We start from the raw sequence: 53745 nt of genomic DNA, 5'->3' as shown, positions 1-53745 counted from the left end.
TGTTTGTGCCGAGTTTGGAGAAAGGCATTGCGGCAGGCCATCGGCGCAAAAATTTGGAGTTTATAAGTCAGCACAAAAAAGCGGGCGCAAAAAAACCGCCCTGCGGCGGTTTTTTTGAAATCTTTTGGCGGAGTGGACGGGGCTCGAACCCGCGACCCCCGGCGTGACAGGCCGGTATTCTAACCAACTGAACTACCACTCCGCACTTTTTCGTCGGCCTTGACCAACGAAGCTGCGCATTCTGCCACGGGTGTCTGCCGAACGCAATGGGACAAACTGGAAAAACCCTGTGCAGCGAGGGGTGTCGTTGCGCATGGGGGAGGCGCCGAGTACCATCGGACACTTGCTGGCGCGCGTGCGGGGGGAGGACTGCTTACGGTCGGGGAGGCCCATTGCGCATATCGCTGCAGGTAAATTCATAGGAATGAAGAAGATGTTCAAACGTTTCTTTTCTTTCGTTCAGGGAAGGCAGGAAGAGCAGGGGGCGGCAAGCCTTTCGGCGGATTCGTTGGCAGCGCAGTCGAGTGCGCAGTTGCGTGTATTTGAAGCCATGTTTATGCAGGCGCAGCCGGTGATGGTGACGGATGCGGGGGCGCACATTCAGCGGGTGAATCCGGCGTTATGCGCCTTGATGGGCTATGAGGCGCAGGAAATGCTCGGGCGCACGCCGAAGATGTTTCGCTCCAGCCACCACGATCAGGCATTTTATGACCACATGGTGCGCACGATTGGCGAAACGGGGTATTGGGAGGGGGAAATCTGGGATCGTCGCAAAAGTGGCGAGGTTTTCCCGAAGTGGATGAGTATTCGCGCAGTGAAGGATGCCGCCGGGCAGGTGCACAATATGGTGGCCTGCTACACCGACCTGAGTGGCCAGCAGCATGCCAAGGAAACCATTCATCAGCTGGCCTTCTATGACGTGCTGACGGGTTTGCCCAATCGTGCCTTGTTGCGTGATCGTTTGCGGCAGATTCAGCGCGATTGCGCGCAGCAGGCGACGCAAGCGGCGTTGTTTTTGCTGGATTGGGACGATTTCAAGGTCATCAATGACAGCCAGGGTTATCCGGCGGGGGATGCGTTTTTGCGCCTACTGGGCGAGCGCATTTGTGCCGCACTGCCTGTTGGTGCCGTGGTGGCCCGTTTGGGTGGCGATGAATTCGCCATGATTTTGCCGGCGCTGGGGGGCGATGCAGAGCAAATTGCGGCGCAAGTTGAAACCACTGCCGAGCGTTTGTTGCAGGCCTTGGCAGCGCCCGCGCCGGTGGGCGAGTTGAATTATCAGGGGAGCGCCAGCCTGGGTATCGTCCTGGTCACTGCGGACAGCCCCGACGCGGACAGCTTGCTCAAACAATCCGAAATGGCGATGTACCAGGCCAAGGGGGAGGGGCGCGGCGGTTTGCACTTCTTCGACCCCGAGCTGGAACGCAGGGTGAGCGAGCGTTTGCGGCTGGAGCAGGAGTTGCGCAGTGCGATTATGCAAGGGGAGCTGGTTTTGCATTATCAGCCGCAGGTACGGGTGGATGCGTTAGGGCATTTTGTGGTGACCGGGGCGGAAGCCCTGGTGCGCTGGCAGCATCCCGAGCGTGGTTTGCTCGGCCCGGGTTTGTTCATTCCGCTGGCGGAACAAAGCGGTCTGATCGTCGCTCTGGGGGATTGGGTGCTGCGTGCGGCCTGCCAGCAGCTGCGTGCGTGGCAAGCGCATCCTGAGCGCAAGCAGTGGGTTTTGGCGGTCAATGTGAGCGCCGCACAGTTCGTGCAGCCAGGTTTTGCCTCAGAGCTATGCGCGCTGTTGCACAGTAGCGAGGTGCCGCCGGAGCATCTCAAACTGGAGCTGACCGAAAGTTTGCTGGTCGACCAGCCGGAAGTCGTGATTGCCACCATGGAACATTTGCGTGCCAAGGGTGTGCGTTTTTCGCTGGATGATTTCGGTACGGGCTATTCTTCCTTGGCTTATCTGAAGCGTTTGCCCTTGAATCAGTTGAAGATCGATCAGAGTTTTGTGCGCGATCTGGAGCACGATGCCAATGATGCCGCCATTGCCCGCTCGGTCGCTGCCCTGGCGCAAGGTCTGGGCCTGGCGGTCATTGCCGAAGGGGTGGAAACCCAGGCGCAGCAGCGTATGTTGCACGCCATGGGTTGCCAGCATTATCAGGGTTACTGGTTTAGCAAGCCCTTGCCGCTGGCGGATTTTGAAATTTGGAGTGCAGGGAAGATCGGCTAAAAAAACCCGTGACGGAAAGCGCTGCTTTGCAGAATCAGGCAGCGTTTTCCACCGCTGCGCCGCGCTAAACGTGTTGTGGCCTGGGGTTTTGCGAATGGCAACCTGCGCTGAATCCTTGCTCTTGCAGGTGTTGTCCCATTTTCCGCCGCTGGCGGATGCTTGGTTTGACTCGGTGTTTGGCGTCCCCACGGGGATTCGAACCCCGGTTACCGCCGTGAAAGGGCGGTGTCCTAGGCCTCTAGACGATGGGGACCCGGACAAACCACATCAAGAATTTGCTGCGTGGTGGAGGTAAGCGGGATCGAACCGCTGACCTCTTGCATGCCATGCAAGCGCTCTCCCAGCTGAGCTATACCCCCAAACCCGGAGAAACAGCCAAATTCTTAAGGTAAAACTGGCGGAGTGGACGGGGCTCGAACCCGCGACCCCCGGCGTGACAGGCCGGTATTCTAACCAACTGAACTACCACTCCGCGCTTAAGACTGTGCAACTGCCCGTATGTGCAGCTGCCAATTCTTGGCGTCCCCACGGGGATTCGAACCCCGGTTACCGCCGTGAAAGGGCGGTGTCCTAGGCCTCTAGACGATGGGGACCCGGACTTTCTTTCGAACTTGATGGTGGAGGTAAGCGGGATCGAACCGCTGACCTCTTGCATGCCATGCAAGCGCTCTCCCAGCTGAGCTATACCCCCGCTCGAAAGAAGGCCGCATTGTAGAGAGCTCGTCGGCCCTTGTAAAGGGATTTTCAGGGTTTTTAGAGATATTTTTTCAAGGCGGCCAGGACCCGTTCGCGGCCCATCAATTCGATGACGGCATCGACCGACGGGGTTTGCGTCTGGCCAACCAGTATCGCGCGTAGCGGCATGGCAAGTTTGGGCATCTTGAGCTTGTGTTCGGCGAGCGTGTTTTTGATCAGGGCGGCGATGGCAGGAATTTCCCAGTCAATTTCTGCAATGCCGGCAGCAAAATCGCTCAGCGCCGGGCGGCTTTCATCGGTCAGGTGTTGCGTCAGCAATTCGGCGCTGGGCTCGACGTTTTGGTAGAAGATGCGTACGGCCTCGGCCAGGGCGCACAAGGTATTGCAGCGCTCGACGTAGAGTGCGACGGCCTTTTCCAGGCAGGGGCCGGAGTCGGTTGCGACATTCAGGCGCGCCAGATAGGGGCGGGTTTTGGCGGCCAGTTCGGAGAGCGGCAGCGCCTTCATGTAGTGCTGGTTCAGCCACAGCAGTTTTTCGGTGTTGAACTGCGCAGCCGAGGCGGTGATATGGTCGAGGTCGAACCAGGCGATAAACTGCTCGCGGTTGAAAATTTCGGCATCGCCGTGCGACCAGCCCAGGCGGGCGAGATAGTTGATGACGGCTGCCGGCAGAAAACCTTCTTCTTCGTACTGCATCACCGATACCGCGCCGTGACGCTTGGAAAGCTTGGTGCCATCGTCGCCCAGAATCATCGAAAGGTGGGCGTAGGTCGGAATTTCCGCCCCGAGCGCCTGCAAGATGTTGATCTGGCGCGGGGTGTTATTGACGTGGTCGTCGCCGCGGATGACGTGGGTGATGCCCATTTCCCAGTCATCGACGCAGACGCAGAAATTGTAGGTGGGTGTGCCGTCGGCGCGCGCGATGATGAGGTCGTCGAGTTCGGCGTTGGCGATGGCAATGCGCCCTTTGACGGCGTCTTCCCAGGCGACGACACCGTTTATCGGGTTCTTGAAACGCACTACGGGTTCGACCCCGGCCGGCGGTGGCGGCAAGGTTTTGCCCGGTTCTGGCCGCCAGCGGCCGTCGTAACGGGGTTTTTCCTTGCGCGCTTCCTGTTCGGCACGCAAACTGTCCAATTCCTCGCGGCTGGTGTAGCAGTAATAAGCGGTGCCGGCAGCGAGCATGTCCTGAATCACCGCCTTATAGCGATCCATGCGCTGCATTTGGTAGAACGGACCTTCGTCGTGCGTCAGTTCCAGCCAGGCCATGCCGTCGAGAATGGCCTGCACCGCTTCCGGTGTCGAGCGGGCAACATCGGTATCTTCGATGCGCAAAATGAATTGCCCGCCATGGCGTCGAGCATAAGCCCAGGAAAAAAGCGCCGTGCGAGCGCCGCCAATGTGTAGATAACCGGTGGGGCTGGGGGCAAAACGGGTGCGGACAGGTTTCATGGGGAAAGGCTTAGAAAAACAAAAGTCCGCCATTTTAGCGGACATTGCAAGAAGATTTGACCGCCTGGAAACGATGTGATCTAATGCGCGCCTTCTTCGACGGGCGGTTAGCTCAGCGGTAGAGCACTGCCTTCACACGGCAGGGCAAAGCCTGCATTCATGCGGGTTTCTGCAAGTCCGGTGTAAAAACCGGTGTAAGAATTGGCAATGCGCGATTAACTCAGCGGTAGAGTGCCACCTTCACACGGTGGAAGTCACTGGTTCGATCCCAGTATCGCGCACCATCACACCAGCGCCGACAACTTGCCCAGCGCCTCTTTCTGCCGATCAACATGCAGATGCGCGTACCGCTCTGTCGTGCGCACCGTCGTGTGTCCGAGAATGTCACGCACCACTTCCAGCGGGACGCCTAGATTTATCAGCATACTGGCGCAGCTGTGGCGAAGATCGTGGAAATTGACATCGATGCCTGCCTTCTTGCGCGCCCTGGCGAACCCTGTTTTCAGCCCCTCGAAATTTATCGCGAGCGGCACGTACTCAAGCCACGGCCGAAGCGCCGGGACGATGGGCACCGTCCGCTGGCGCAGGGTTTTGGTGTTGCCGGACTGGATGCGCAGCGTGTCTGACTGGATGTCATCGGCGGTCAGCTTGAGGATTTCCCCGCGCCGGCAGCCGGTGAGCAGCGCAATCCAGATTGCCGCCCGGACTTGCTCGCTGGCGCAGTCTGCCAGCAGCTTGACCTGCTCGATGTTCAGGTAATTGTGCCGGGCGTTGTTCTCCGGCAGCCGGTGTGTCCTGGCGCCGTAGTCCTCCGGGATCAGCCGCGCCTTGTACGCTATTTTCAGCGCCGCTTTGACGGCGCCAATGGTGCGATTGATTGTTGCCGGCTTGTAGTGATCGCGCATGTCGTCGATCATCTTCGTCAGCGCAAGATCGACATCGCTTGCCTTGACGCCCTCCAGCCATGGACCCGCGCGTAGTGCGTGCTGCTTCGCGGTGTCCGGGCTGCGCAGCGTTTCCGCGTGGGCAAAATACAGCCCCATGATTTCCACCATCTGCGGATCACCGGGGATACCTGGCCGGCGCTGCATTGCCGATTTCCGCAGATCGGCCTCGATCAGCTTGGCATCACTCTTAGTTGCACCTTCCGGCAGGCGTCGGTGAATTCTTTTGCCGCCGACCATGATACCGACGTGCAGCCGGCCTTCTTTATCTGCCCAGATTGACATGGCTGATTCTCACGTAACCACTTTTTGACTTCGGCCATGTCGTACCGCTTCGCACGCAGGCCAACCGGCGTGTAGGGTAATCCAAGATGCTCCAGCCGTCGAACCGTTGATTCAGAAATGCCAAGTTCAGCGCAGAGCTGCTGGCGGGTAAGGCTGGTTGTCATACTCCATCCCTCCTAATCAATTCCGACCTCGCCTCACCAAGACCGCGCTCTCGGCAGCCTTCGCATTTGGCATCGGCCAGGCTCATGTCGTAGCGGCATTCGGCGCTCATGGCGTGCGGTATCCAGGCCAACTTGATACGCGCATCAAGCCCGGTGTCTCGGTCGTCCATAAAGTCAGCCAGCCCGTCCGGCGCAAAGTAGCCAGCGGCAAACGGATGTCTGTTGTGGCAGGCATAGGCACGCCCGTTATCCACTGTGCGGGGGTGGATTTCGTGGTCAAGCACTGGCATTACGCAGCCTCCTGTTCATTCTGAAAGCATGGCGAATGCTGCATAAGCCACGCGTGGTTAAGGTTGGTATGCCCTGCATGAGTCGCACGTTTGATGAATTGGCAGTTCATACAAAGTATTTGATATTCCTCGGGACGAAATTCAGCTTTCGCTCTTCGATAAACTCCGCGCTCTCCAAGTGATCTCCTTTCTTCATTGCCATTGTTTTTCTTGTGGTCTAAAGAAAGGGCGCGCATGTCATCAAATCCGCACATTGCGCAAACTCGGCCATACATCTCAAACAGCTTCAGCTTTTCCCTTATTTTTGCCTGCCTTGACTGTTCGTTGTATTTCTCCGGGCTTTCGCTGCGCAATCGCCTCATTACTTCCCGCTTTTGCTCCCGCGCTTTCTCCTTGTTCTTCTCGTACCACTTTTTGTAAGGCGAGTTCATTGATTACCTCCTGCCAAGAGTCTAAACGCCATAGCCGCGCAAATCGGTACTTGTCCGTTGCCAATGGCTTTAAGTCGGTGTGACCGATTGGCCATCCCATTAACCACTCGACCCAATCCGGATTCAGGCGCATCGGCGGGGTCTGCTGGCCAGGCTGGAAATTCTCCCGTTCCACGGTGTAGTCCAGTCGGTCGTCCGAGTTGGCGCGGTTGTGGTTCTTCGACCATCCTTTGCTGGCCGAGGCCGTGGCCGTTGGCCATGTTCTCTGTGCCACCGCCCATCCCAGCTTGTTCGGCTTCTCCCGCCCGTCCCCGCTGCATCTGAGCGCCAAATCCTCTGATGCTTTGCAACTGTTCGGCGTTGGCCAGTATTTCGGATTCAGAACTTGCGCAGATAGCTTCGGCTCTCCACGGCTGTTCCACTTCCCGGCCTTCCGGTCTGCCGAATCGTCTGCCACGATGGTTTGCCACAATCCAGACGCGGTCCCGCTGATGGGGCGCTCCTGTGTCGGATGCCGATAGACATGCCCATTGCGCGTCATACCCCATTTCGGCAAGATCACCGAGGACCACGGCAAGTCCTCTTCCCACAAGCAATGGGCTGTTTTCCACGAAGACGAAGCGGGGTCGTACCTCACCGACGATGCGGGCCATTTCGCGCCAGAGTCCAGATCGTTCGCCGTCGATGCCTTTGCCGTTACCTGCTGCACTGATGTCCTGGCACGGGAAGCCTCCACAAACGACATCAACAATGCCGCGCCATGGCTCTCCTCGAAAGGTGCGCACGTCATCCCAAATCGGGAAAGGCGGGAAGGTTCCATCGTTTTGTCGTGCCACAAGCACGGCTTGGGCGTATGGTTCAAATTCGACTGCGCAGACGCAGCGGTGCCCAAGCAACTGGCCGGCGAGTATTCCGCCACCAGCGCCTGCGAAAAGATGTAGCTCATTCACGCTGCCTCCCTAATCATTCCAGCCTCTTCGGCACGCATGTCCCGCGCCCGAGACAGAGCCGCCTCCGCATCCACAAACAGCGCGCCGCTCTGGCGCTTCCAAAAATCCTCACTGGCATCAACCAGCAACTCCAGCGCCTGGATTTCGTCGCCAGTTGCGCCGATCCGGCCCTTTTCCTTGTGCCGGTCTTTCATGTTCATCAACGCGATGCCGGCCACCGTGCAGGCGGCAATGGCGCTCTTGTCGTCCCGCTCGTTTGCCGCCAGCATGAGCATGTCGCGGCAGTCAGCCAGGACGTTGAAATGATCCGTCGTCGCCCAGCCGCCACGCACCGCCAGCACGGCACCGCGCTCCTGCAGGCAGACTTCCGGGTTGAGATGCAGGGCAACAAGGGTAGGGGCCAGCGCCAGCCGAATCACGCGCTTGCAGCGTTTTCTGCTCACTGTTTTTATCCTCTGTAGGTGTGTTTGATGTGATAGGCACCGTTTTGGGTGTCTACTTAGCATTGGGCGGCAAGGCGGCACGGTCCAAGCGCTCAATCTCTGCCAGGATCAGAGCGCCAGCCTTAACCAAGTCACGGCGCGCATTGGTTGGCTTCCACCACTGCGGCGCCCACGGCCACCCATCAGGCACCGGACAGGTTTCGGTTTCGCCGTCCAGGTACTTCGTGGCAAACCCGGCGCTTATCGCGTAAAGACCTGCGGCGCGTGGCATTTCGCCATTGTTGTGCTGGTCGTCGTGTTCTGGCGTCCATCCTTCAACCTCTTGTTGCCGGCGGCGCTCGTCAAGCACGTCGCATTCCGCTTTCGTCAGTTCCATTTCAGTTCCTTTCCGGGCGTCTGCCGCCCAACATTTCAGTCAACGCGGACCTTCGCGGCTACGCCGCTCGGCCCGTTACTGCCAGCGTTGGGCGTCACTTCACGCCGAGCGCGTTGCGGATTTCCTCGCGCGCCCGATGCGCGCCCGCCTGGCGCCCCAGGGAGAAGGCGCGGCGCATCGCCTCACGCACCCATTCGTGCGGCTCAAACAGGGCAGCAAGCGCTGGGGTATTCGGCAGGTAGGCGTGGTCCGCGTGTGCGATCAGCGCCTCATCACGGGCAACGTTCAGCAACTTCGCTTCTTCATGTGGCAGCAGGTTCCATTCAGCCATCTCGTTCTCCTTCCGGGCGTCACGCCCAACTATTCAATCAACCAGACCGGCTAGACGCCGGCTGGTTATCTCCGGCGTTAGCGCCCATGTGCAGCGCCTTCGTCGTCAAATCCAGGACATGCCGAGCGTCAAGCGCCCCAGGCACTCCGGCCCATGTATGGATCACCCGCAGCGCGGAGCGCATTTCTTCGGCGTGCCGCAGCGCGTCGAAAATGTCGCTGTGCCCAAGCTCTGCGAGCATCCTTTGTGCTCGTGCCACTCGTATGGCTGGTTTGTTTGCGCTCATCTTGTCCTCTGTTCGCTAACCCTGCGCTCCAGCTCCCGCAACCGATCAAGCTCAGAATCAGCAGCAGTTGCAAGTTCCGCCGTGGCGTGGCGGGCTTGTTTGTGACCGTTCTTCCGCGCATCCGCACTGGCTTCGAGATGCGCTCTTGCCAGCCTGTGCCCCTCGTTGCATCCGGAAAAATAGGCGTCTGCCTGCGCCGTCCCTGCGCGGTAGGCGCAGCGCACACTCTGCGCTTCCCCGAGACGGAACCGCAGCACGTCCAGGACGCCTTGCTTGTACTCCGCACTTCGCGGATCGCGCGGCTTTGAAAATGCCGCTGAGTAGATGTCTTGTGCTTTGCTCATGTCATCATCCTTTCCGTGTCGCCGCTGCACAACTATTCAATCCACGCGACCGCTTCGCGGCGCGTGATCTCCGGCGTTAGCGGTCATTCGCCCGTCGCGTTCTCAAGTTTCTCAATCAGCGCGTCTAGCGACTCATCAGGGTCGTAGCGACCATCGCGCTCGTTGTATAGCCGCTCCAGCGCTTCCTGCATGGCTTCGTGGCTACGCTGCACGTATTGATATACGTGCGGCCAGTAGAGGTGAGCTAGGGCAAGGAATTCCATGTTCGCCTTTGCGTAGTCGTCCATGCCGCGTTCGCCGCCTTCCGGCGATCCGGTGGGGGCCGCATACCAACAAGGGGAGAGAATCAAGCCTTCGCCGTTTTCCCAATCCGGAATCTCAATGCGCGTGTTGTCCGTGCATTCATCTTCGTCAAGTTCGCAGGCTTCGCAGTTTTCCATGCCGCACCCACACTCTGCGTCGGTGCGATAGGCTTCCAACTCGACCGGGCTGGTTTTCTTCCAGGCTTCAGTTATTTCTTCCACCATCGCGTCGCCATACATCGGGGTCAAAAAACTCCGCGCCGAAAATAGGTGGTATTTGGTTTCGCCTTTCAGCGCCTTTTCAGGATTCCAGCGTCTTGCCAGTCTTTTCAGCATCATTTCGTTCTCCGTTTGTATTCAAAATCGCTAACCCGGCGCTCGTTCGTACTGCCCTGACGGCCCGCCGCACAGCTCTGCGTTAGGCGGCAACAGGTTGCGCCTCGCTCGTTGCAAACTTCACCACCAGCGGTTCCGGCACTTCGTAGCCCATCATCGACTCAAGCACATAGACCGGTCGCCCGTTTTTCTTTGCCAGTCGGTGCGCTTCGGCTACAGCTTCGGCCTCGATGAAGTGCTGCTTGTGCGGGGCCTGTCCGCCTTCTGCGAACACCATCCAAAATTTGTAGTGCGTCATCTTCTGTCCTTTCAAAGTTCCCGCCTAACCCGGCAGTCCAGCGGACGCCGTTCTGGCGCCGCTGACTTCTGCGTTAGGCTGCAGTGGAAGTTGCGCCGCTACCTGTTCGTTCTTTTTCTTGACGCTCTTCGGCTTCTTCAGCAAGTCAGCCCGCACAAGCGGCTGACCTTCTTCGTTGTACGCAATCACGTAATCCTCTCCATTGAACTTGCACCAGCCGTAGTGCCGGGCAATGGAAAGTTGGCTGTTCTGCCAGTGGTAGATTCGTTCCGGGTGCTTTTCCATTTGTTTCTCCTCGTCTTGCCACCTAACAATTCATTCAAGCCGCCCTGATCGCACGAATGATGTCAGCCGCAACAGGCGGGCATACGGCATTGCCGAGCAGGTGAACAGCATCGCGGTGCGTCTGCGGCAGGCAGTAGTCGTCCGGGAATCCCATGGCGCGGCGGCACTCGGTTGCGCTAATCATGCGCATTTCGTCCCCACGCACCACCGCCCAGCGGTCGCGGGTGGTGATTGTGCCGATGGGGCGGTGCAGGCTTCTCCCGCCGCGCTCGTTGCCGTAGTAGGCGGTCAGGAACGCATCGCCATGCGCCGCACGTCCGTTGGCAATGCGCGCCAGTGTGGCCGTACTGCGCCCGGGGCGGCTGATGCGGCTCCAGCGGCCGGCGTGCAGATCAATGATCTGTGCTGCCGGAACGTGTTCGCGCTTAGGTAGGCGAATGGTCAGCGGCACGTTCGACCGGCTGCCGACAATAAACATGCGCCGACGGTGCTGAGGTACGCCGTGGTCAGCCGAATCAACAATGTGCGGCGACAGGCTGTAGCCCAGCGCCTGCATGGCGGATGCCCATGCGGGATAGAGCGCCCATTGCAGAAATTCCGGTACGTTTTCCACCACCACAAACTGTGGCCGGTGGAATTCTGCCGCGCTGACCACTGCCCAGGCCGTGCTGCGGCTGGCGTCGTGCTGCGGGTTTCCGTGCCCCTTGCCGCGAGCGCGGCTATGGCCCTGGCAGCAGGGCGACGCCAGCAGCAGGTCGTGCGCTGGCACGCGGGTCCAGTCGGCCTGGTGCAGATCCTGACAGACGTGTGCCGCGCCAGGATGGTTTGCCGCGTGCCATTCCACAGCCAGAGGCCAATGGTTTGCAGCCCACACCACCTCGCACCCAGCCAGCCGTGCTCCGGTCGAAAACCCGCCCGCGCCTGCGAACAGATCAATGGCTTTCAACTGCGCTGCCCGAATCTGAAAAACCGGCCATCGGCACAAACCCGACATAGCTATCGGTCTGGCACTTGCGATACACCACCGGCTGCTCGCCGCCGCTGTCGTGTTTGATGGTTTCGTGTGCCGCGCACTCGCCACGGCGTTCGCACCAGTCATGCGGGGTGTCGCCGTGAGCAAGGCAACGGGTCATGCTGTCCGGCAAGGGCAGGGTGATTGGTGTGTTGGTGTATTCCATTTGTGTTTCCTTTCTGTTATGCGCCGGATTTTACCGGCGGTTCATGCCGCACTACCCCCAAGACTGCCGCACGGGAAAAACACAATCGCCGGGGCGGCGGTGTCCTCGACAATTTCGTTGGCTTCGCCGAAATGGTCGAGTTCACGGACCAGGGTTTCGATGCGTTTGGCCAGCGCGGCAACCCTCTTGCCCTTGTAGGCCGGGTCGGCGATGGCGTTTTCGACGTAGGGCAGCGCCTGGCAGAGCAGGTCACCGATGTCGTCAAATCGGTGGGCCATGGCAATGGCGGCATCGATGGCTTCGCCGACGATCTTTGGCGGCAGCATGTCTGGCCCGCCGCCGATCTCGCCGTCGTAGCGCCGCCACGTCTGGTGGCGCTCAAGCAAATTCGCGCACTGCGCGGGCGTCACGGCTTCGCCCTACGCACAAAAACATCAAAAAGAATGTCGATATCCGGCGCCTTGGTCGGCGTAAATAGCACGGACTGGCCATCTCCGCGCTCCCCGCGAATCAGCCCTTTATCCCGCAATTCGACGATGTAGCGGCCAATGTTGCTCTTCCAGATCCCGGCAGCCGCCGCCAGTTCTGTCCTGCTCTTCGGCTGTCCGCCAGCCAGCGCGTCAAGTACCCGCTGCGCTGGCTGACTCAATTCGCAACTCATAGCCGACCTCCATTTGCCTCAAACGCCGCAACTTCCTCCCGCGTCATACGAAACCCGGCTGCATGGCGATGTCCGCCACCGCCAAGCGCTGCCGCAATGGCGGACACATCCGCGCCGTCTGGCGCAGAGCGCAGGGACCACTTGCGCCCCTGCTCGTCGTCTTGATACACCGCCGCGAATGGGTTGCCCTGCGCCAGCCGCGCGCCGACTTCGCTGGCGTAAAACCAGGGCACATTAGCTGCGGGCACCGGCACGCCGCCGAAATGCACCCAGCGCGTCAGGTTTTCAACCAGCGCCGTAACGTGCTGCTCCTGCTGCCGGGCGATGGCACACCCCTCGCGTTCAAGCTCTCGCAGCGGCTTGCGCATCAACGCGTCCCATGCGTCAAACTCCATCGGGTAGCTGTAGAGCGCAGCGACAATCTCCCGTGTCATCGGCAGCTTCCACTGCCACAGGTCGCGGTCTTGGATGTGATAAAGCAGCGCCGGCGCGTGCGTTTGGCTGCCACAACAAATCCGCCAGGCGAGCAAGGCGCCGCAGCTTTCGTTGTCGAACACGACACTCACATTCTCCGGCAGATCCACAAGCTCGCTCTGCGCCGTGGCGTGATGGTCGAGAACGAGGATGTAGTGCGCCTGCGCCGCCATGCGCAGCAGGGTAGAGCGCTTGTAGCTGAAATCGACCAGGATCACATCGCGGCCAGTCACGTCCGGCGGATCTTCGCCGTATACGCCAGGATGAAAATCCACCGCTTTGCCTTCCTCGGTCAGCGCCTTGCGAACCACCCAGGCGCCCGCAAAGCCATCCGCGCAGCCATGGTGGTAAATGCACAAAATCTTTTCCATATCAACTCCCAGACCAATTGACGCCGGCCTCGATCACCCGCCGCGCCTTGCCTACCGGCACCAGCGCCAGCACATCGGCGCGCCCGTTGCGCTTGGCAGCCGCAAGCGCAGCCTTAACCGCGCTGTCGCGTTTTGCGAAGACCCGCGGTGCCCGCTTGTGTGCCCGCACCAGATAGCCGGTGGCTTTGCCGGCAACCTCACCCGCGCCGGCCGCATGCGTGGCCTGCGCAGCCTCAAGCTCCATTTTGTGAATGGTCTGCTGTGCCGCCTCAAGCTCGATCTGCAGACAAGCAATCTGCTCGCTCATGCCATCGACCTTGTTCTGCAGGTCGTCTGTCGCCGCTTCTTCCTCCGCTGGCCCACCGCCGACATCCGCAACGCCACGCTTAACGGCAGCAGAATCTGTGTCCCGCCGGTAAGCCTCCGCCCGCTTCGCCCGCACCTGCTCCGCCGCATGGATGCTGCGGTATTTGTCCCAGTCGCTGGCGACCACGCCGGCAGAGAGCCGGTATTCGTTCGTCGGCGCCAGGCCGGGACGATCCACCTTGCAGCTGACAATGAACCTGCTGTTGGTGGCCGCGAAAATAAGCGGCGCAACCTTTGCAGCAGGCACGCCAATCGCTCCCGCCAGCTCCGCCGTGCGGATTCCTGGCCTTTTCTCGATCACGTTGATCGCCTTCTGGATTTTTGTCACTTGCTCCACAGATAACCCCTCACGCCAGTGTGTAAATCTGCACATCGCCCGGCGCAGAAAAGCGGCGGCGGTACTCGCCGCGCAGGCGGCACAGCTGCATGGACAACTCGTCGCGCCGCGCCAGCAGCGCCATGCGCCCAATCGGGCCTTCTACAAGCGGCAGCGATTCGATGTTGTCGCTTAACTCGGTTTCGATCTGCCGGATCTGGAAAACAAGCAGGGCGCGTGCGGCAAGGTCAGAAACCCGCCGCGCAGATGATTTGATCAGTGAAAACATTGCGAACTCCTTACTTTGTAAGCCGACGCACAAGCGCCAGCAGGTCGGATGGGTTGGTGCGATAGCCGAGATGGATCACCCGGCCACCGACCCGTCGGCACACCTGGTAGCGCCCGCCGACAGGCATGACAAAACACGACGTGCCGCGCGTCAGTTGCCGCGCCTGGTCAAGCGTTTCGGATGGCGTCATCTCGTAACTCCATTTCTTGATCGGGTTTTGATTGCGCCACCCCATGGGCCGCCTGCGCAGGACCGCGAGAATCAATCCTGCGCAGGACTCCCGGCACCAGGCCGGCTGGGGTGGCTGTTGCTGATAAGGCGCTCTTTCCACACTCAGCTGCATGTAGGTAGTCACAGGCACTTGCCCCTGCCTGTACCGCTGCCTCTGCGGCGCATCGGGGTGTCGCAGCTACGGAATAAAAAGCGCCCGGACGAACCGGGCGAAAAGGCGGGGGACGCCTGTGGAGAAAACACGGGAGGCGGCTGCTGGCGTCGGCGTCAGTCGCCAGATGCTTTTAGGTAGTTCAACCGCCTCTCGTGTTCCACCTGCTTACAGCTCCCGGCAGGTGGGTCGGGTGTTGGCTCGCGGTTGCGATCCGCTGGATTTTTGCGGGGTGAGAGGTGGCGACACGCTCCAGTGCACTGGCTTCGCTACGCACCGACCTTTTGACCGCTACTTCTTCCTCCAACCAACACGGCTGAGGCCGGATTCCAACTGTTTCCCCAAGATTTCATGTCTTGGCAGTACCAGCCTCAGCCGTGTTGCCCTCGTCTTTCCGAGGCGTCAGGTTCAGCGTGTTGAGGCCGCTTTTTGCTCAACGTGTTGCGCCTTGATTACTAACCCACGCGCAGGCTTTCATCTTCCGGTTTGTTGATGCTGTACATCACCAACAGCGGAGCGTCCTCATGCGAGACAAGGCGCGGCGCAACTGCCTTGCGTACCGGATACCGCGCCACCGCTCCGCTGTTGGCCCTCCCGCTCTTACCCGGCGGGAGGTTTAGGCTGGCGCGTCGCTGAGATGCAGGCTCTCGGCGCCGTTACTTTCCTGCACTGCCTCTTGCCCGGTCTCTCCCGGTGTCGCGAATCTTTCGTCCATCGTTGCGGCCTGTGTCGGGTTCAGGCTCCGGCCAGATTCAGGAATCGGGCAACCCCAGGCAATCGCGTCAGCCTGGTGTGACGTTTCAATCTGCCCGCATTTATCAGCGCCAATGCAGGTAGGCGCCGCTTGCCGTGTCTGTCGCCTGGCGAACAGATCAGCTTGCGCTCGCTATTGCTGCCGTCACCGCCGAGGCTTCCCCGGCTCTTGCTGCAAGTTGCGTCTTGCCTCCTTTCTCACTCAGCCGGAGCGCGTGTGCGGGCTGGAAGCTATCGACCGTTGCGGCCTTCGCTACTATTTATCGCGCTGGTTGTACCGGTCCGCGCTGTTCCGCGGCTGGGTGGGCATTGGCCCTAAAGAGCTGGTGCTGCAGGTGCTGCTGTATTCCTTGCCCATCCAGCTGCGTCTTTCCGAGGATTCGCGCTGCACCATGCCAAATGGCCTGGCGGCTGATGGACCGTGTGGTATTGCTCTATCCCTTTACTCATGCACCTAAGCTGTCGGCCAGATTGCGCGCCACTGTCGCCGTGCGACGCATGGCAGCGCCCTGCTGCTTGGCGATCTGCGATTGCGGTTTGTATGACATGGCGCTGACTCACTCATAGTCGCGAACAGCGACAAAAGTCGGGAATCGCGGAACACCACCATCGGTTAGCCCGCAGAAACCGAACGTGACCATTGCCCCGACTGCTGGTGGAATCTCGCGAATCGCATCGCTCATGCCAGCGCCAACCCGAAAAACCTTGCCTTTCCACTGGCAGATCAGCGCCCCGACCAAGCCTTCAATCCGGCCGCCACCAGATTCGTGACCGATCACCTGCGCCTCGTCGGTCTCGAAAGGCTTGTATTTCAGCAAGTCGCTGGATCGCTTCTGCTGGTAGGCGCTACCGGGGCGGCGCAGCATGACGCCCTCGGCGCCTTGTTCGACCAGGGCAGCGAAAACAGCATCAAGATGCGCCTTTCCAGTGCAAACAACTTGCTCAATCACCTGGCTAAATTTGCACCCAGCAAGCGCATCGCGCGCAGCCTGCAAACGCGCTTCAAATCCGCCTGTGGTCAATGGTGCGTCGAAAACTATGTAGCGAATATCGACCCACTCTGCATCGACTGGCACCTTCTTGCGCACCGCACCTGCCGTGCGCTGGAACTCGCCACGACCGACGAACAACTCACCATCGAGCGCAATGTTGTTGGGCAGCGCGTCAATGAACCATTGCGGGGCGCTGATGGAGTTGCCGTTTCTGGTCAGCAACTGTCTGCCATTCCAATAGGCGCGAACGCCGTCCAGTTTTTCTGAAATCAGCCAGCCAGTGATTTGCTGGTTGGCGTAGGGCTTGGCGAGCATGACTTCCATGGTTCATCTCCTTTTCTGGCTTCCTTGACCTTCTGCACCTGGGCCGTCGGGTCATTGGTGTGTTTTGCTGCGATGGCTGAATATTAGTCCGGCTGTTCTAATAAAGCAATAGCCGGACTGATAATTTGCGCAAAATTCCTCCATGATTTTGTTTCCCGCAAGGCGCCAGCAATACACAATGACAGCATGAACAAAAGAAGCGCATCAATCCTTGCTGGAATTTTGGCGGCGTTTGCCTCGCCGCGACGCCGCTTTATTCCGCCAGCCACCCAGCTTTGCAGGGTCAGACATTGACCGCATGCGCCGATCTGCTTGCCGCAGTGGTGTTGATTTCAGAAAAGTGATTGAGCGCGAACATGGTTGGCGACGTTGAAATTCCTTGCGCCGTGCTTGAAGACGGTACGCGTGTTTTTTCTGAAAGCGGCGTTACCGATGCAATCCTTGGCGGCAGAAGCGGCGCGTCTAAAAAGCTCAAGAAGCAAGCTGAAGAAGCCGGGGCTCTTTTGCCGATATTTGTTGCCCCTGGGCAGCTAAAACCGTTCATTTCCAATGATTTAATGAATGGGCCCTTTAGGCCGATTTCCTACGCATCAAACGGAAAGGCGGCAATAGGGTTTGATGCTCAGGTACTCCCGTCGGCCTGTGAAGTCTGGCTAAATGCTCGGCAGGCTGGGGCCCTACAAAAACAACAGCTCGACAAGGCGCAGAAGGCAGAGGTCTTAATGCGCGGTCTCGCTAGGGTTGGCGTCATTGCACTTGTTGATGAGGCAACCGGGTATCAGCGCGACCGCACCAAAGACGCGCTGGCGCTAATCCTTGAAAAGTTCGTTGCCAAAGAACTTCAGCCGTGGATAAAGACGTTCCCGGCCGACTATTACGAGCAGCTTTTCCGCCTGTATGGCATTCCGTTTCCGCCCGCCGGCAAGCCGCAATGGCGGCCTTCGTTCAAAAAAAGCAGCAAGGCATACTAATCAATAGCAGATTGTTTCCGCCGATGCTTTTGGCCAGCTCCGGGCGATAAAAAACCGCATCAAGGGCGGCAGGGCAGTGCTACTGGTTTGACATTATGCCAATACTTATTTCATTGGCTATCGTCCAGCGAGCTGAGCGGTAAGGTAGTCCAGTGCTTCAGACTCTTCTGGCTTAACTGTTTTATCGCTGTCTACTATTTGGTTTGCCACGACAATGATACTCTCGCGCTCGCGGAGAGGAAGCTCAGCTAGTCGCTGGCAAATCATGTAAAAAGCAGTTTGCGACGGAAGGACGAGATGCTGACAAGCATTCTCAATATCTTCGATCTTGAGCAATCTATCTGGCACCATGCTTTGGCAATGCTTTAGGAATATTTCTTTTTCCTTTCGCGTGAAACGTCCATCAAGCTTGCATAAGTAAAAAATTGCGCGCAACGCGTCTGCTGACTCTCTCAAAGACGTTTCAACGGCGAAGTCATTGCTCGCCACGTGACGATTCCTTGCCCAGGCGTGGAGAGACTGTATGCGCTCGCCCGTCTCAACATCGATGGCGACAATCACTCGATCTAACCGAAAAGTTCTTGGTGCGCGTCTAAGCTGACAGAACCCTTTCAGATAGCCATTCGACTCACGTGTGTCACACTCGCTAACATGAACAGTTCGCCGTGTTTTTTTTCCGTTGACATCGACATACTGAATATTGAGCACGGCCCTAATCGGTTTCGGAGAGAACTTGCTAGGCGCATTATTAGGCACACCTGAAATGAACGAGTTCGACCAGTCGTCAATCCATCCGTCATTTTCTGCATCGTTTTCTTCGTAGTCGCCGGCATCAATGAGCGCGGAAATTTTAGCTCTATCTTCTTGCGATAACGGCAACGGCCGCTTTGTTGTTGGCGCTTGCAGAATCCTTTGGTTGGATTTCTTGGTATCTATCTGACGCTTTGCAAACAAAATAACAGCCAACACCGCAAAGACCATCGCTGCGGCAGTGATGCTTGTTCCTATAGGCCATCGATCAAATGACCTGGCAAAGATCGCAACAGCCATCACCATGGCGCCAGAGAGAAATATTAAGTAGGCCATGGTCTCTTCATGATATCTATCGTTCAGATTCCATCGACCACCATCCGACAACCCTGGCGCTTATCGTAAGCTGATCTTCTTCGTGAGGAAGGTAGGTTTCTGGACCGGGCCCAGTAGGGTTGTCCGACAACACCTCAATGCATGGCGGCTTAAGCCTCTGGCGCACGCGCTTCACCAGCAATCGCTCGGACGAGCCGTGGCCAATTGATAGGCAATAAATTCCGTCGCCAACAAATGAATTGACGCGCACATCGACGAATAGAAGGCTGCCGTCAGGTATCGTAGGGCTCATTGATGTTCCGGAGCAGATAACGATCTTTATCCTATCCGGGTCGCAGCTTCCAAGCCGCTCAATTGCCCATTTTCGCGCGATGTCGAGGTGTTCCACCGCTTCATTGTTGTTGCAGGCATCGACGCCATGCCCAGCAGAGTAGCGGACAGGATGAAGTTCGAAACGGACGAAATCATCAGGGACAGAGATGCTCCGGCGCTCATTCGATATCTGCGGGCTGAAATCATCAACCCTCACCTTGAGGTGGTGTGCGAACTTGATTGCTGCGTCGATATTCAGAGGAATTTTCCCGTTCAGATACTGGCTAACAGTACCTTGCGACTCCCACCCGCACGCCGCCGCAAGGGATTCTTGGGTTAATCCAAGATCTTTCCTTTTGCTGAAGTAGATCGCTTTTAAGCGAGCGGCATCTTCTTTTTGCTCGTCTGTTAATGGCTGTGCTGGCATGTGATCAATTTTTCAGGAATCTATCCAATTGACAAGCAGCCCGACTATTGCAATATAAAATCAGTCGAGCTAATATTTGGCAGATGAACGCAGCGCAATCAATTCGCCAACGCCTCGGGATGTCGCAAGCCGCATTTGCGCATGCGCTCGGCGTGTCACAGGGAAACATATGCCACATCGAGCAGCAGCGCCAGGAAGTCACACCTCGCATCGCCAGGCGGATCATCGCCCTGGCCGCTAAAAATGGGATAGCGATCACTTTTGACGATATCTATGCCGCCGCCCCGGAAGAGCGGCATGGCGCCAACCAACAAACACAGGGCCGCTTGAATGATTGATCGAATCGAATTTCCAAGCCGAGATGCCGCGCCGATGCCGCGCCGATGGTTGCCAGCTCGGCCCGCATGTGGCGCAACAAACATCGGCTGCGACGACCGGGCGATTCGATTCTCGCTCAAGAGCGATGATGGATTGAGGCACTTCTTTGTACTTACCCGCACCGATGCGCTGTGGCTTGCTCGAACCTTCATCTTCGCGCTCGCGCCGCGAATAGCTCGGGCTTTGTTCGCGACAGGCGATCTCTTGTGCTGCCGTCTGCGGGCTGGCATACGGTCCGTCGATACAGTCGTCGCCGAACCACACCATCCATCCGCGCTCGTCCGGGATCAGCATGAATGCACCGCGGCGCGTAATAAATCGGTAAACGATCATGGTCCGATCCTTTAGTAATAGGTTGATGCGAGTGGAATCCACAATCTATCACACTGGATCGGGCCACCAATCGAAATGATATGGCGATAAATGACATCACGATCCATCCACCGGAAACACTGCGTCAGCCCGCATGCGCACAAACCAGGACACCGCGTCAGCAGTGAATCCGGCATCGGCACCATCGGCGTCCAGTGCGCCCTTGAGCGCAGCTTCTGCCGCGTCGAGTACTGCAGCGGTTTGCCTGTCCTCAGCACAAACCGTCGGAAACAAGGCAAGCACAAGCGTTTCAAGCGCCAGACAGCGGGCCATCGTTCCTTGGTACGCGGCATCAAGATCAGCCAACCGCTGCTCAATTCCCTCAATTCTCGTTTCCATGGTGCGCCTCTCGTTGTTTGTTCGGTGAGGCCATTGTCGGCGCGCAATGCGCCACACCACCCTATAGCCAAAGAGGCGTCGCACATGTCATACAAACCGCCCGCATACGAGCATCTGAAAATCAAGTACAGGCACATTTTCAGAGCGTGCCAGGTCACGCTTAAAGAATGGCCGTCCGGCGGATCAGACGTGTTTCGCATGCTTGACCGCCAGCCCGAGAACGCCTGGACACAGTTCAACCCGGACGCGCTTGAAGCAGGCCCGTCTTTGCTGACGCTACTGGAAGTTCTCGAATACACAAAATCGCGCCGCATCGCGCACGCACTCGGAGAAGTGTCCGGGCATATCACCCTGCCGTCGCCAGATCACAGCACATATGCCGTCAGCTGCGCGCAGGCCGCAGACAACCTGGGCGCCGCAATGCGCCCGGTCATCTACAACCTTGACACCTTCGCATCCCGCCCATCCGCAGCAGATCGACAGAAGATGCAAGCCGACCTACTGCGCATCATCGACGCAGCTCACGTGATGCTGATGAGGCTGCAGGGATGACCAAACCCCGCACCCCACTGGTCGAGCAGCGGGCAGCTGCCATGCCTCTAAAACCACCATGCCGAGTACGGGTCCTTCCTCAAACCATGGCGCTAAGGGTATCAGGGAGCCCAATTGGTCTGGTGTCGGTGTTTCGTGAACATAGTGAACGGGTTTAGTTGATGGGATTCCTGAATTTCGACGACGCGCTGCATCAGATGCAGGAATTCGGCCTTGACGTTACAGCCGAAGACATCGTGATTGGCCAGCGCCGCCGCTGCCGGCACAAGGACGGCGGACGGGAGAAGCGCGGCTGGTTCCAGCTTTACGAGCTGACGAAACATGACAGCTCCGGCACGCTGATCGTTGGCAGCTTCGGCGCTTTTTTCGGCGCCGAAAATATAGTGCATAAAATCGAACTGCCGAAGAAAGACCGGCAGGAGATGACCGCCGACCAGATGGAGGCCCTGCGCGCTCGCATCCAGGCAGATAAAAAACGCGCCGAAGCCGAGGCCAAGCGCAAGGCAGAAGAATGCGCCCGCCGCGCTGACCACGCATGGCGCGCACACTGCAAAGAAGGCAGTCGCGACCAGTCTGAATACCTGAAACGCAAGCAGATCGAGCCGCACGGCGGCCGCTTCTTGCCCGGGGGCAAGTTTGCTATACCGCTCCAGGACGCTGAACGCCGGACCTACGGCCTGCAGATCATTTACGACCAGGCAAAACAAGGCCGCGACAAGTCATTCTGGCCCGCGGGTCTGGCGAAAAAGGGACATTTTTTCATGATCGGCGGCATCCCGGACCGCCTTTTACTGGTGGCAGAAGGATTTGCCACCGCCGCATCGATCCAGCAAGCCACCGGGCTGCCCGTTGCCGTTGCTTTTGATGCCGGAAACCTGCTGCCCGTCGTCAAGGCGCTGGCTTCAAAGTACAAGCGCGCAAAGATCCTCATCTGCGCCGACGACGACTACCGCACCGAAGGCAACCCAGGCGTAACGCACGCAAGAACAGCCGCCCTGGCCGTCGACGGCGGCGTCGTATTCCCTGTTTTCGCCGAAGAACGCCCTACGGACAAAAAAGGGCCGACCGATTTCAACGATTTACACCTGATCGAAGGGCAGCAAGCCGTTGCCCGGCAGATCGAAGCCGCACTCACGGCATTGCAATGGCGGCCGACGCCCGCCGCGCTCGCGGGGCACGCGCCAAAGGGGGGAGGGGAGAGCAATTGCGCCCAGTCCGTCATGCCCCTGGATGACCTCGTCGAGCGGTTTGTGTTCATCGACGACGGCACCGGCGACTACGTTTTTGACCACTGGACATACAAAATCGTCAAGCGCTCGCAAATGGTCGCCCTGCTCGAAGCGGGCGTGCGAAACGACGACATCAAGCGCCACCCTGCATGGATCTCGCGAGCGTACTACCTGGACCAAGTCGGTTTTGACCCAACCGGAAAAGACCCGCGCATCAAACTCAACACCTGGCGCGGCTTCGACATCCAGCCGAAAGAAGGCCGCTGCACAGCAATTAAAGACCTTGCCAGCTTCCTGTGCTGCGCCGAAAGCAACGCAGAAGAAGCAAAAAACTGCCTACTCGACTTTCTGGCCTATCAAGTGCAGCACCCAGGCGTCAAGCTCGGCATGGCAACAATCATGCAGGGGCCGCAAGGCACAGGGAAATCAACCCTGTTCAACATCATGATGCAGATCTTCGGTCAGTACGCAAAAGCGCTGAATCAGCGCGCTCTCGAAGACAAATTCAATAGCGACTGGGTGGAAAACACCCTCTTCGTCAAATGCGAAGAAATCGCCGCCAGCTCCCACGTGTGGGAAGTCAAAGGCGAAGTCAAAGACCTGATCACCGGCGAATACATCCGCGCAAACGAAAAGAACGCCGTCGCCCGCAACATCCGCAACCGCATGAACTTCGTCATTCTCTCAAACGAGACGATCCCCATGCCGCTCGAACGCGACGACCGCCGCTTCCTCGTCATCCGCACCCCGCCGCCGGCACTGCCGGAATTCTACCGAGAAGTGCACGAAGAAATTGAAAACGGTGGCGTAGAAGCATTTTTCTACTACCTGCTGCAGCGCGACCTGACGAACTTCCACCCGAAGTCACAGCCGCCCATGACAGACAGCAAGCGCCGGCTGATCACCGCCTCCGCACCATCCGAACAAGTCTTCATCGAAGAGTGGCTGGCCGGCCAGATCGACATCGGCAACAAGCGACTGCCAGTATGCCCATGCACAGGCAGCCAGCTCCACAACACCTATGCACGATGGGCGCGGCAAACACTCGTCAGCCGACCAAGGGACATGAATCAATTTATCAGCTTCATCCACGGCCTGCAGGGGTGGGAAGCCGGAAAAAGCTGCGCCACCTACGAAGACCTCAACTCGACCATAAAAAAGAACAGAAAAATGGTCATACCGTCTCAGGACGCACTCAACAAAGCCGCGCTCGCCGGCGCGGATGTCATAGAACAAAACGCAAACACCCGACAGCGCTGGCTCACAGAAGGCTTTTGCGCGTTTGAAACCGTCCTGGAACAACACTCATGACCATAAATTCCACGGCATTCCACGCCATTCCACGCCTAAACCACGCCGAAAACAGCCCGCAGGCCCTGTATTCCACTCATTCCACGCCTAAACGCGCCTGCGCGCACGTGAACGCAAACGCCCAAACGCACACCGCAACGCACGCTTCCCCACGCGCGTGTACAAATACACCGTGTACACCGTGGAATGAGTGGAATACAGGGGTTAGCAAGGCATTTTCCGAGATGGCTGGCGTGGAATGCCGTGGAAAACAGGAAACAAGCAAATGACCAAGCCACTACGCCAGGCCATGCCGGAAACCGCCGCCTTCATCGACGCCATGCGCGAAGCCTTCGGCCCGGAAAACATCAACCCGTCCATCAAAGCCGGCATCGACGGCCAGCCCACATTCTGGGCAAGCGAAAACGGCCAGGAAATCGGCACCCGCTTCACGCCAGCGCCCGAACGCACCATCACCATGGCCGATGTCCATATCGGCCCCTGGCGCGCACCCACAGCCCCGCAAAACGCATCTGGAAGGAAAAGATAAATGGACGACATAGACCGCGCGCAAGTGAGAGAAGAACTCGACCGCTCACTCGCCATCGCTGCCGCCCGCCGGCGGGAAGGACTGCACAAATGAACATCCAAAACCACCCCATCGACACCCTGATCCCCTACGCCCGCAACAGCCGCACGCACAGCGACGAACAAGTGGCGCAGATCATGGAATCCATCGAGCAATTCGGCTTCACCTACCCGGTGCTGGCCGATGCGCAAGGCATCGTTGCCGGACACGGCCGCGTCATGGCCGCCACGCGCCTGTATCAAGCCGGCAAAACCATCAAGCTACCCGGCGGCGAAGCGCTACCCGTCGGCACGCTGCCGGTCATCGACTGCACCGGCTGGACCGAAGCCCAGCGCCGCGCCTACATCATCGCCGACAACAAACTGGCCCTGAACGCCAGCTGGGACGAACACATGCTGGCGCTCGAATTCGCCGACCTGCGCGCCATGGAATTCGACACCACGCTCACCGGCTTCAGCCTGGACGACATCGACGAACTACTCGCCGAACTCGACGCCACGCCAGAAGGCGAAACCGACGCCGACGAAACCCCCGCCGTCCAGTCCGAAGTCAAAACCCAGCCCGGCGACGTGTGGCTGCTCGGTAAGCATCGGCTGATGTGTGGAGATAGCACCAACGCGGCTGCGGTCGGCGTGCTGATGGCAGGCAAAAAGCCAGACATGATTTTCACTGACCCACCCTATGGAATTGCGTATTCCAGCGCCAAATTTAACGGAAACCGCAGCGGCGTCACAAACAAGCGAAATAAGGCAGAGATGATTATCGGAGACGGCGACGACTTCGACCCGTCTTTTATGCTCAATATGTTTAGTGGAGTAAAAGAGATTTTTATCTGGGGTTATCAGTATTACCCGGAAAAACTTGGCCGAGGCGGAATTATTGTCTGGAACAAAAAACAAGAAAGCGAATCCGGGTGCCCGCATGGTGATTTTGAACTTTGCTGGTCAAAACGTGAGCGAAACAAAATGTGCTGGCTAAAGTGGGGAGGATTCAACAACAAAGAAAAAGGCGAGGATCGGCTGCATACAACACAAAAGCCTGTGGCCCTGGCGGAGTGGTTTTTTGAAAACTGGGGAAGCGGCGCAAATACCGTCCTCGACCTGTTCGGCTGCAGCGGCTCCACCCTCATCGCCTGCGAAAAAACCGGCCGCCGAAATTGCAGCATGGAACTCGACCCGAAGTATTGCGACGTAATCGTCCGACGCTGGCAGCAATACACCGGAAAATCTGCGGTCCACGCCGTCACAGGCCAGGAATTCGGCGAATGAGCCAAACCCGCCTGCAATCCGCCGTCGAATCGCTGGCCAACGTCGCCATCGGCTACGCCGTCGCCGTCGCCAGCCAGATGCTGATCTTCCCCCTGTTCGGCATCCACGTCACCCTGGCCGACAACCTGCTGATCGGCGGCTACTTCACCCTCATCAGCATCGCCCGCAGCTACGCCGTGCGCCGCTGGTTCAATCGGAGGCGCGAATGGCAACGCTAGTCACACAGGTCGAATTTGCAAAAATGGAAGGCCGGGGCAAGAGCTACATCACCAAGCTCAAACAAGCCGGCCGGCTGGTCATGGAAGGCGACAAAGTTAACGTCGAAGCCAGCCGCGCCCGCATCGCCGCCACCGCCGACCCCAACCGCGACGACGTAAAACAACGCTGGGAAGAACAGCGACGGGAAGAACAGTACTGGGAAGAACAGCGAAATCACCCGGAAACCGTCAAAATCGGCAACAGCTACCAGGCCGCCCGGGCGGTAAAAGAAAAATTCGCCGCCATGAGCGCCAAGCTCGATTACGAACGCGCCATCGGCAAGATGGTCGAGCGCACCGAAGTCGAAGCCGCCGTCGAAGACGTAACCAGCATCATCCGCCAGGCGCTTGAGCAAATGCCGCACCGCACCGCGCCCGAGCTGGTCGGGAAAACTCTGGACCAGATCCGCGCCACACTGAAACAAGACATCCATGCCGCGCTGTCCGAAATGGAGCGGGAGTTTTCCAAGCGGCTTGTGCAGATCGGCGAAAACGAATGACCACCGCCCACCGCCTCGCCTTCCGCGCTGCCCGTCGTGCCGTGCGCCCGAAAGACCATCTCACCGTCTCCGAATGGGCGGACGCTAACCGCGTGCTGTCCGGCGAAAGCAGCGCGGAAGCGGGGCAGTGGAAAACATCGCGTGCGCCGTACCAGCGCGAAATCATGGATTGCCTGTCAGAAGACTCGCCACACCGGAAAATCGTGTTCATGGCCTCCAGTCAGGTCGGCAAAACCGAAATCGGCAGCAACTGGCTGGGATACATCATCGGCCACGCCAAAGGCCCGGTCGGCATCGTCATGCCCACCGAGAAGTCGCTGAACGACTGGCAATCGCAAAAGTTCGACCCCATGGCCCGCGTCACACCTGCCGTAACCAGCGCCATGGCGACCCGTAGCAACCGTGCCGGCGACAACTCAGCGCAGCGCAAACGCTTTACCGGCGGCATCATGTATTTCAAAACCGCCGGCTCCACCAGCGAGCTGAAATCCACCTCCCTGCGCTACGCCATCGCCGATGAAATCGACGAGTACGACTGGAGCACGCTACAAGGCGACCCACTCGGCCTGCTCGAAATCCGCCTCACCACCTTCCACGACCGGAAAATTCTGGTGGTCTCAACGCCCACCATGAAAGACGCCAGCCGCATCGAGGAACAATTCGAACTAGGCGACCAGCGCCGCTACTACGTCCCGTGCCCGCACTGCGACGAACGGCAATACCTCAAATGGTCCAACGTGCGCTGGCAGAAAAACCCCATCGGCCGCGTCACCCGCGCCTGGTACGCCTGCGAACATTGCGGCAGCGAAATCGACGAACACCACAAACCCGCCATGCTCGCCGCCGGCCGCTGGATCGCCGAAAGCCCCAACGGCGCCTGGCGCAGCTACCATCTCAACGCCATCTATTCCCCCATCGGCCTTGGCCTCTCATGGTCGGAGCTGGCCGAAGAATGGATCGAGGCGCAGGATGACGTCGCCAAGCTCATGCGTTTCATGAACACCCGCCTGGGCGAAAGCTGGGCCGACCGCTCGCACGACCTCAAACCCAACGTGCTGATCGCCCGCGCAGAACCCTACGCCCTGCGCACTGTGCCGCACGGCGCCCTGGTGCTGACCGCAGGCGTCGATACGCAAGACGACCGCCTCGAAATCCGCATCATCGGCTGGGGCATGGACGGCCACGAATGGACCATCGATTATCACGTCATCCACGGCAAGCCGGCCGAAGACGCGATATGGGACGCGCTAGACGACTACCTGACCGCCGAATTCCAGACCGACCACGGCAAAACCCTACGCATCGAAGCCACCGCCATCGACACCGGCGGCCACCACACCCACGACGTCTATGCCTACGTCCGCCGCGCAAAAGCCCGCCGCGTCATCGCCATCAAGGGCGCCAGCACGCCCGGCCGCGTCATCCTCGGCAGACCATCGCACCAGGACGTCAACTTTCGCGGGAAAACCGTGCGCAAAGGCGTAGCGCTCTACACCGTCGGCAGCGACACAGCGAAACACTGGATCTACGCACGCCTGAACAACGACGCCGACAAAGACCCTGGCGACCGCAAAGTCCATTTCAGCACCGAACTCGACCCGGGCTTCTTCGACCAGCAAGTCGCCGAAACATTCAACCCGCGAAAAAACAAATGGGAGCTGAAGAAGGGCAAGCGCAACGAAGTTCTCGACACCCACGTCTATGCCATCGCCGCCAGCCACCACCCGGAACTGTACCTGCACAAATGGCGCGTCAGCGACTGGAAAAAAAGAGCAGCAATGCTTGAAAAGTATGAGGCCGCCGAACAATACAACGATCAAACCGCACCCGCGCCGTACAAGGGAGAAATTACTGCGCCACCAAGCCTCGAAAAACGCGCCTTATCACAGTGGGGCGCAAGCGATTATTCAGCAACGGAAAACAAAGCCGAAGACACCAACCTATTTTCACCCATCCCAATCTGAGACCGCCGCCATGGAAAACACAAAAGCAGACGACATCCCCTCCGTAGTGGAAGAAGAAATGCGCCTCGCCCGCGTTGCGAACATACCTATCGACGACCAACCGCGCTACGTCGCCGACAGAATACGCCTGCGCATCGGCGGCTGCTATGACTACGTGCGCAAACGCACGCTGTCACCAGACCAGCGGAAATCAGAAATCCGCCGCCGATTCACCGGCAACAACGTTGCGGAACTGGCGTCAGAATTCGACCTTACGCATCGCAGAGTCCGGCAAATAATTTCAGGAAAATGATAAAAAACGCTTGCGTATCAGGCATAAATGCCTGATAATACACCCATGGATTAAGCAATAGCGCTGATCCCCGACGCCTCCGGTAGCAGGCAGGAGAAAGAAAATGTTCTACGCAGGCCAACTCAAGAGCACCGACGAAGACATCATCATCGCCCGTTTCGGCGGAATGGATATGGATGCGTCGGATTGGCTACTGACCGGATCGATGGTCAGTTCGATTTATCAATATGCCGAACAAGGCGCTGTTCGGCGCGGTGGATTTATGCCGCGCGCAAACGGTTGCGACGGGTTCGAAAACTTGACCGCCGCCGACTTTGGTGACATTTTCGGCTAAGGAGACACGGGGATGGACAGAATCGATCTGAACGTCCCCTTCGCTGACAAAAATTCGGCGAAGGCGGCAGGTGCCAAATGGGATGCCCTGCATCGCACCTGGTATTACCCAGGCAGCAGCGTGCCGGAGGCGTTACTGCGCTGGCACATTCCCGGCAGTCGGCCGGACAGCGAAATCAAGCGGGACGTCGATCATCGCGTCGCCGATCTGGTTGCTGACCTGCCGGCAGCTTACGAGCGCAAGATAGCCATTGCCGAGTTGATGGCGCTGATTCGCGCCGAGAAAATCGCCAAGATAAAAAACGCGTCTCTGATCAAGCCGCCGCTTCGTTCGGCGGGGAAATCCGCATGCATCCAATCCGCCATTGCCTGGCTGACCGATGACATCTATGGCGAGCACAGCACATTGCCCGATAGCGGGATCGCCTCGCTGGACGATTTTTTGATGATGGCGTTGCCCAAGAGACGCCGCCCTATCGACGCACTCGACCGGGCCAACAAACTGGACTCTGGACGGGTCATGGTCAACGGCATGATTTCGCTGGTTTTATCAATCCACCCGGAAATTAAATGAGCAATTTTATAAATCACATCACCCTATCGACCGGCCACTGCCGTCGCTCCCCGCGCACAGAAGTCGACGACGCCACCCTGGCCCTGCTACACCCCTGGCTTGAGCGCACACGCACCAGCGGAAACATCGAGCCGCTCCCCGTTGCTCCGCTCTCTCACTTTGGTGCCCGCGTCATAAAGGAAATCGGCCTCGTCGTCACAATTTACGGACCACGCGGCCCGCACACGCCAGGCAAGCCGCACAGTGGCGAATGGCTGCCCCTCGTCACGCTCGGCATTGCACAGCGCTCCAGAGAGTCAGGGGATTTGTGGGCGCAACTGGTCGCCAATTTTGGCACCCGGCCAGGGGTGATTGCCCCCTCGACGCCATGGGTAGCAGTCGCGATCCACGACACGATTGGCGGTTATCTCGACGCCCTGCAATGGCTCGGCGACCTGGAGCGCTGTATCGCCTGGGCATGGATCACGCGCAACCCGGCCATCCGCGAGGCAGGAGATGACTGACATCATCAGCACCGCCATTGCTGTCGTGCGGCTTCCCGGAATAAACTCTAGGCAAGCAGCGTCGCTGCTGATCGAGTCGATCAATGCCGACCTCGGCACCCGCTACACGACAGACTATCTCAGCAAGTGGCGCCGTGCTGAACGCCCGATCCCGCAGCACGTACAGGACTGGATGCTGCGGACCAGCATTGGCCATGCGATCCACCAATGCGGCGGCATCGCGCCTACCGACGATGAGCAACTCGACAACCTGGCGGCAATGCTCTGCCCGCCGCAAAAAACATGAAATAATCCTTGCAACTTCCGAAAACGGAAGTATAATAAACACATGGAGGCAGCGATGAGCGCAGCCCCGACACTTAGGAGAGTGACCATGAAAACCAAGCTGATCCAGACCGAAAACAACCAGCACGTCGTTGCCATCGTCAATGGCGACGAGATGCGCGCCTATTTCGTCAATCACAGCATGCACACCGCGTCCGCGGTGTCCGAAACCCTGAACCGCGATGCCGCCCGTTTCGGCCAGGACGTTGGCGAGGCTGCCGGCGGTTTTGACCAGTTGCCCGCGATCAAGGTCCGCATCGCAAAGAGCGGCCGTCGCCTTTACTCGGTCGCCCAATGAACGCACAAACCCTCCAGGCGCTCCGGCGCCTGTTGTTCTTCTCCCGCCAGGAAGCCGCGCTTCTTGTCGCCGCGAGCGACACCCGCCCGCGCGGCGTTTCAGACCGCGCCTGGCGCCAATGGGAGGCCGGAGAATTCGCAGTGCCGCCCGACGTTTCTCAGCGCATCACCCGCTTGGCAGAATGGCGACAGTCCGCAATCGACGCCGCAGTCAAACAGATAGCATCCGCCCCGTACGGCAGTGATATCGCGCTGGTCTGGTATGACGCGCTCGATGACTGGGCCAGCCTGCCTGGCCGTGAGCCAGTGCTCTGGCGCCCACAGCAATCCGTCTGCGCCGCATTGCTCGCCGAATTTCCCGGCAGGCTCAGACTTGTAAAATTCGATGCCCCAGCTTATTCAGAATGGCTGACCGGCGGAGAGGACTCAGAAACGCTGCGTAGCCAGTGGGCCTCCGCAAACTAATCCACCCGGAAATTTTTAGTGAAATTTTCCCCTGAAAATTTCCACCCCATCCCGGCAATCTGCCGGGCATGGGAATCTACAGCCACCTAACAAACGCCGAACTGATCGCAGAGCGCGACAAGCTCTCTGCCGCGCTATCCGCCCGCCTGACCGGGCCAATCGGCACAGCATGGGCTGACAAGCGCACCCAATACAGCGACGGCGCAATCAAGGAACTGCGCGCCGCGCTCGCAGAAGTCAATGCAGAAATCGACCGCCGCAGCAGCGAAAGCACGCCGCGCGGCCCGATCTACCTGGTGTGACCATGGCGCGCACATCTCGCCACCGTCCCCAGCGTCACATCAAGGCACCGCCCGGCCCATCAGGAGCAGTCGCGTCGTCGCACCACGCAGCAAGCAGCAGCGACCTTGCCATGCACGGCTGGAACCCTATCGCCGCCAGCGCCGACGCCGACCTGCTGCCGGACCTCGATACACTCATGTCGCGCAGCCGGGATCTGGCCCGCAACAACGGCCTCGTCGCCGGCGGCTTCCAGACCTTACGCGACAACATCGTCGGCAGCGTCCTCAAGCTCTCCGCAACGCCAGACTATCGCCTGCTTGGCTGGACACGCGACCAGGCGCTCGCCTGGGAAAACATCGCTGAGGCAAAATTCCGCAGCTACGCCGAAATGCCCGGCGAAGTCGATGCCGGCCGCACGCTCGATCTACTCGGCCTTACCCTGCAGGCACTCACCGGCGCACTTACCAACGGCGACGCCATTGCCCTGCCGATCTGGAAGCCGCGTCCAGATGCCCGCTGGGCAACGCGCATCAAGCTGATCGAAGCCGACCGCCTCTGCACGCCCGCCCATCTTGAGCACCGAGACGACTGGCGCGGCGGCATCCAGTTTGACAATGACGGCGCGCCGATCAATTACGCCTTCCTCAAGCGCCACCCAGGCGACGCCTACGGGCTGTTCAGCGCAGGTGCCGGTGTCAAAGAATGGGAAATCGTCCCGGCATTCACCGCCTGGGGCCGCCGCCGCGTCATTCATCTGCACGACAAAGAGCGCACCGGGCAGAGTCGTGGCAAGCCGATCCTGACCGCCGTCATGAAAGAGTTTCACATGGCGGGCAAGTACAGCAGCAACGAGCTGCAGGCCAGTGTCGCATCATCGCTGGTCGCCGCATTTCTCGAATCGGACCTCGACCAGGAAAGCGCCGGCGCGCTATTCGGGAATGACCCGCGCGCAGAATGGAACAAGTCAGTCAAGCAGGCACAAGGACTGCGCAAACTCGAAGGCGCCGCAGTCATCCCGCTGCCTGTCGGCGCAAAGGTCAGCACATTCACACCTGGACGCCCGAATCAGGCTTTCGAGGCATTCATGCTCGCCGTACTGCGGCATATCGCAGCCGGCATGAACATGCCCTACGAATTGCTGCTTAAGGATTTCAGCAAGACCAATTACAGCAGCGCCCGCGCCGCCATGCTCGAAGCCTGGCGCTATTTCAACGGCCGCCGCCGCTGGCTGATGACTACCTGGCTCAAGCCGATCTACGAGCTGTGGCTTGAAGAGGCCATCAACGCCGGCGAAATCGAAGCGCCAAACTTCTACGCACAGCGCTACGCCTACACCCGCTGCCGCTTCATCTTCGGCGGCAAGGGCTGGGTCGATCCGGTCAAAGAAGCGCAAGCCGCCATTCTTCGCGTTGCCGGCGGCCTCTCGACCATGGAAAACGAGTGCGCCGAGCAGGGCCAAGACTACGAAGAAATCATGGACCAGCAGCAGGTCGAGCAAACGATGCGCGCCGAACGCGGCTTGCCGGCGCTTGGTGGCAACGCCAACAAGCCGACCGCCAAAACACTCACGCAAGACAACCCGGCCGATCCAGAAGACGAAACCGGCGAGCAGAGCGCCCAGGCATTCAATGACACCATGGCCATGCTGGGCCAGCCGCAGGAGTCCGCGCAATGAACTATCCCTCCATCCTCGCCCGCATCTTCAACACGCCCCTGTTGATTAACCCGCAGAAGCTTGACGCCATGATCGCCGGCATCGGACCGCGCCTATTCGGCAACGACCCGCAAGCCGGCGCCATCCTCGCCGCCATGGCTGCCGGTCGTAATCTTGCCGACGGGAAACAGAACCGGCCGGAAATGTTCAGCACCCGCCGGGGCGAGTACGCCGAACGCGGCTATCAGGTCATTGATGGCGTCGCCGTCCTCAATACCAGCGGCGCCCTGGTGCATCGTTCCAAGTTCGTGATGGCCGACTGCACCGTCATGCAGGGCTACAACGACCTGACTGCAGATGTCGAAGACGCCATGTCCAACCCGGACATTCACGCCATCTTGCGCGTCATGGATACGCCTGGCGGAGAAGTGCAGGGCGCCTTCGAACACCATGCCCGCCTGCTCGATCTCAAGGGCAAAAAGCCCATGGTCGCCATCGCCGACGGTGTTGCCGCCAGCGCCGGCTACCTCTCCGCCATCGCCGCCGACGAACTCGCCATCACCAGCACCGGCTATGCCGGCTCCATCGGCGTCGTCATGCGCCATATCGACCTATCTGCCGCACTCGCCAGCGAAGGCGTCAAAGTCACACACATCTTCGCCGGCGCACACAAAGTCGACGGCAATCAGTTCGAGCCGCTGCCGGACGCCGTGCGCGCCGACTGGCAAGCCGAAATCAACAGCCTCTACGAAATGTTCGTCACCGCCGCCGCCGCCGCACTCAGCGTCGATCCGGAATCCCTGCGCAAGACGCAGGCACAGACCTATCGCGGACAGGCCGCCGTTGATGCCGGGCTGGCGCATCGCGTCGCAACCACCGATCAACTCATTTCCGAATTGGCCGGGCAACGCGCCCGGACATATCCCGTCGGGCAGCCCGCCCGCACCTCCGCAACCGCCATTCAAAAGGAGACTTCTATGTCTGGCACCGAAACCCCGACGGGTCAAACAACCGCGCCCGTCATCAACCAGTCTGATCTGGACAAAGCACGCGCAGAAGGCCACGCCGCCGGCGTCGCTGCTGAATCCGCCCGCGTCAGCGGCATCCTCGCGCTACCGGCAGCAAAGGGCAACCCGGAACTGGCGCAAACCTGCATCAGCACCGGCCTGAGCCTGGAGCAATCCACCGCCATCCTCGGCGCCGCGCCGCAGCAAATCGCCGCCGCCGCGCCAGCCGCCGCCGCCAATCCGTTTGCCGCCGCCATGGCTGCCACGCCGAACCCGGACGTGTCGGGCATTGAAGGAAACGCAAACATCGACAAGGAAGCTGCCGCAGCTGCAAGCATCCTGTCCTTCCTGCGATAAGGAGACAGATCATGAATTACAAAGCAACCTTAAAGACCGAAGGCACCCTGTCGCACGACAAGCTGATTGCCGGCAACGCGCACCTGCTTGTATCGCGCAAAGTCACCATCAAGTCTGGCCAGAACGTCGTTCGCGGCGCTGTGTTGGGCAAGGATGGCGACGGCAAGTATCTGCTGTCCCTGTCCGCCTCCAACGATGGCAGCCAGACCCCTGACCTGATCCTGGCCGAAGACTGCGATGCCACCTCCGCCGACAAAACCGCGATTGCCTACGCACGCGGCGACTTCGCCATTCAGGCACTGACCATCGGCACCGGCCACACCGCAGCCAGCATCACCGAAGGGCTGCGTGCCAAGGGCATCACCATTATCAACATCGTCGCCTAAGGAGCTGACAAATGGATATTTTCTCGCTTGGCGTCCTGCGCCGTGTTGTTTCCGAACTGCCGCCGCCGCAGCCGTTCATTCTCAATTCGTTTTTCGGGCAAGAGCAGCGCGAAACGACCGAAGAAATCCACTTTGACGTGGATTCCGGCCGCCGCCGTCTGGCTCCGTTCGTCGCCCCGATTGTTGCCGGCCAGGTCGTAGCCCAAAACGGCTACACCACCAAGACCTTCAAGCCGGCCTACATCAAGGACAAGCGCGTTTTTGACGGCTCCCGCGCATTCAAGCGCGCCATCGGCGAGCGCATCGGCGGCGAATTGTCGCCTGAGCAACGCCTGCAGGCCGCGCTGGCGTTCGAGCTGAACGACCAGCTGGGCATGCTCACGCGCCGCATGGAAGTCATGGCCGTCGAGGCCATGCGCACCGGCAAGATCACCGTAGCCGGCGAAATGTACCCGACCGTCGAAGTCAATTTCGGTCGGGACGGTGCATTGACCAAGGCGCTCACGCTGGGCGCCCGCTGGGGTGAGTCCGGCGTCGAGCCGCTTGACGATGTGCAAGCCTGGTCGCTGCTGGTCACGGAGAAATCCGGCGCCGCCGCAAACACCATCGTCATGGATGTCAAGGCATGGCAGTTGTTCAGCGCGTCAGCCAAGGTTCAGAAGCTGCTCGACCGCTTCCGTGGTGCCGACAAGCTGAACGCCACCATTACCGGCGAAGGCGGTCGCTACATGGGCAACATCGGCGACTTCGACATCTGGGTCTATGCCGGATGGTACGAAAACCCGGCCAACGGCCAACTGACCCCGTATCTGCCGGATCACACGGTCATCATCACCGGCCCGGACCTCGAAGGCGTCCGCGCTTTCGGCGCCATCCGTGACGAAGAAGCCGGCTTCCAGGCTGTGCCGTATTTCAGCAAGTCCTGGGTCGAGCAAGATCCGGCCGTTCGCTACCTGATGATGCAATCGGCCCCGCTGCCGGTGCCGTACCGCGTCAACGCATCGCTCTGCGCGACCGTTCGCTAATCCGGGAGGGTGACTATGAAACTCATTGCACTGGTCACCATCGTCACCGCAGGCGGGGAAACCCCGCCCGGTGGCGAGCTGGAAATCAAGGACAAATCCGACGCAGAAAGTCTGATTGACCGTGGCTTTGCCCGCGCCGCTGAAACGAAAAGCAAGGCTCAATCCGCTCAAGTGAGCGAGCCGGCTGCTGCCAGCGAAAAAACAGACTGATATTCACCATGAAATCCATCCGCCGAGACATCCACCTTGAGCCAGGCAGTTACACCTGCATCCGCCTGCGCCTCAAGGCGGGCGGGCAACCGTTTGACCTCAGCGGATGGACCGCCCGCCTGCAGGCACGTGACTACACGCGCAACCTGCTCATCGATCTCACGCAGGACAACGCCGGCATCGAAATCGATCCGGCAGAAGGCGAAATACAGATCAACTTCTTCGTCAGCGCCACCGCCGGAATTCGCGAGAAAACCGCGTATTACGACCTCAAGCTGATCCCGTCAGATCCCGAGCGCGCCATTGAGATTTACAACGGGCAGATCACATTCGGCAGGGAGGATTGTCAATGACAACCTGCATCGAAGAAATCGAAATCGGCATGCCTGGCCCGCCGGGCAAGCCAGGACCACCCGGCCCGGCTGGCGGATCATCTGTCGAACGCACTGCCGCTGAACCGCTGTCAGCGCTCACCATCGTCTGGGAAGACGCCGACGGAAAAGTCAGCGCCCTGGACAACAAAGACGCAGCACATATCGACCTGCTCTGCGGCCTGACCATAACCGCCACACCTTCTGCCGGCGATGCTGTCCTGGTCCAGTTGTCCGGCGCAGTGGATATCAGCGGCCTGGGCCTGACACCTGGCCGCGTCTGGCTTGGACCAAACGGCACCCTGACACAAACACCGCCCGCAGAAGGCTTTGACCTGCTCATTGGCCGCGCTGTCGGCCAGCAGCTTTATCTCTCCATCACCGACCACATCAATCTGGAGCACTGAAATGGCACAAAAATTCCTCGTCCGTCAAGGCGGCAAAACCATCCAGGCCGAAGCTGCCGATGTCAGCGCTGGCGTAGCAGACGCTGGCCGCGTCCCCGCGCTGGGCAGCGACGGCCGCCTCAGCCCGACCATGATGCCGCCCGGCATCGGCGCCGAAACGCAGCTCATCACCGCCACCGAAAACTTGGCCGCTGGCAGCTTCGTCAATATCTACTCCGACACCGGCGACCTGGCCGTGCGCCTGGCCGATAACTCCAACGGCCGCGCTGCCGATGGCTACATCCAGACCGCCGTGCTCATGGCGCAAGATGCCCTTGTCTATCCGCTCGATGGCGTCAACGCCAACCTCAGCGGCCTGACCCCCGGCGCAGAATACTGGCTTGGCACCGCAGGAGCGGTCACCGACACCCCGCTGGATGAAAACGACGTGGCCAACGCCAACAAGATCAGCCAGTACCTCGGCAAAGCCAAGAGCGCCACCGAGCTGATTACGACCGACGACGGCTACGTGGTGCTGTAAAAATGGCAGAACGGAAGCCGCTTGTACGCGTCGGCGGGAAGAGCAAGCAGCTTCCTGCCGGAGACTCGCTATCGAAATCCGTCGTTGGCCTTGGCAACGTCACAAATGACGCCCAGGCAAAAGCGAGCATTTACCCCAACACCACGCCCGCAGCTGGAAGAATTCTAGTCGGTCAGACATCTGGGAAATATGAGTCACATGCAATGGCCGGCGATGCGACCATATCAGAGAGCGGGCTGGTTACCATCAGCAATGGCGCAGCCACGAACGCCAAACAAGGGGCTATGCCTGCTGGGACAGTAAAGGGAAATAAACACGCTGTCGCCGCCGCGCCGCAAGACCTTACTCCCGCAGAAGCTCGCACTGTCCTTGGTCTTGGCACCGCCGCTGTAGTAAATACCGGCACTGGCCCTAGTGACGCCATCCTTGGTAACGACACCCGCCTATCCGACTCCCGCGCCCCCACCGCCCACAGCCACGGCAACATTACCAATGTCGGGGCGATTGGAACCACCGCCAACCTGCCGGTTATCACTACCACCTCTGGCGTACTGACGACTGGCGCTTTCGGTACAGGTGCGACGAACTTTGCTGCTGGAAACCACAACCACAACACAGCTTACGCGCCGATTGACAAAGGTGTAACCAACGGCGACGCCCACGACCACAGCGGCGGCGACGGCGCACAGATTGCCTACTCGTCGCTCTCCGGCCTGCCAACCCTGGGCACTGCTGCGCCACTCAACGTCGCAGCATCAGGTAACGCGGCGGCGGGTGAAGTGGTCAAGGGCAACGACACCCGTCTCTCCGACGCCCGCGAATGGATAGCGCCTACGACAACCCAAGCGCAGGCTGAAGATGGTAATGGCACTACGCGTCTAGCTTGGACAGGACAGCGTGTCAGACAGGCTATTGCTGCGTGGTGGAATAGCATCACGAACATCGACGGCAAGAATATCGGCGCTACAACTCCGGGTACAGGGCGTTTCACTACTTTGGCAACGACAGGTAATACAGCCCTCGGTGATTCATCCACCAACACCGTGACGGTGAATGGGTATATGGGGGTGGGCGGTGCCGGGAATGCGTCTTACGCAGTGCATATTCAAAACGCCGCTCTGACAGGTGGAAGCCAGTACGGTGTAGTGTCCGCACCCACGTCATCAGTTGCAGCAACTAGCACAACGGCGGCATTTGGTGCGATTCCAGCAACGGCAGCTAACGCGTACACCGCAACGAACGTCGTTGGACTTTACGCTTTCAATGCCACTAAAGGCGCTGGCTCCACCATCGCCAACCAGCACGGCGTACTGATCGCCGACCAAACCCAAGGCATCAACAACTACGGCATCACCTCTCAAGTATCCGCAGGCACTAACAAGCGCAATTTGAATATCACAGGGACCGCTGATAACTACTTAGCTGGTAACGTCGGGATCGGGATAGCATCTCCCGGTACGAAATTACACGTTGGTTCCGCAGCTTCTATATACACGGGTGAGATTAACGCTGACAACAGTATTGCCGCATTTAAAAATTCAGGCAATCAGGCAACTATTCGCGTTATCGCTGCTAGCTATGGCAACGCATCCGAAGCAAATCTTGACTTAGCAAACTTCGCATCGAAGAACCTTAATTTTCGCTCAGGTTTCCGCTTGTCTGGCGGTGTAGGCGCTGGAGAAACAACAGCAAATGAGTATTTTGCTGTTTCCGCGATTGCGATATCGTCTAATGGGACAATTTCAAGTACAGAACGCCTCCGCATCAATTCTGCTGGACAACTCGGCATCGGACTCACACCAACCGCACGTAATAACACAATACTACAAATCGTAGATGGTATCGGCTTCCCCGCTACACAAGTCGCATCGTCTGATCCTAATACACTTGATGATTACGAGGAAGGGACTTTTACGCCTGTAGCAAGAGGCCAAGCCTCCGCAGGTGTTGGGACATATGGAGTCCAGCTTGGCAAATACACCAAAATCGGGAGGAATGTATTTTTCCAGATTCTTATCACTTGGACTGCACACACCGGGACGGGAAATCTGCAAATTACGGGGTTGCCTTTTATAACCTCATCTGACGCTAATTCACAGAGCTACTTTACCGTAGTACCTTCCGATCTTACCTACTCAGGGGATATTGCAGCTAACGTCCAGCCCGGATCAGATCTTGTGCAGATTTACTCATTTGCGTCAAATAGCCCGATTACGCAAGTTGGCATGTATTCATCGGCCGGCATTCGTATTGCAGGGTTTTACTCTGTGTAAAGGATAAATAAAATGTTAAAAGAGCAACGCATTCTAAAATCAGTTCAAATCCTGTCTCAGCAATCTGCTGTAAATGTCCAATGGACAAATCAGATTCTCCGAGGCGATGAAGTAATTTCTGAGCAATATGAGCGAAAAGCTTATACACAAGACCAGAAAGATGCTTTCCTCGCAGAAGTTGAAGGTGCTGAGGACTATATCAATATCCTTGGGTGGTAATTATGCTCATCACTCTGCTCATACTGTTCGCAGCCCTGCAAGTCAGCGATGCAGTACTCACCATGCTGATCCTGCGCGATGGTGGGCGCGAGCTAAACCCAATCATGCGCTGGTTGATGGACAAGAGCGGCATCGTTCTCGCGCTCGTGTGGGTAAAACTCGGCTTGATCGTTGCTGTTGCTGTCTGGGTGCAGTCTGTGTGGCTGCTGGCTGTGTTCATCGCAATTTATATCGCCGTCGTGGTCTTCAACGTGCGGAATTACGAAAGGATGTGGTCGGATGCTCGCTGACAAGCTCAATCCCTGGCGCATCGCCCGCACCGTCGATCTACTGTGGATGCCCGCTCGTATTGCGGCGGTGTCCGCTCAAATCTACTGGGCCACCTGGCATCAAGTGTTCCGCTACCCACCCCGCTGAAAAAGAAAGTGAACAACATGAGCGCCCGCGAAGCCGCCACCAATGCCGCTACCTACACCTCTGCCGGTGGCGCCATCCTGTTCGGGATGAGTGCCAACGAAATCGCCGCCGCGGTCGGTGCCGCTGTTGCGATCCTGACGTTTCTTACCAACCTTTGGTACAAGCACCAGCACCTGCGGCTGGCGAAGGCAAAAGCAGAGTGCGTCAAGCCCGGGTTCCCCTGCCCGGAGTCGCCAGCCGATGAATAGGCCCGCCCGCATTCTCGTTGCCAGCCTGGCCCTTTCCTCTGCTGGATTCGCTGCATGGGTGGCGAATGAGGGCAGTTCGCCGCCGGTGGTGGTGGCCGGGGAAGAGCGCCTGGCGCCGCACATTCCGACCCAGGGCGACGTGCCGACCATCGGCCACGGCGCCACCCGCTATGAGGACGGCACGCCGGTCAAGCTGACCGATCCGCCCATCACCCGCCAGCGCGCCGAATCGCTTGCGCGAAATCTGCTTTCGGCAGACGAGCGGCGCTTTCGTGCCTCGCTGCCCGGTGTGCTGCTGCACCAGGCGGAATATGACTTATATATCGATTTCGTCGGGCAGTACGGCATCGGCAACTGGCGCGGCTCAAGCATGCGCCGCCACCTGCTGGTTGGCGAATATACCGCCGCCTGCAACGCCCTGCTGCGCTACCGATACGCTGCCGGCTATGACTGCTCCATACCCGGCAACCGCCGCTGCCCCGGCGTCTGGACGCGACAGCTTGAGCGGCACAGAAAGTGCATGGCTGCGCAGTAGCGTCGGCGTCATTCGAACCTGACCACCCGGAAATTTTTAGTGAAATTTTCCCCTGAAAATTTCCCCCCTGCGCCGGCATTCTGGCGCAATGAATCCTTGGACCATTCTGCTCGCCGCATCGCTCGCCATTTCCGGCATCGCCGTCGGCTGGTCTTTGCGTGGCGACCACGAAGATGCCAAGCGCCTGCGCGGCATTGAAAAACAGATCGAGCAGACCGAGCAGGTCCGCGCCGCCGTAGACAAATCCGCCGCCGCGCAGGCAGAACAAGCCGCCGAGCAGTCCGTTCGCGACCGCATCATCACCAAAGAGGTCATCCGCTATGTGCAAGTCACACCGCCTGATCGTCGCTGCGATCTGCCTGGCACTTTCCGCGTGCGCCACGACGCCGCCGCCACGGGTCAGCCCGCCGAATCCGCCAGCCTGGCTGACAGTCAAGCCGAGGCCGTTACAGACGCTGCCGTCCTCGAAACCGTCGCTGACAACTACGCCACCTGCCGCGCTGCCGCAGATCAAGTAGCCGGCTGGATCGATTTCTGGTCAGCCGTCAAGGATTCGTGCCGTGGCGGTTAATCCAATCTTCGCAGCCATGCGCGCCGACATCCTGCACGGAGACGCAGCAGAAATCGTGCTGCATAAAGGCCGCCCACTCAGCGCCATCGTGCATCGTGACCAGCAGCTCATCGGGGATTACGGCCAGGTCGTCTCCCGCCGCACTGAGATCGAGGTGCCTGCCGGCTGCCTCAAGGCCGGCGACAAAGTGCGCATCGATGCCGACAGCTACCTGATCGACACGCAAGTATCGGACGACGGACTATTCACTCGCTGGGTCGTGAGGCTGGAAAAATGAAAATCAGCCTGGACATCCGTGGCGGAGCCGCCCTGCGCGCCATTCGCAAGCAGATCGAAGCCTACCCGCAGGCCGCTGCCATTGCCGCAAAAAAAACAGTCAATGAAGCCGCAGCACAGGCCGCGCAACAGGCGGCAAACGACATCTCGCAGCGCTACACGCTGTCTGCCGCCTACGTGCGCGAAAAGCTCATCGTCCATCCGGCAAAAAACACAGCAAACGCCGCCGTCGTGGCGAAAAAAGCAACATTCAACAAGGCCCGCTACGCCGCAACACAAATCACCGCGCCAGCACCCGGCGCCAAAGGCGACCCGCGCCGAGGCATTCCCGCCGGCCGCAAGCAGGCCGGCGTCAGCGCAAAGATCCTGCGCGCCGGATCACGCAAGGTGGTGCGAGGTGAATTCTTCCTGCCGCGTCAGCGCGGATTCGGCGACAGCGCAGTTTCCGGCGGCAACGCAATTGGCGTTTTCTGGCGCTACGGCAACGAAATCGAGCAGGTATTCACCGTCTCACCGAGCCAGGCTTACGCCAGCTGGATCAAGCGCAACGAGCGCCGCATCACCGCCGAGCTACCCCGCAGCTTCGCCAGCCACTTCGCCGCCGAAATCAAGAGGCTGCGCGCATGAGCAAGGCCAACGACATCGCCGAGGCCATCAAGGCGCGCATCGAAACCATCCGCGCCGCAAACGGCTACGCCACCGACATCGGGCAAACCGTCCATCGTGGCCGCCGGCAGCTTGAAACGCCGGACACAGCAACCCTCTACGAAGGCGAAGAGGATGCCAGCAAGCCGCGCGCTGTCCCCTATACCGCCACCGCCATCATCAATTTCACCATCGAAGCCTGCGCGCACTGCGATCCAGACAACCCGGACATCGCCGGCCACATCCTGATTGCCGACATCCAGCGCGCCGTCTTCTCCGATGACAACACGCTTTCCGGCCTCCTGTCGGAAACCATCCAATACGCTGGCCGGGTCATCCAGCCGCGCATCGATGGGCAATCCATCGTCAACGTTCAGGTCCGCCTCCAGGCGACCTACACGCTCACCCCAGCCACACCCTGAGAGGACCACCATCATGGCAATTCAACACATCCAAAACGAGTATCACATCCCGCGCGCCCGTCTTCTTTTCAACCCGTTCGACGCATCCGGCAACCTGACCGGCGAACAGCCTTTCGGTAACTGCCCGACATTCAACATCTCGACAGAAACGCAAAAGTCGGACCACTACTCGTCGGAATCCGGCCTGCGCGTCAAGGACGCCTCCGTCACCGTCGAAGTCAACCGCACCGCGAACATCACCTGCGACAACATTTCGCCGGAGAACCTGGCCCGCTTCCTGTCCGGCTCGCTGGAAACCATCACACAATCCGCCGGCAGCAAGACCGAAACGCTTACCGCCCGCGCCGGCCGCCACTACCAGTTGGGCGCCACCGCATCCAACCCAGCCGGCGTGCGCAACATCTCCGCGCTGACCGTCGAAATCGCCGCCGACGCGTGGGAAGATGAAACAGACTACGCCGTCGGCGCTGTGGTCAAGCCCACCACCGGCACCGACCTGCACGCCTACCGCTGCATCACAGCAGGCAAGAGCGGCATCAGTGAGCCGACTTGGCCGGTCAATGGCAGCACCGTCACCGACGGCACCGCCACCTGGGAAGACATCGGCGAAGTCGCACTGACATCCTCTGTCATTGCCAGCGACCTGCAAGCCGGCCGTCTGCAAACGCTCGCCACCTTCCCGGCTGACCCGGTGCCGCTGACCATCAGCTACACCACGCCGGCCGTATCCTGGCAGCGCATCAAGACCGGCACGCAGACCGCGCTTTCCGGCGCCCTGCGCGCCATTGCCGACAACGCATCAGGCAGCAACCGCGACTATTACATGCCGCGCGTCAATCTGTCGCCGAATGGTGAACTGCCCATCATCACGTCCGAGACGGATTTCATCTCGGTCAGCTTCTCCGCAGAAATCCTGTCGTCTGCCAACCAGGAAGCCATCTATGTTGATGGTCGTCCGCTGGCCTGATTTCTCCTAGCGTTTCCCCTGGCCTCTGGCCGGGGGCTTTTTCAAGGTCACAGACACCATGGCGCTTTTGAGCGACAACGAAGTCAAGCTCCGGATCATCGCGCAGGCCGAAGGCAAGCCGGAGACCGACGCGCTCGCCGAAAGTGTTGGTGGCCTTGAAAAAGAATTATCAGCAGCCGCAACCGCCGCCAGCGCCGCCGCCAGCAAGCAGAAAGAAACCGCCGCCACCCTGGCATCGGCAAAGCAAGCGCAGGACGATCTGCGCCTGGCGCTACTGAGCGCGCAGAACGAATACAAGCACCTGCGCTCACGGGCAAAAGAAGCCGGCAGCGCACAATCCCTGTTTGCCGAGCAAGCAGAGCGCGCAAAAAGCAAAGTCGCCGACCTGAAAACATCGCTCGCCGTCGCCTCCGCAAACGTGCGGATGATGAGCAAGGAAAACACCGCCGCCGCATCGGAAGTGCGCCGCCTTGTCCGCGAGCAGGACGCGCTGAAAAAAGCACTGGTCCAGTCAGCCGGTGCGGCGAAACAATCAGAAAACAGCATGCGCGATCTGGGCGGCAGCGCAAAGAACGTCGCCGCCGCCATGGCTGCCGTGTTTTCTGTCGGCGCCGCAAAGAACGCCATCGGCAGCGCCATCGCCACGGCAGACGCATACGGCCAAATGGCCAGCCGCATCAAGATGGCGACATCAAGCAGCGAAGAGTACGACGCCGTACAGGCTCGTCTGCTCGAAACCGCGAACGCCACCTACCGACCGCTGGCAGAGGCGCAAGAAGTCTATATCCGCACCTCAGACGCCCTGCGCAGCCTGGGCTACAACACCGACCAGGCGCTTGATGTCGTCGATTCGCTGTCCTTCCTGCTGGTCACCAACGCCGCCAGCGCCGAGAAGGGCAAGAACGCCATTGATGCCTACAGCAAGTCGATCCAGAAGGGCAAAATCGACGCCGACGCATGGCAAAGCATCCTGGCCGCCACGCCGACCATCGTCGATGCCATCGCCGAGGCGTCAGGGAAAACGGCAAAGGAAGTGCGCGCCCTGGGCGCCGCCGGAAAACTATCCATCAAGGATCTGAACGAGGGGCTGCGGCAGTCGGTCGAAGTAAACAAGAAGCTGGCCGAAAATATGCCAACCACGGTTGCCGACGCTGTTACAAAGCTGGCAAACGCCTGGCAGTACTACCTTGGCAATGCGAACGAGGCCACCGGTGCCACGCAGCACATCGTGGCGGCCATCAACATCATGGCCACCAATCTGGACACTGTGGTTTCCGCCGCCATCAAGGCCGGCGAAGTCATGTTGGCGGTGTTCTCCGTTCGTGCCCTACGCGCCGTCAAATCCTACGCCGCCGCCCAGATTGCTGCGGCACAGGCCGCCGCCACATTCACAGCCACCACCACCGCGCAAGCTGCGGCCATGGCGGCAACCACCCGCGCCACCACCGCCATGAGCGCCAGCACGGCCCTGCTGGCAGCGGCCTACCGCACCGTCGGTGCGCCAATGGCGGCTTTCGCTGCATCTGCCGCCGCCGGCACATCTGCCTTGCTGGCAAAAATTCGCGCCCTTAACCTACTGAAAACAGCCATTGCCGGAACAGGTATCGGCGTGCTTGTTCTCGCATTCGGCGAACTGGTAAGCCGCCTGCTGGCGGCCAGAACAGAAGCAAAAAACACCGCCGAATCACTTGAAAAAATCAAGGACGCAGACATCACGACGCCGAAAGGCATCGAGACGCTGCTGAACGACCTCAAGCGGCTTGAAGTAAGCGGCGAAATCGCCGGCAACAAAATCGCCCGCGCACTGACCGGCAAACTCGACTCCATGGGCAAGGGCGAACTCGGCGACCTGCAGAAAATGCTCGCCGAGCCGATCATTGCTGCGACCGTCCCCGCCGCGCAGCTTGAAATGCTGCTGGGCGCCATCGGCACCCGTCTGGCCGAGATCGGCCGCATGGAAGAAATCAACGAATTCGCCGACAAGTATTTCGACAAAACCAAGCCCGCGCTCGAATCGGTACAGGAAGCACTCGACACCCTACGCAAGCGCGGCCCGGAAACCGCCGACGCGCTGGCAAAAATCTTCAAGACCGCCGACCTCTCCGGCGTCGATGCCATCAGGACACTGGCCCGCGATCTTGATCTGCTGAAATCTGCCGCCCTGGCAACCGGCGAACAGATCGACACCGCGCTGATGCAGCGCCTGGCGCAGATGAGCGGCAAGGAACTGCGCGAATTCCGCGTCATGTCCGAAATGGCCCTACAGGGCACGGCACAAGATGCCGTAATGCTCGCCCGCATCAACGACCAGGTGCTCGCCGCCAGCTTCGCCCGTCTCGGCGTATCGGCCAGCACGGCGCTGGATGATGTCGGCGCCGAAACCGCTGACGCCATCGAGAGCATCAACGCCATGATTGCCGCGCTCGATGCCGCAGGCAAGACCGCGCAGCAACAAGGTGCCGCCATCGAAATGGCGCTCACCCAAGCATTCAGCAGCGCCAGCAGCCTGTCCGGCATCAACGCCCTGCAGGAGCAGGTCAAAAAGCTGGCCGCATCCGGCAAGATCGGCGAAGAATCCATGCAGCGCCTGGGGCAAGCCGCAGAAGACGCCCGCCGGCAGATCGAGGCACAGATCCCCGGCCTGCAGTCGGTCGAAGAAGCCTTCAAGGCGCTGGGCGTAGTCTCCGATGCTGCACTGAAACAGAGCGCCAGCGCCGCCCGCGATGCCTTCCGGCAGATTGCCGAGAGCGGCAAGTCCAGCGCCCGCGAAATCGAAGCCGCATTTACCGCTTACGCCGAAAAAGCCGTTGCCGCCAATGGTGGCGTGGTCGATAGCGGGCTGCGTAGCGAAGCCGCCATGCGCGGCCTGCAAGTGCGGGCTGACGAAGCCGGCAAGGTCACCGTGCAGAGCTTCATCAAAGCCCGCGAGGAAACAAGGCGGCTGGAAGAGCAGGCCAGCAAAACCGCTGGCAGCATGAGCAAGATCGGCGACGCGGCCGCAGATTCTGCCGACAAGGTGGTTGCCGCCGCAGATTCAGCAGGCCGCTCCACTGACCGAATCGGAGGGAGTTTCACCACTGAAATAACGCGCGCGGTAAGCGGATTTTCTGCCATGGCAACCGCAGCTGGTGACTATGCCAGCCAGATGGAGCGCCTGGACGGGCAGCAGAAGTCCCTCTCATCATCCGGCGCCGCTGGCGTGGAAGAACTGCGCCTCAAGCTGCTCGAACTGAGCGGCAGCGAAGAGCAAATCGCCCGTGCCCGCGCTGCCCGCGATATCGCAGAGCTTGAGCGCAAGAAGGCACTGCTGCAGATCGAACTGCACCGCGCCCAGCTGCGCAACGACGCCACCGAAATGGCGTATTACCAGACCGAGCTTGGCTATCTCGCCGAACAGATCAAGCTGACCGACCAGCTCGCCCGCGCCACCGAGAAAAAACGCCAGGAAGAGGCCAAGAAAAAAGCCGCTGAATCTGCGGCGAAAGCCACGACAGAACAAAAAACCAGCCCAACGCGACTGAATCAGAACGCCGTCACGATCAACGTCAATGGCGTCACCGATCCGGTAAAGCTTGCCCGCCTGGTTGAACCTGAACTGAAGAAACTGGAAAGACTCGCCAAATGACCTCTGTGCAACGACTCATCTCCGGCCGTGATAACCTCGTCCGCAATGCCACGCTGACTGCGAGCAGCGTGGCGCCATCCACCGCCATCAGCCGCACGTCGGCGCGGCGCAAGGGTGGCGGCCGGGTGCGTCTGGCCGGTGAGTACATCGGCCATGAATCGTCTGATTTCGAGATCGAGATTGTTGCCACCGGCGGCATTCCGCGCGCCAGTGCGCCCGTGTTCGCCGGCGTGGGTAACGGCAAAATGACAGTTCAGTCGGTTGCGGCTGGCGCCACCCTGCAGGCGCTCACCTTTACCTTGTCCGACCTGGGCATTCTCACCGAAGCGGCGCGGCTCGATGTGCGCGATGTGCAGATCCGCGCCCGTATTGCCGGGGAATCCGGCAACACCATCAACATCGTGGTGACGCCCGCGCTGACGCAAGTCGTTACAGACTATTCGCTCATCGCCGACTGGCCCGCAGGGCAAGCCACGCAGGCGGGCGAACAGTGGAATTTCGGCGGCCTGCCAATGACCGCATCCGGCGAAGTCGACGCCAAAAGCCCGCGCATTCAATTCGGCGGCGATCCGCAAGTGTTCCGGCCGTACCGGGTGTATAAGGACGGGCAGTGGCTGCATGGCCTGGCGCCCGCACCTGAGCGCACGATTACCGCCGGAACCAAGGCATTTTCAGTAACTGGCGGCTATGAAATCACCGTAAAAAAAGGCGTCGCCACCGAAGTCTATGGTGTGACGCCCGCCGCGCCAATCGTTACGTTTTACGACATGCTCACCGCCCTGGCGACCAGCGCACTGGTCGAAGTTGCCGGCGTGGTCGTCGCCGACCGCCAGCCGGGCGGGCAGGCTGCAACCGATGTGCCGCTGCGCACATCTGCCTGGCTGCTGTCGCAGGGCGGCAAAGTGGCGCTGACATCGGTATCGGTCCCAGCCGCCGCGCCGACGCAGACCGTCACCGTGAAATGCGTCAATGCCGACAATGTGGGCGCCGAACGCTGGGAAGTTACCGGCAGCGTCTCCGGCGTGCTGGCCAGCGCCACTACCGGCACGCATTACACCAGCGCCGCTGCGAATTTCACCATTCCTGTCATCAAGCCGGCCAACGATGCCAAGGGCGAATGGTCGTTCACGTTCGACGCTGTTACCCGCGCCGACAGTGAAGGCCATCCGTCCATCTGCGTGCGCCCGTTCCGTTTTGGCCCAAACGCCCGCGCAAAGCAGGTTTCATTCCGCTACCAGGCCCGCCCGCCGGCAGATTGCAACTGCCGCGATATGCCCACACCCACCATCGACCTGGCTTGCCTGGGTCTCGACCCCGAAGGAGCAGACACCATGGACCCCGCAGTAAAAACGCGGCTGCTGGCGCTGATGCAATGGCACGCACAGTCCGCAGCCAGTAACACACCGATTGAGGCCGTCGGCGACGCCACCGGCATCGTCAAGGCTGACACCGTCGATCTTGACCTGCTCGATGGCATCGTCCGCGAGTTTTCCACATGCATCCGAGAAATTGCCGATAGCCCGAGCGCGCTGACCATTCTTGACGGCTATATCAACTCCGTAAAAACAGCGGTAGATGACTACGCATCCGGAGCGTTCCGGCTGGTTGAGTCTGTCAGCGAGATCAGTGGGTTTGTGCCAGGCGATGACGGGTATGATTATCCAAGCGTATCAACGTCGATTGAGTCAGAAAACAGGGTAGGGACCGTCGGAGGAAGCAGTGTGTACACAAAACACTACTCTGGCGTCGCTACAGTGACATCCGGGCCGAATGCCGGCGTAATGCAGCGAACCGAATGGACACTGTTTTACAACGACGCATCAATCGAAGTCACCCAGCTCGCCGCCCAAATGCGCGAAGAATACAAATGGCAAGCGCGCCCCGCCGTCGATCCGATCAACCCGGAGCAAACCACTGTCGAATACGACGCCAGCCGCTTCCTTGACCGCGTGCGGGCGCAGTGCAACCACGCCCGCGTGGAAGCCGGTATTTTCCCAAAATCTGACGCCAGCAGCACAGCCGCCGGGGGCTGCTGGCAAGACGACCCGAAGGCTACTCACTGGTGGGTAGATACTGCGGGATATTACCGCCCGGCATTCACCAACCGCGCCTACGTTTCCACCCGCATGGATACGGAAACCGGCGCTACTTACAGCACGCAGGAATTCGCCTTTGGCCTGGTCGTTGCTTGTCCAGACCGACTCAAGGTCGGCGACACCATCATCATCAACATTAACCAGACCGACGGCCAGCGCCCGTATTCCGTCGGCGACGAGGCGGTATTGCAAACAGTCGCCGCCGGCCCGGCCTATCTTGCCGGCGGCATCAACGGCACAGACCAGCTCACCTGGGATGTGACCGGCAGCGATTCCGGGCCACTGGCAAAATACATGGTGCCGATTTCCGGCGCGGTTCCGGCATGGTCCGGTGCCGGTGCAGAGATCAAGATCGAGCCGGGTGGCATCCCATTTTCGCTGGGAGACACGTTCAGCCTGGCGATTGAGGCCGGTCAGTTCAAGTGGCGCCGGGATTCAGGCGCATGGTCAGCCGCCACAGATATTCCGGTATCCGGACCAGCACCGCTGGCCGATGGCGTGGCCGTCCATTTCGACCCCGGAGCCGCGCCCAGCTGGGTCGATGGCGATGCAAGCACGTTCCGCGCCCACCAGCCGCACGCACCCAGCCAGACGCAACATATGCGCGATGGCGCGTGGCAGTGGTCCGGCAACGCCGCATCAATCGTGATCGACATCGGCAGCGAGAAACCCGTCGGCGGCATCGTCCTGGCGCGCTACCGCTTTCCCGCCGGGGCCACGGTCAGCTACGAAATATCGCTCGATGGCACGACGTGGTCAGCGCCGGCCAGCATCGACATCACTCACGGCATTGCCGCCGACCTGTTCGAGCCGTTCGCCGCACGTTACCTGCGCATCACCCTGACCGGCGCGCCAGCGGGTGAGATCGGCGCAATCTGGGCTGGCGTTCCCGCCGCCACCAGCCTCTCTGCCGCCGCATCGCGCCAGCGTCGATGGGGCGTTTCCCGCTCCGGCGGACTCAACCCGTCCGGTCTCTACGCCGGACAGGGCGATGGCTGGAAATTGACCTGGGAAGACAGCCTGACCAACGACGACGCCGAAAACCTGCTCTCCGTCATCGATTACGCGCAGCGCAACGACGAGCCGCTGGTGCTGATACCGCACCACCTGCACACAGCAGATGCCGCCCTCGTTGCCGCACGGGCGGAAGCGCTGGAAATCGACGACCTGCACGAATATCAGCCAAACGACGCTGCCCGCCGGCTGCTCTCCGCCACGCTGACACTTGATGCGGTGATCGCATGAGCGCCTGGCTGGTCATTGATGGCGGGCAGGACGGTTTTTCAACCGCCTACACCTTCGCCCGCGCTACACAGCCCACCGGCGCCGCTGTGACGCTCTCGCGCCTGACCGGCATCTCCGCCATGCGCCGCGCCCTGTCCGTCCCCGGCCTGTCGTCTGCGCCGTCCGCATCGCTATCCGCAGATATCGAAAACGCCGACGGAGAAATCACCAGCGCCTATGCCGCCACGCCGCCCATGCGCCGCCGCGCTGAGGTACGCACAGCCAGCGGCAAGGTGTTTTCCGGCATCGTCACCGGCCTGTCGCTGTCCAGTACCGCCACACTGGATATCGTCGCCGGTCTGGACCGGCCGCTGTCCGACAAAATGCCGCTGCGCACCAGCGCCGTCTGGGGCGGCTGGCGCGACATCCGCACGCTGCCGTGGGGCTATGGCCGCGTCACCGTCGCGCCCATCCAGTACGGTGCAGATCAGCGCATGTTCGTACTGCTCGATCATCCCATAGCCGGCGTTGATGTCGTCAAACGTGACGGCGTGGAAACGCCCGCCTACGCCTGGCGCAATGGCCTCGACAGCACAGGCCGCGCCGTGGCCTTCCTTGAGCTTGCTGAGGCGCTGGCCGATGGCGAGCAGCTGGCCGTCACCCTGCGCGGCAGGCTACACCCGGAAACTGGCCGCCCCATCGAAACACCCGCCGAGATCCTGTGGGACGTTATGACCAACCTGGCCGGCACGGATGTCACATGGTCCGACCTCGACGATTACCGCGCCGAAACAGCCGGCCTGACGCTGGGCGGCTTGATCGACAACGCCGACGCCACCATTCGCGCCACCATCGATTCCCTGCTGCAATCCACCGGCAGCGCCTGGTCTGCTGCCATGCCCGGCATCGCGCACCTGTGGCCAAGCGCCGCCGACCCATCCGCGCCCGCCCATCAGGTTACGCCGCTGACCGCCGAATCGCCGACCGCCACCTGCCAGCACGACGACATCTACACCGTCCTGCGCGTGCTCTACGATTATGACCACGCCGCCGGCCGCGCAAGCCGAGCCGTGCAGATCGAGGCACCCGATGCCATCCGCGAATATGGCCGCATCGAAATGGAGTGGAACGCCGGATGGTTGCGCAGCCCACGCCACGCGGAAGAGCTTGGCCACCGCATCCTGCAGGCCATCGCCCGCCCGCGCTGGCGGATCACCTGGAGTCAGCCACTCACAGACATTGCGCCCGGAGACTGGGCCGATCTGCAGCACCCTCTGCTGCCAGTTTCAGGCCGCCACAGATTGAGCGAAGCCGAGCAGAATTTCTCTGGCCAGTCCATCACCTGCATGGTCGATGCTGCCGCAGGCGACACGCCGGAGACAGTCACCGGCCAGCTTTCCAGCGCCTTCGACCCTCTCATCCAGGCCGGCATCACCGTCGAAATAGCGCAAAACGAAATCATCTTCACCGCCCGTGGCGACACCGGAAAGCCACTTCCCGGCGCAAAAGTAACCCTCGATGGCGGCATCCATCGCGTCGCCGACCAGAACGGCCGCGTCAGCTTCCCAACCGTGCGCGGGCGCCATGTCCTGCTGGTCGAAGCCGCCGGCTACCCGCCATCAGAAACAGTGGTGATCCTTTGACGTCCTCCCCGGCCTGAACGCCTGGGTCTCTCGGAGCATCCTATGACCGACCGCAGACGATTTTTTCCGGCCAAAACAGTCCAGCAAGTGCCTGGGCAAAAGGTGGAGGTAGAGGTAGAGCTTAAAAAAGGCGGAGAAGCACCACCTTGCGCGCCAACCGGGTTTTTTTTGGGTTCGCGCAAAGCGTTCTTAGTGAGCCAATACGTGGAAAGATCAGAGTACCAAAACTGGGAGCCAGATTACAGCCTGTACCAGACAAGATACGACGAGGAGTGGAACAGCACTGAATTCACAGAAAGCGGAACTGCATGGATAACACCTGAAAACCACGACCGCTATAAAACAGAAGGCAGTGAATCGAAAATCGAAGTCGTACAGACGGCGGCAATGCTTGCGATACCTATCGGCCCATCATGCGGACTTACGTGGTCTCTTGGATGGGAAGGCTACAAGCCGAACAGGCATATCGAGTTTTCAGCAGACGGGCCTGTTGCCATCATCCATGTGCGAACGATAGAAGGCGTCGAGGAATACAACGAGGGCACAGCCATCCTCACAGCGTCCTGCGCCGGGAAAACAGTCGGCACACTGCGCCTGGTGATTATGCCGGACGAGATATGGTAAACGCAAAAAGCCCGGCCATCCGCAAGGACGCCGGGCTTTTTGTCCGGTGTAAATCCGGTGTAATCCGGTGCAATTCAGCGCACATTTCTGGATGTCATTACCAGCAACCATGCGGGTTTGAGGCGGTGTTGGTGGCGTTCATTTGCCTTCACACGGCAGGGGTCACTGGTTCGATCCCAGTACCGCCCACCATCGAAAAACGCCAAACCTCCAAGCGCTGCAAGGCTTTCGGGGGTTTTTGTTTTTCTATTTCGGGAAACTCTTCGCGGCTGAATGGGCACCAAATAAACAGGCGAGCGCAGCTTTAGTTTTTGACTTTGGGCTTGGCGGATTGCTCGCTGAGCGCGTCTATCCGCTGTTTCTCAAGCCGGCGGCGATGCCGTTGATGGTGATGTGGATGCCGCGCGCGATGCGTTCGTCGTTTTCGCCGGTGCGGTGGCGTTTGAGCAGTTCGATTTGCAGGTGATTGAGTGGGTCGATATAGGGCGCGCGCAGTTTGAGCGAATGCTTTAATGCGGCGTTATCGGCGAGGAAATCGTCTGTTTCGAGGATGGCGAGCAGGTGCTGGCGGGTGCGTTGCCATTCCTCGCACAGGCGCGTAAAGACGCGTTGGCGCAGCGCCGTGTCGTCTACCAATTCGGCATAGCGCGAGGCAATGGCGAGATCGGTTTTGGCGAGCACCATGTCCATGTTCGAGAGCAGGCTTTGGAAAAATGGCCAGTCGCGGTACATCTGGCGCAAGGTAGAGAGGCCGTCCGGATTTTCTTGCAACCAACGTTCGACGGCGTGGCCAAAGCCGTACCAGCCGGGCAGCATGAGGCGGCATTGCGCCCAGGAAAAAACCCAGGGAATGGCGCGCAGGTCTTCGATGCGCTCGGA

At 59.8% G+C, this 53745-nt stretch carries 66 protein-coding genes and 7 tRNA genes; 41 read left to right on the top strand and 32 right to left on the bottom strand.

The features are described from left to right. Positions 1–125 precede the first annotated feature (125 nt). Positions 126–202: transfer RNA gene (locus ACM62Q_RS05915), tRNA-Asp, on the bottom strand. A gap of 231 nt (positions 203–433) precedes the next feature. On the opposite strand from ACM62Q_RS05915, the gene ACM62Q_RS05910 reads away from it, so the two are divergent. Next, the gene (locus ACM62Q_RS05910; RefSeq protein ID WP_415034529.1) at positions 434–2221 is read left to right on the top strand and encodes a putative bifunctional diguanylate cyclase/phosphodiesterase; all 1788 of its coding nucleotides are present in this window, start codon (positions 434–436) and stop codon (positions 2219–2221) included. A 177-nt stretch (positions 2222–2398) separates the two neighbouring features. Here the strand turns inward: ACM62Q_RS05910 and ACM62Q_RS05905 are convergent. From ACM62Q_RS05905 to gltX, 6 genes are all read right to left on the bottom strand, one after another. Beyond that, positions 2399–2474, bottom strand: a tRNA-Glu gene (locus ACM62Q_RS05905). Between the two features lie 30 nt (positions 2475–2504). Continuing rightward, positions 2505–2580: transfer RNA gene (locus ACM62Q_RS05900), tRNA-Ala, on the bottom strand. Between the two features lie 36 nt (positions 2581–2616). Continuing rightward, a tRNA-Asp gene (locus ACM62Q_RS05895) sits at positions 2617–2693 on the bottom strand. Between the two features lie 45 nt (positions 2694–2738). Next, a tRNA-Glu gene (locus tag ACM62Q_RS05890) sits at positions 2739–2814 on the bottom strand. A 22-nt stretch (positions 2815–2836) separates the two neighbouring features. Then, positions 2837–2912, bottom strand: a tRNA-Ala gene (locus tag ACM62Q_RS05885). A gap of 62 nt (positions 2913–2974) precedes the next feature. Next, positions 2975–4369: a glutamate--tRNA ligase gene (gene gltX / locus ACM62Q_RS05880; RefSeq protein WP_415034527.1), complete on the bottom strand. Its 1395-nt coding sequence runs from the start codon at positions 4367–4369 to the stop codon at positions 2975–2977. Between the two features lie 209 nt (positions 4370–4578). Between gltX and ACM62Q_RS05875 the strand changes: the two genes are divergently transcribed. Continuing rightward, a tRNA-Val gene (locus ACM62Q_RS05875) sits at positions 4579–4653 on the top strand. Here ACM62Q_RS05875 and ACM62Q_RS05870 read toward each other — a convergent pair. The 20 genes from ACM62Q_RS05870 to ACM62Q_RS05775 all read right to left on the bottom strand — a co-directional run bounded on the left by ACM62Q_RS05870 (position 4654) and on the right by ACM62Q_RS05775 (position 16540). Further along, positions 4654–5598 carry a tyrosine-type recombinase/integrase gene (locus ACM62Q_RS05870; RefSeq protein WP_415034525.1) on the bottom strand — a complete coding sequence of 315 codons (945 nt, stop codon included), beginning with the start codon at positions 5596–5598 and terminating at the stop codon, positions 4654–4656. A 160-nt stretch (positions 5599–5758) separates the two neighbouring features. Continuing rightward, the gene (locus ACM62Q_RS05865) at positions 5759–6052 is read right to left on the bottom strand and encodes a hypothetical protein (protein WP_415034523.1); all 294 of its coding nucleotides are present in this window, start codon (positions 6050–6052) and stop codon (positions 5759–5761) included. Next, positions 6052–6483: a hypothetical protein gene (locus tag ACM62Q_RS05860; RefSeq protein WP_415034521.1), complete on the bottom strand. Its 432-nt coding sequence runs from the start codon at positions 6481–6483 to the stop codon at positions 6052–6054. Before ACM62Q_RS05860 ends, ACM62Q_RS05865 begins: the two co-directional genes overlap by 1 nt. After that, complete coding sequence (locus tag ACM62Q_RS05855; protein WP_415034519.1) at positions 6480–7433, bottom strand: DNA cytosine methyltransferase; 954 nt, start codon at positions 7431–7433, stop codon at positions 6480–6482. Before ACM62Q_RS05855 ends, ACM62Q_RS05860 begins: the two co-directional genes overlap by 4 nt. Continuing rightward, positions 7430–7876, bottom strand: a complete 447-nt coding sequence (locus ACM62Q_RS05850) for a hypothetical protein (protein ID WP_415034517.1) — start codon at positions 7874–7876, stop codon at positions 7430–7432. The genes ACM62Q_RS05855 and ACM62Q_RS05850 overlap by 4 nt, the downstream gene beginning before the upstream one ends. Before the next feature lie 52 nt (positions 7877–7928). Then, complete coding sequence (locus ACM62Q_RS05845; RefSeq protein WP_415034515.1) at positions 7929–8252, bottom strand: hypothetical protein; 324 nt, start codon at positions 8250–8252, stop codon at positions 7929–7931. A 94-nt stretch (positions 8253–8346) separates the two neighbouring features. Then, positions 8347–8583: a hypothetical protein gene (locus tag ACM62Q_RS05840; protein WP_415034513.1), complete on the bottom strand. Its 237-nt coding sequence runs from the start codon at positions 8581–8583 to the stop codon at positions 8347–8349. A gap of 282 nt (positions 8584–8865) precedes the next feature. After that, on the bottom strand, positions 8866–9213 hold the full coding sequence (locus ACM62Q_RS05835; protein ID WP_415034511.1) for a hypothetical protein: 348 nt from the start codon (positions 9211–9213) through the stop codon (positions 8866–8868). Positions 9214–9296: 83 nt separating this feature from the next. After that, positions 9297–9854, bottom strand: a complete 558-nt coding sequence (locus tag ACM62Q_RS05830) for a hypothetical protein (RefSeq protein WP_415034509.1) — start codon at positions 9852–9854, stop codon at positions 9297–9299. Positions 9855–9933: 79 nt separating this feature from the next. Next, positions 9934–10149 carry a hypothetical protein gene (locus ACM62Q_RS05825; RefSeq protein ID WP_415034507.1) on the bottom strand — a complete coding sequence of 72 codons (216 nt, stop codon included), beginning with the start codon at positions 10147–10149 and terminating at the stop codon, positions 9934–9936. A 24-nt stretch (positions 10150–10173) separates the two neighbouring features. After that, positions 10174–10434 (bottom strand): hypothetical protein, encoded by a 261-nt coding sequence (locus ACM62Q_RS05820; RefSeq protein WP_415034505.1) that lies wholly within the window; start codon positions 10432–10434, stop codon positions 10174–10176. A 34-nt stretch (positions 10435–10468) separates the two neighbouring features. Beyond that, a complete protein-coding gene (locus ACM62Q_RS05815; RefSeq protein WP_415034503.1) occupies positions 10469–11428 on the bottom strand; it encodes a DNA cytosine methyltransferase in 960 nt (319 codons plus the stop codon). Next, positions 11367–11612 (bottom strand): hypothetical protein, encoded by a 246-nt coding sequence (locus ACM62Q_RS05810; RefSeq protein WP_415034501.1) that lies wholly within the window; start codon positions 11610–11612, stop codon positions 11367–11369. The genes ACM62Q_RS05815 and ACM62Q_RS05810 overlap by 62 nt, the downstream gene beginning before the upstream one ends. Positions 11613–11653: 41 nt before the next feature. After that, positions 11654–12022 (bottom strand): hypothetical protein, encoded by a 369-nt coding sequence (locus ACM62Q_RS05805; RefSeq protein WP_415034499.1) that lies wholly within the window; start codon positions 12020–12022, stop codon positions 11654–11656. After that, positions 12019–12273: a helix-turn-helix domain-containing protein gene (locus ACM62Q_RS05800; protein ID WP_415034497.1), complete on the bottom strand. Its 255-nt coding sequence runs from the start codon at positions 12271–12273 to the stop codon at positions 12019–12021. Before ACM62Q_RS05800 ends, ACM62Q_RS05805 begins: the two co-directional genes overlap by 4 nt. Continuing rightward, complete coding sequence (locus ACM62Q_RS05795; RefSeq protein WP_415034495.1) at positions 12270–13118, bottom strand: hypothetical protein; 849 nt, start codon at positions 13116–13118, stop codon at positions 12270–12272. Before ACM62Q_RS05795 ends, ACM62Q_RS05800 begins: the two co-directional genes overlap by 4 nt. A gap of 1 nt (position 13119) precedes the next feature. Continuing rightward, positions 13120–13821, bottom strand: coding sequence for a hypothetical protein (locus ACM62Q_RS05790; RefSeq protein WP_415034493.1), 702 nt, complete (start codon positions 13819–13821; stop codon positions 13120–13122). Between the two features lie 10 nt (positions 13822–13831). Next, positions 13832–14089: a hypothetical protein gene (locus tag ACM62Q_RS05785; RefSeq protein ID WP_415034491.1), complete on the bottom strand. Its 258-nt coding sequence runs from the start codon at positions 14087–14089 to the stop codon at positions 13832–13834. A gap of 10 nt (positions 14090–14099) precedes the next feature. After that, complete coding sequence (locus ACM62Q_RS05780; protein WP_415034489.1) at positions 14100–14444, bottom strand: hypothetical protein; 345 nt, start codon at positions 14442–14444, stop codon at positions 14100–14102. Positions 14445–15781: 1337 nt separating this feature from the next. After that, complete coding sequence (locus ACM62Q_RS05775) at positions 15782–16540, bottom strand: DNA ligase (RefSeq protein WP_415034487.1); 759 nt, start codon at positions 16538–16540, stop codon at positions 15782–15784. A 356-nt stretch (positions 16541–16896) separates the two neighbouring features. Between ACM62Q_RS05775 and ACM62Q_RS05770 the strand changes: the two genes are divergently transcribed. Further along, complete coding sequence (locus ACM62Q_RS05770; protein WP_415034485.1) at positions 16897–17511, top strand: P63C domain-containing protein; 615 nt, start codon at positions 16897–16899, stop codon at positions 17509–17511. 117 nt (positions 17512–17628) lie between these two features. On the opposite strand, the gene ACM62Q_RS05765 is transcribed toward ACM62Q_RS05770, so the two are convergent. Together ACM62Q_RS05765 and ACM62Q_RS05760 are read right to left on the bottom strand one after the other, a co-directional pair. Then, positions 17629–18597, bottom strand: a complete 969-nt coding sequence (locus ACM62Q_RS05765) for a WYL domain-containing protein (protein ID WP_415034483.1) — start codon at positions 18595–18597, stop codon at positions 17629–17631. Positions 18598–18613: 16 nt separating this feature from the next. Further along, entirely contained in the window at positions 18614–19336 is a 723-nt protein-coding gene (locus ACM62Q_RS05760) for a LexA family transcriptional regulator (protein ID WP_415034481.1), read from the bottom strand. 83 nt (positions 19337–19419) lie between these two features. On the opposite strand from ACM62Q_RS05760, the gene ACM62Q_RS05755 reads away from it, so the two are divergent. Then, positions 19420–19674 (top strand): helix-turn-helix domain-containing protein, encoded by a 255-nt coding sequence (locus ACM62Q_RS05755; RefSeq protein WP_415034533.1) that lies wholly within the window; start codon positions 19420–19422, stop codon positions 19672–19674. Here ACM62Q_RS05755 and ACM62Q_RS05750 read toward each other — a convergent pair. Together ACM62Q_RS05750 and ACM62Q_RS05745 are read right to left on the bottom strand one after the other, a co-directional pair. Next, entirely contained in the window at positions 19592–20047 is a 456-nt protein-coding gene (locus ACM62Q_RS05750; RefSeq protein ID WP_415034535.1) for a hypothetical protein, read from the bottom strand. The two genes, ACM62Q_RS05755 and ACM62Q_RS05750, sit on opposite strands and share 83 nt — an antisense overlap. Positions 20048–20143: 96 nt before the next feature. Then, positions 20144–20425: a hypothetical protein gene (locus tag ACM62Q_RS05745; RefSeq protein WP_415034479.1), complete on the bottom strand. Its 282-nt coding sequence runs from the start codon at positions 20423–20425 to the stop codon at positions 20144–20146. 84 nt (positions 20426–20509) lie between these two features. Between ACM62Q_RS05745 and ACM62Q_RS05740 the strand changes: the two genes are divergently transcribed. From ACM62Q_RS05740 to ACM62Q_RS05560, 37 genes are all read left to right on the top strand, one after another. Then, positions 20510–20977, top strand: a complete 468-nt coding sequence (locus ACM62Q_RS05740) for a hypothetical protein (RefSeq protein WP_415034477.1) — start codon at positions 20510–20512, stop codon at positions 20975–20977. A 161-nt stretch (positions 20978–21138) separates the two neighbouring features. Continuing rightward, on the top strand, positions 21139–23517 hold the full coding sequence (locus ACM62Q_RS05735) for a DUF5906 domain-containing protein (RefSeq protein ID WP_415034475.1): 2379 nt from the start codon (positions 21139–21141) through the stop codon (positions 23515–23517). A gap of 265 nt (positions 23518–23782) precedes the next feature. Beyond that, positions 23783–24046: a hypothetical protein gene (locus tag ACM62Q_RS05730; protein ID WP_415034473.1), complete on the top strand. Its 264-nt coding sequence runs from the start codon at positions 23783–23785 to the stop codon at positions 24044–24046. Between the two features lie 89 nt (positions 24047–24135). Beyond that, entirely contained in the window at positions 24136–25353 is a 1218-nt protein-coding gene (locus ACM62Q_RS05725; protein ID WP_415034471.1) for a site-specific DNA-methyltransferase, read from the top strand. After that, positions 25350–25571: a hypothetical protein gene (locus ACM62Q_RS05720; RefSeq protein WP_415034469.1), complete on the top strand. Its 222-nt coding sequence runs from the start codon at positions 25350–25352 to the stop codon at positions 25569–25571. The genes ACM62Q_RS05725 and ACM62Q_RS05720 overlap by 4 nt, the downstream gene beginning before the upstream one ends. Continuing rightward, positions 25559–26110, top strand: a complete 552-nt coding sequence (locus ACM62Q_RS05715; RefSeq protein WP_415034467.1) for a hypothetical protein — start codon at positions 25559–25561, stop codon at positions 26108–26110. Before ACM62Q_RS05720 ends, ACM62Q_RS05715 begins: the two co-directional genes overlap by 13 nt. Further along, positions 26107–28074, top strand: coding sequence for a phage terminase large subunit family protein (locus ACM62Q_RS05710; protein ID WP_415034465.1), 1968 nt, complete (start codon positions 26107–26109; stop codon positions 28072–28074). The genes ACM62Q_RS05715 and ACM62Q_RS05710 overlap by 4 nt, the downstream gene beginning before the upstream one ends. 10 nt (positions 28075–28084) lie before the next feature. Then, a complete protein-coding gene (locus ACM62Q_RS05705) occupies positions 28085–28366 on the top strand; it encodes a Mor transcription activator family protein (protein ID WP_415034463.1) in 282 nt (93 codons plus the stop codon). Positions 28367–28469: 103 nt separating this feature from the next. Continuing rightward, the gene (locus tag ACM62Q_RS05700) at positions 28470–28700 is read left to right on the top strand and encodes a hypothetical protein (protein ID WP_415034461.1); all 231 of its coding nucleotides are present in this window, start codon (positions 28470–28472) and stop codon (positions 28698–28700) included. A gap of 12 nt (positions 28701–28712) precedes the next feature. Then, positions 28713–29273: a DUF5710 domain-containing protein gene (locus tag ACM62Q_RS05695; RefSeq protein WP_415034459.1), complete on the top strand. Its 561-nt coding sequence runs from the start codon at positions 28713–28715 to the stop codon at positions 29271–29273. Beyond that, entirely contained in the window at positions 29270–29776 is a 507-nt protein-coding gene (locus ACM62Q_RS05690) for a hypothetical protein (RefSeq protein ID WP_415034457.1), read from the top strand. Before ACM62Q_RS05695 ends, ACM62Q_RS05690 begins: the two co-directional genes overlap by 4 nt. Continuing rightward, positions 29769–30062, top strand: a complete 294-nt coding sequence (locus ACM62Q_RS05685; protein WP_415034455.1) for a hypothetical protein — start codon at positions 29769–29771, stop codon at positions 30060–30062. Before ACM62Q_RS05690 ends, ACM62Q_RS05685 begins: the two co-directional genes overlap by 8 nt. Before the next feature lie 87 nt (positions 30063–30149). Beyond that, positions 30150–30398, top strand: a complete 249-nt coding sequence (locus ACM62Q_RS05680) for a hypothetical protein (RefSeq protein WP_415034453.1) — start codon at positions 30150–30152, stop codon at positions 30396–30398. After that, entirely contained in the window at positions 30395–30862 is a 468-nt protein-coding gene (locus tag ACM62Q_RS05675) for a DUF1870 family protein (protein ID WP_415034451.1), read from the top strand. Before ACM62Q_RS05680 ends, ACM62Q_RS05675 begins: the two co-directional genes overlap by 4 nt. A 68-nt stretch (positions 30863–30930) precedes the next feature. Continuing rightward, entirely contained in the window at positions 30931–31164 is a 234-nt protein-coding gene (locus ACM62Q_RS05670) for a hypothetical protein (RefSeq protein WP_415034449.1), read from the top strand. Positions 31165–31166: 2 nt separating this feature from the next. Then, positions 31167–32819 (top strand): phage portal protein, encoded by a 1653-nt coding sequence (locus ACM62Q_RS05665; RefSeq protein WP_415034447.1) that lies wholly within the window; start codon positions 31167–31169, stop codon positions 32817–32819. Beyond that, complete coding sequence (locus ACM62Q_RS05660; protein WP_415034445.1) at positions 32816–34162, top strand: S49 family peptidase; 1347 nt, start codon at positions 32816–32818, stop codon at positions 34160–34162. Before ACM62Q_RS05665 ends, ACM62Q_RS05660 begins: the two co-directional genes overlap by 4 nt. A gap of 11 nt (positions 34163–34173) precedes the next feature. Then, on the top strand, positions 34174–34548 hold the full coding sequence (locus ACM62Q_RS05655; RefSeq protein ID WP_415034443.1) for a head decoration protein: 375 nt from the start codon (positions 34174–34176) through the stop codon (positions 34546–34548). A gap of 11 nt (positions 34549–34559) precedes the next feature. After that, a complete protein-coding gene (locus tag ACM62Q_RS05650; RefSeq protein WP_415034442.1) occupies positions 34560–35573 on the top strand; it encodes a major capsid protein in 1014 nt (337 codons plus the stop codon). Between the two features lie 15 nt (positions 35574–35588). Further along, positions 35589–35783 carry a hypothetical protein gene (locus ACM62Q_RS05645; RefSeq protein ID WP_415034440.1) on the top strand — a complete coding sequence of 65 codons (195 nt, stop codon included), beginning with the start codon at positions 35589–35591 and terminating at the stop codon, positions 35781–35783. 8 nt (positions 35784–35791) lie between these two features. Next, on the top strand, positions 35792–36136 hold the full coding sequence (locus ACM62Q_RS05640) for a hypothetical protein (protein ID WP_415034438.1): 345 nt from the start codon (positions 35792–35794) through the stop codon (positions 36134–36136). After that, on the top strand, positions 36133–36561 hold the full coding sequence (locus ACM62Q_RS05635; protein ID WP_415034436.1) for a hypothetical protein: 429 nt from the start codon (positions 36133–36135) through the stop codon (positions 36559–36561). Before ACM62Q_RS05640 ends, ACM62Q_RS05635 begins: the two co-directional genes overlap by 4 nt. 1 nt (position 36562) lies before the next feature. Further along, positions 36563–37081 carry a hypothetical protein gene (locus tag ACM62Q_RS05630; RefSeq protein WP_415034434.1) on the top strand — a complete coding sequence of 173 codons (519 nt, stop codon included), beginning with the start codon at positions 36563–36565 and terminating at the stop codon, positions 37079–37081. Positions 37082–37083: 2 nt separating this feature from the next. Beyond that, positions 37084–39354 carry a beta strand repeat-containing protein gene (locus ACM62Q_RS05625; protein ID WP_415034432.1) on the top strand — a complete coding sequence of 757 codons (2271 nt, stop codon included), beginning with the start codon at positions 37084–37086 and terminating at the stop codon, positions 39352–39354. A gap of 12 nt (positions 39355–39366) precedes the next feature. Then, positions 39367–39573 carry a hypothetical protein gene (locus ACM62Q_RS05620; RefSeq protein ID WP_415034430.1) on the top strand — a complete coding sequence of 69 codons (207 nt, stop codon included), beginning with the start codon at positions 39367–39369 and terminating at the stop codon, positions 39571–39573. A 2-nt stretch (positions 39574–39575) separates the two neighbouring features. Next, on the top strand, positions 39576–39863 hold the full coding sequence (locus ACM62Q_RS05615) for a DUF5658 family protein (protein ID WP_415034428.1): 288 nt from the start codon (positions 39576–39578) through the stop codon (positions 39861–39863). Between the two features lie 144 nt (positions 39864–40007). Beyond that, positions 40008–40238 (top strand): HP1 family phage holin, encoded by a 231-nt coding sequence (locus ACM62Q_RS05610; RefSeq protein ID WP_415034426.1) that lies wholly within the window; start codon positions 40008–40010, stop codon positions 40236–40238. Then, positions 40231–40773, top strand: coding sequence for a glycoside hydrolase family protein (locus ACM62Q_RS05605; RefSeq protein ID WP_415034424.1), 543 nt, complete (start codon positions 40231–40233; stop codon positions 40771–40773). The genes ACM62Q_RS05610 and ACM62Q_RS05605 overlap by 8 nt, the downstream gene beginning before the upstream one ends. Before the next feature lie 88 nt (positions 40774–40861). Continuing rightward, positions 40862–41344 carry a hypothetical protein gene (locus ACM62Q_RS05600; protein ID WP_415034422.1) on the top strand — a complete coding sequence of 161 codons (483 nt, stop codon included), beginning with the start codon at positions 40862–40864 and terminating at the stop codon, positions 41342–41344. After that, positions 41334–41621, top strand: coding sequence for a hypothetical protein (locus ACM62Q_RS05595; protein WP_415034420.1), 288 nt, complete (start codon positions 41334–41336; stop codon positions 41619–41621). The genes ACM62Q_RS05600 and ACM62Q_RS05595 overlap by 11 nt, the downstream gene beginning before the upstream one ends. Continuing rightward, a complete protein-coding gene (locus tag ACM62Q_RS05590; RefSeq protein WP_415034418.1) occupies positions 41618–42247 on the top strand; it encodes a hypothetical protein in 630 nt (209 codons plus the stop codon). The genes ACM62Q_RS05595 and ACM62Q_RS05590 overlap by 4 nt, the downstream gene beginning before the upstream one ends. Continuing rightward, positions 42244–42687 carry a hypothetical protein gene (locus tag ACM62Q_RS05585; RefSeq protein ID WP_415034416.1) on the top strand — a complete coding sequence of 148 codons (444 nt, stop codon included), beginning with the start codon at positions 42244–42246 and terminating at the stop codon, positions 42685–42687. The genes ACM62Q_RS05590 and ACM62Q_RS05585 overlap by 4 nt, the downstream gene beginning before the upstream one ends. A gap of 13 nt (positions 42688–42700) precedes the next feature. Continuing rightward, positions 42701–43654 carry a hypothetical protein gene (locus ACM62Q_RS05580; RefSeq protein ID WP_415034414.1) on the top strand — a complete coding sequence of 318 codons (954 nt, stop codon included), beginning with the start codon at positions 42701–42703 and terminating at the stop codon, positions 43652–43654. Positions 43655–43712: 58 nt separating this feature from the next. After that, positions 43713–47279: a tape measure protein gene (locus tag ACM62Q_RS05575; RefSeq protein ID WP_415034412.1), complete on the top strand. Its 3567-nt coding sequence runs from the start codon at positions 43713–43715 to the stop codon at positions 47277–47279. After that, on the top strand, positions 47276–50620 hold the full coding sequence (locus ACM62Q_RS05570) for a discoidin domain-containing protein (RefSeq protein WP_415034410.1): 3345 nt from the start codon (positions 47276–47278) through the stop codon (positions 50618–50620). The genes ACM62Q_RS05575 and ACM62Q_RS05570 overlap by 4 nt, the downstream gene beginning before the upstream one ends. Beyond that, positions 50617–52242 (top strand): hypothetical protein, encoded by a 1626-nt coding sequence (locus ACM62Q_RS05565; RefSeq protein ID WP_415034408.1) that lies wholly within the window; start codon positions 50617–50619, stop codon positions 52240–52242. Before ACM62Q_RS05570 ends, ACM62Q_RS05565 begins: the two co-directional genes overlap by 4 nt. A gap of 42 nt (positions 52243–52284) precedes the next feature. Continuing rightward, positions 52285–52866, top strand: a complete 582-nt coding sequence (locus tag ACM62Q_RS05560; protein WP_415034406.1) for a hypothetical protein — start codon at positions 52285–52287, stop codon at positions 52864–52866. 348 nt (positions 52867–53214) lie between these two features. Here the strand turns inward: ACM62Q_RS05560 and ACM62Q_RS05555 are convergent. Then, positions 53215–53745: phosphoenolpyruvate carboxylase (locus ACM62Q_RS05555; RefSeq protein ID WP_415034404.1), on the bottom strand; the 531-nt coding region annotated here is incomplete at its 5' end.

The organism is Azonexus sp. (assembly GCF_047638095.1).
Lineage (GTDB): Bacteria > Pseudomonadota > Gammaproteobacteria > Burkholderiales > Rhodocyclaceae > Azonexus.
Note: the sequence above shows the minus strand (reverse complement) of the source record. Positions and strands in the feature narration are given on the sequence as shown.

What these genes read in the sequence shown, in the direction of transcription:
- ACM62Q_RS05585 (WP_415034416.1), top strand. Translation starts at nt 42,244, where the DNA reads ATGAGCAAGGCCAACGACATCGCCGAGGCCATCAAGGCGCGCATCGAA.
- ACM62Q_RS05860 (WP_415034521.1), bottom strand. Translation starts at nt 6,483, where the DNA reads ATGAACTCGCCTTACAAAAAGTGGTACGAGAAGAACAAGGAGAAAGCG.
- ACM62Q_RS05710 (WP_415034465.1), top strand. Translation starts at nt 26,107, where the DNA reads ATGACCACCGCCCACCGCCTCGCCTTCCGCGCTGCCCGTCGTGCCGTG.
- ACM62Q_RS05910 (WP_415034529.1), top strand. Translation starts at nt 434, where the DNA reads ATGTTCAAACGTTTCTTTTCTTTCGTTCAGGGAAGGCAGGAAGAGCAG.
- ACM62Q_RS05580 (WP_415034414.1), top strand. Translation starts at nt 42,701, where the DNA reads ATGGCAATTCAACACATCCAAAACGAGTATCACATCCCGCGCGCCCGT.
- ACM62Q_RS05755 (WP_415034533.1), top strand. Translation starts at nt 19,420, where the DNA reads ATGAACGCAGCGCAATCAATTCGCCAACGCCTCGGGATGTCGCAAGCC.
- ACM62Q_RS05605 (WP_415034424.1), top strand. Translation starts at nt 40,231, where the DNA reads ATGAATAGGCCCGCCCGCATTCTCGTTGCCAGCCTGGCCCTTTCCTCT.
- ACM62Q_RS05810 (WP_415034501.1), bottom strand. Translation starts at nt 11,612, where the DNA reads ATGGAATACACCAACACACCAATCACCCTGCCCTTGCCGGACAGCATG.
- ACM62Q_RS05675 (WP_415034451.1), top strand. Translation starts at nt 30,395, where the DNA reads ATGAACGCACAAACCCTCCAGGCGCTCCGGCGCCTGTTGTTCTTCTCC.
- ACM62Q_RS05840 (WP_415034513.1), bottom strand. Translation starts at nt 8,583, where the DNA reads ATGGCTGAATGGAACCTGCTGCCACATGAAGAAGCGAAGTTGCTGAAC.
- ACM62Q_RS05785 (WP_415034491.1), bottom strand. Translation starts at nt 14,089, where the DNA reads ATGTTTTCACTGATCAAATCATCTGCGCGGCGGGTTTCTGACCTTGCC.
- ACM62Q_RS05665 (WP_415034447.1), top strand. Translation starts at nt 31,167, where the DNA reads ATGGCGCGCACATCTCGCCACCGTCCCCAGCGTCACATCAAGGCACCG.
- ACM62Q_RS05560 (WP_415034406.1), top strand. Translation starts at nt 52,285, where the DNA reads ATGACCGACCGCAGACGATTTTTTCCGGCCAAAACAGTCCAGCAAGTG.
- ACM62Q_RS05660 (WP_415034445.1), top strand. Translation starts at nt 32,816, where the DNA reads ATGAACTATCCCTCCATCCTCGCCCGCATCTTCAACACGCCCCTGTTG.
- ACM62Q_RS05835 (WP_415034511.1), bottom strand. Translation starts at nt 9,213, where the DNA reads ATGAGCAAAGCACAAGACATCTACTCAGCGGCATTTTCAAAGCCGCGC.
- ACM62Q_RS05745 (WP_415034479.1), bottom strand. Translation starts at nt 20,425, where the DNA reads ATGGAAACGAGAATTGAGGGAATTGAGCAGCGGTTGGCTGATCTTGAT.
- ACM62Q_RS05795 (WP_415034495.1), bottom strand. Translation starts at nt 13,118, where the DNA reads ATGGAAAAGATTTTGTGCATTTACCACCATGGCTGCGCGGATGGCTTT.
- ACM62Q_RS05650 (WP_415034442.1), top strand. Translation starts at nt 34,560, where the DNA reads ATGGATATTTTCTCGCTTGGCGTCCTGCGCCGTGTTGTTTCCGAACTG.
- ACM62Q_RS05760 (WP_415034481.1), bottom strand. Translation starts at nt 19,336, where the DNA reads ATGCCAGCACAGCCATTAACAGACGAGCAAAAAGAAGATGCCGCTCGC.
- ACM62Q_RS05700 (WP_415034461.1), top strand. Translation starts at nt 28,470, where the DNA reads ATGTTCTACGCAGGCCAACTCAAGAGCACCGACGAAGACATCATCATC.
- ACM62Q_RS05570 (WP_415034410.1), top strand. Translation starts at nt 47,276, where the DNA reads ATGACCTCTGTGCAACGACTCATCTCCGGCCGTGATAACCTCGTCCGC.
- ACM62Q_RS05690 (WP_415034457.1), top strand. Translation starts at nt 29,270, where the DNA reads ATGAGCAATTTTATAAATCACATCACCCTATCGACCGGCCACTGCCGT.
- ACM62Q_RS05750 (WP_415034535.1), bottom strand. Translation starts at nt 20,047, where the DNA reads ATGATCGTTTACCGATTTATTACGCGCCGCGGTGCATTCATGCTGATC.
- ACM62Q_RS05575 (WP_415034412.1), top strand. Translation starts at nt 43,713, where the DNA reads ATGGCGCTTTTGAGCGACAACGAAGTCAAGCTCCGGATCATCGCGCAG.
- ACM62Q_RS05865 (WP_415034523.1), bottom strand. Translation starts at nt 6,052, where the DNA reads ATGCCAGTGCTTGACCACGAAATCCACCCCCGCACAGTGGATAACGGG.
- ACM62Q_RS05625 (WP_415034432.1), top strand. Translation starts at nt 37,084, where the DNA reads ATGGCAGAACGGAAGCCGCTTGTACGCGTCGGCGGGAAGAGCAAGCAG.
- ACM62Q_RS05815 (WP_415034503.1), bottom strand. Translation starts at nt 11,428, where the DNA reads ATGTCGGGTTTGTGCCGATGGCCGGTTTTTCAGATTCGGGCAGCGCAG.
- ACM62Q_RS05645 (WP_415034440.1), top strand. Translation starts at nt 35,589, where the DNA reads ATGAAACTCATTGCACTGGTCACCATCGTCACCGCAGGCGGGGAAACC.
- ACM62Q_RS05715 (WP_415034467.1), top strand. Translation starts at nt 25,559, where the DNA reads ATGGCAACGCTAGTCACACAGGTCGAATTTGCAAAAATGGAAGGCCGG.
- ACM62Q_RS05590 (WP_415034418.1), top strand. Translation starts at nt 41,618, where the DNA reads ATGAAAATCAGCCTGGACATCCGTGGCGGAGCCGCCCTGCGCGCCATT.
- ACM62Q_RS05800 (WP_415034497.1), bottom strand. Translation starts at nt 12,273, where the DNA reads ATGAGTTGCGAATTGAGTCAGCCAGCGCAGCGGGTACTTGACGCGCTG.
- ACM62Q_RS05635 (WP_415034436.1), top strand. Translation starts at nt 36,133, where the DNA reads ATGACAACCTGCATCGAAGAAATCGAAATCGGCATGCCTGGCCCGCCG.
- ACM62Q_RS05640 (WP_415034438.1), top strand. Translation starts at nt 35,792, where the DNA reads ATGAAATCCATCCGCCGAGACATCCACCTTGAGCCAGGCAGTTACACC.
- gltX (WP_415034527.1), bottom strand. Translation starts at nt 4,369, where the DNA reads ATGAAACCTGTCCGCACCCGTTTTGCCCCCAGCCCCACCGGTTATCTA.
- ACM62Q_RS05820 (WP_415034505.1), bottom strand. Translation starts at nt 10,434, where the DNA reads ATGGAAAAGCACCCGGAACGAATCTACCACTGGCAGAACAGCCAACTT.
- ACM62Q_RS05720 (WP_415034469.1), top strand. Translation starts at nt 25,350, where the DNA reads ATGAGCCAAACCCGCCTGCAATCCGCCGTCGAATCGCTGGCCAACGTC.
- ACM62Q_RS05565 (WP_415034408.1), top strand. Translation starts at nt 50,617, where the DNA reads ATGAGCGCCTGGCTGGTCATTGATGGCGGGCAGGACGGTTTTTCAACC.
- ACM62Q_RS05770 (WP_415034485.1), top strand. Translation starts at nt 16,897, where the DNA reads ATGGTTGGCGACGTTGAAATTCCTTGCGCCGTGCTTGAAGACGGTACG.
- ACM62Q_RS05730 (WP_415034473.1), top strand. Translation starts at nt 23,783, where the DNA reads ATGACCAAGCCACTACGCCAGGCCATGCCGGAAACCGCCGCCTTCATC.
- ACM62Q_RS05610 (WP_415034426.1), top strand. Translation starts at nt 40,008, where the DNA reads ATGAGCGCCCGCGAAGCCGCCACCAATGCCGCTACCTACACCTCTGCC.
- ACM62Q_RS05620 (WP_415034430.1), top strand. Translation starts at nt 39,367, where the DNA reads ATGTTAAAAGAGCAACGCATTCTAAAATCAGTTCAAATCCTGTCTCAG.
- ACM62Q_RS05830 (WP_415034509.1), bottom strand. Translation starts at nt 9,854, where the DNA reads ATGATGCTGAAAAGACTGGCAAGACGCTGGAATCCTGAAAAGGCGCTG.
- ACM62Q_RS05735 (WP_415034475.1), top strand. Translation starts at nt 21,139, where the DNA reads ATGGGATTCCTGAATTTCGACGACGCGCTGCATCAGATGCAGGAATTC.
- ACM62Q_RS05630 (WP_415034434.1), top strand. Translation starts at nt 36,563, where the DNA reads ATGGCACAAAAATTCCTCGTCCGTCAAGGCGGCAAAACCATCCAGGCC.
- ACM62Q_RS05825 (WP_415034507.1), bottom strand. Translation starts at nt 10,149, where the DNA reads ATGACGCACTACAAATTTTGGATGGTGTTCGCAGAAGGCGGACAGGCC.
- ACM62Q_RS05600 (WP_415034422.1), top strand. Translation starts at nt 40,862, where the DNA reads ATGAATCCTTGGACCATTCTGCTCGCCGCATCGCTCGCCATTTCCGGC.
- ACM62Q_RS05775 (WP_415034487.1), bottom strand. Translation starts at nt 16,540, where the DNA reads ATGGAAGTCATGCTCGCCAAGCCCTACGCCAACCAGCAAATCACTGGC.
- ACM62Q_RS05845 (WP_415034515.1), bottom strand. Translation starts at nt 8,252, where the DNA reads ATGGAACTGACGAAAGCGGAATGCGACGTGCTTGACGAGCGCCGCCGG.
- ACM62Q_RS05870 (WP_415034525.1), bottom strand. Translation starts at nt 5,598, where the DNA reads ATGTCAATCTGGGCAGATAAAGAAGGCCGGCTGCACGTCGGTATCATG.
- ACM62Q_RS05685 (WP_415034455.1), top strand. Translation starts at nt 29,769, where the DNA reads ATGACTGACATCATCAGCACCGCCATTGCTGTCGTGCGGCTTCCCGGA.
- ACM62Q_RS05680 (WP_415034453.1), top strand. Translation starts at nt 30,150, where the DNA reads ATGAAAACCAAGCTGATCCAGACCGAAAACAACCAGCACGTCGTTGCC.
- ACM62Q_RS05705 (WP_415034463.1), top strand. Translation starts at nt 28,085, where the DNA reads ATGGAAAACACAAAAGCAGACGACATCCCCTCCGTAGTGGAAGAAGAA.
- ACM62Q_RS05615 (WP_415034428.1), top strand. Translation starts at nt 39,576, where the DNA reads ATGCTCATCACTCTGCTCATACTGTTCGCAGCCCTGCAAGTCAGCGAT.
- ACM62Q_RS05740 (WP_415034477.1), top strand. Translation starts at nt 20,510, where the DNA reads ATGTCATACAAACCGCCCGCATACGAGCATCTGAAAATCAAGTACAGG.
- ACM62Q_RS05695 (WP_415034459.1), top strand. Translation starts at nt 28,713, where the DNA reads ATGGACAGAATCGATCTGAACGTCCCCTTCGCTGACAAAAATTCGGCG.
- ACM62Q_RS05765 (WP_415034483.1), bottom strand. Translation starts at nt 18,597, where the DNA reads ATGGCCTACTTAATATTTCTCTCTGGCGCCATGGTGATGGCTGTTGCG.
- ACM62Q_RS05655 (WP_415034443.1), top strand. Translation starts at nt 34,174, where the DNA reads ATGAATTACAAAGCAACCTTAAAGACCGAAGGCACCCTGTCGCACGAC.
- ACM62Q_RS05725 (WP_415034471.1), top strand. Translation starts at nt 24,136, where the DNA reads ATGAACATCCAAAACCACCCCATCGACACCCTGATCCCCTACGCCCGC.
- ACM62Q_RS05670 (WP_415034449.1), top strand. Translation starts at nt 30,931, where the DNA reads ATGGGAATCTACAGCCACCTAACAAACGCCGAACTGATCGCAGAGCGC.